The following is a 56,654-nucleotide window of genomic DNA, read 5'->3' as shown; positions in this document are numbered from 1 at the left end:
CGGTTTGAAGAATGACTCGCTGCTCAAAACTCAACCGCGAATACGCCCTCCCCCGCGCCCTCACGCCCCCGCCGCTCTCCATCAACGCCGTGTCCGGTACACGAGGACCCGTCATGCCCCCGCGGGAGCCATACACCAGTTCCATACCAGCCAGTCTGGCAAACCTGTTCACACTCGTGCGCGCCACCCCGACACGCTCAGCCACCCGCACCGCGGAAACACCCCGAGCAAGCAAATCAAGGCACAACGAAACCTTCCACCACGGAATCACAGCAGGCACGACACACACTCCAAAAAACTCAGGTGTTGCACTAGCCCCTTGAAACCACTCGGGTCATTAGCGGATTATCTGCCGACTCGGCGAAGTGGGCTCGGCGAAGTGGGGCGGCGAAAGCAGGGCGGGCTTTCGCCTGCTGGCACCGATGGCCGGGTGAGGTGCTCGGGCAGGTGACCACGCGCCGTCGTACTTCAGGGCACCGCGCCGGACATCTGTGTAGCGCGACACGCCGAGGAAACGCGCGCGCACTCGGCGTGTCGCGCTACGTAGACGAGGAGCGGCGGCCGCCGAGGGCGCGGGAATCGTCCCCCATCGCCTTGAGCGCGGCGCGGATCTCCTTAGGCAGAGAAAAGATAATGTCCTCTTCGGCGGTGACGACTTCCTCGACGTCCCCATAGCCGTACTCGGCCAGGAGATTGAGCACGTCTTGGACCAGCACCTCGGGCACCGACGCGCCGGAAGTTACACCGACGGTGCGCGCCCCTTCGAACCAGGACTCGTCCACCTCGCTCGCGAAGTCCACCCGGTGCGCGTCCTTGGCGCCGTATTCGAGGGCAACCTCGACCAATCGCACCGAGTTCGAGGAGTTGGCCGAGCCGACCACAATCACCAGGTCGGCCTCGGGCGCGATCTTTTTGATCGCCGCTTGGCGGTTGGAAGTGGCATAGCAAATGTCATCGCTGGGCGGATCTTGCAGATTGGGGAAGCGGGCGCGCAGACGCTGCACCGTTTCCATCGTCTCGTCCACCGAGAGCGTGGTCTGCGAAAGCCAGATCAGCTTGTCCGGATCCTTGACCGTGATGGTATCGGCCTCGTCCGGCGAATTCACGATCTGGGTGTGATTCGGGGCCTCACCGTAGGTGCCCTCAACTTCCTCATGCCCCTCGTGGCCGATGAGCAGGATTTCATAGTCGTCCCGGGCAAAGCGCACCGCCTCGCGATGCACCTTGGTCACCAGCGGGCAGGTTGCGTCAATGGTGCGCAGGCCGCGGTCCTCGGCGGACTGAACCACAGCCGGGGACACCCCGTGCGCGGAAAAGATAATAAGAGCGCCCTCGGGGACCTCATCGGTCTCATCCACAAAGATCGCTCCGCGATCCTCCAGCGTAGAGACCACATGCTGGTTGTGGACAATCTGCTTGCGCACATACACGGGAGGCCCGTAGTGCTCCAGCGCTTTCTCCACCGCAATGACGGCGCGGTCCACACCCGCACAGTACCCGCGAGGCGCCGCCAACTTCACCTGTTTCGCCCCGGCTACCGGGGACGCCGCCTCTACCTCGTCACGGGAACGCCGTGCACGCGGCACGGTGGGCATAGGCACAGAAACGGTGGAACTCATGCTTCCATTCTAGCGACCCGCCGATTACCGGCCGAGGGCTTGAATAGGAGATTGAGCACAATACCGACAACCAGCAGCCCGCCCGCAACCAATGCCTCGATGACCACCCAGGCCCCCAGACTACGCTCAATGGATGGCATCAGCGCGGCAATGTAGGCGTTGGCGAGTTCATTGCTCGAGGTGAATTGGTTCATGACCGTCGAGGCGACGGGAATCACCAGCCAATGCGCCCCGGCGACAAGCAAACCCCCAATCCCAGCGACAATCATCATGGTGCCTTTGCGCACCCCAATGGCAATGCCGATGACCAGCATGACTCCCCCGGCAGTCGCGAGCGGCAGTCCCACGGACCCCACGCTCCTCGCTAGATTCACCACGTTTGACGGGTTCTGGGAGCTCAGCGACTGGTACATCGGGCCGCGCTGGGTGCCTTGCAGGTCAACGCCGGGCACCAGTTTTTGCACCGCCATACTCACAATGGGTGCGATATCCAGCGCCAGTTGCGGCTGTGCCTGCGACCCGTCCTCCGGGAACAGCGCCACGTGCGAACTCCTGATTGTCTCATCGAACGCCGCCGGGTACTCGGGCCAGCTCTGCACGTCTTTCACCGCGGTGCTCAACGCTCTCTGAGCTAGATCGATGATTTCTTGCGGCGCCTGCAAGTCCCCGCCGACACTGTCCACGGCTTCGGTGACTAACACGGTACGAAAATTATCGTCCGTCCCCACACCGCGGTTGAGCGCCACAAAGCCGTCCGAGGAGACGATATTGTTTTGCACCCAGACGCCGGGGATGCCCACCGCCAGAAAAAGGAGACCAATAATAACCAGGGTGGGGGCCAACGCTTTTCTCATGCACACTCGCTAGGGATTCAGATCGGGACGTTCTCCGCTGATTCTATCGGTTTGCTTCGAGCCCTACCGGTGAATGTTTTCCACAACCGGCGCCGCACACACCCAGAATGTCGGTGCCGGCTGGTATTGATAGTAGAGATACATTTTTCCAGGGAGGCATCGTGGACTTTGACGCTGGCGACACCCAGAGCCAGAAGCAGGAACCCAGCACGCTTCCCGAACGCGCCGCCGACACCACGCCAGACGCGCCCTGGCCGCTCCACGTTCTCTCGCAAAAGCTCAAGGCACACATTGAGCGGGCCCCCGCCGCCTGGATTGAGGGGCAGATTATCGAACTGAACTTGCGCGGCAATATGAACTTCCTGACGTTGCGGGATCTCAATCAGGAAATGTCGCTCCCCCTCTCCGCGTTCGGCAATGTCATTTCCCGCACTACCGCGCCGTTGGAGCGGGGTTCGCATGTGGTGGCGCATGTCAAGGCCGGTTTTTGGCTCAAGTCCGGGCGGCTGAGCATGCAGGCCCAAGACATCCGTCCGGTGGGGCTCGGGGACCTTCTCGCTCGCATCGAACGGCTCAAACAAGCCCTCGCCGCCGAAGGACTCTTTGCCGCCGAACGCAAAAGGCCGCTCCCGCTCCTGCCCTCCCGCGTCGGCCTGATCACCGGTCGCGACTCGGACGCCATGAAAGATGTCATCCGCAACGCGACCCTCCGCTGGCCCGCCGTGCAGTTCGAGGTGCGCGAGGTCGCGGTCCAAGGAAACACCGCGGTAGCACAAGTCACCCAAGCTCTTCAGGAGCTCGACTCTCGCGAGGACATCGACGTCATCGTCATCGCCCGCGGCGGCGGCAGTCTCGAGGACCTTTTAGCCTTCAGCAACGAGAGCCTGGTGCGCGCGGTCGCCGCCGCCCAAACGCCGATCGTCTCCGCCATTGGCCATGAGGCGGATCGGCCCATCTTGGACGAGGTTGCCGATCTCCGCGCGTCCACGCCCACCGATGCCGCCAAACGCATCGTGCCAGACATGGCCGAGGAAATGGCCCGCATCCAGGGCGCCAAGGAACACCTCACCCGGCTCGTGCTGCACCAGCTGACCCGCGAATCCGAGCGCATTAACGCCCTGCGCTCTCGGCCGGCTCTCGCTTACCCCATGGGGATGGTGGAGGTCCGGCAGCAGGATGTCGACCGGTTGCGCGAGCGCTCGCACCACGCCACGATCAGGCTCGTCGAACGTGCGCAATCCGCCATTGACAACTTGCGCGGGCAGGTCCGCGCGCTCTCCCCGTTGCAAACGTTGGAGCGCGGTTACGCGGTAGTTCTGACCAACGACGGCGATCTGGTGCGTTCCACAGCGCAGGTTCCGGATGGCACGGGGCTGAGTGTGCGGGTCGCGGATGGAAAGTTTGGTGCCCTCAGCACCGGAATCGTGGAGCAAGACCAATCTGCCGTGGCCCGGCAGGAAAGGTAAGAGTAATGGCGGAAAGAACGACGAATACGGATGTGGCAGCGCTCTCCTATGAGGAGGCGCGTGAGGAACTCGTAGCGGTTGTCTCGCAGCTGGAAACCGGGGGTGCCACACTGGAGCAGTCCCTCCAGTTGTGGGAGCGCGGCGAGGCGCTGGCCAATCGGTGCGAATCCTGGCTCTCCGGGGCGCGCGAACGCATTGAGCAGGCGAGGCCGGATGTCGACGGCGAGTTAGTCGACGACGATTCCGAGGACGATTACCCCGACTCCGACGACTAAATCCTCACGCACACGCGCTTGCGGTCAACCCGGGACGAGGGTGAGCCGGAGTATCTAGGTGGCGGCGAGCCGTTTCTTTTCTTCGGCGACGTCGAAGTCTGCCTCCGGCCAGCCCAGGTCAAAGGATCGGAGCGCATCCAAGAGTAGTTGTTGCACGGCGATGCGCGCGTACCACTTGCGGTCTGCCGGAACCACAAACCATGGTGAGGTATCCGTCGTCGTACGCTCTATGGCTATCTGGTACGCCTCTTGATATGCCGGCCACAAAAGACGCTCGTCGACGTCCCCGGGGCTGTACTTCCACCATTTGTCTTCGCGATCCAGGCGCTCCGTGAGTCTCTCCTTTTGGGTTGCGCTGGAGATGTGGAGCATCACCTTGATGACCTTGGTGCCGGCCGCGGCGAGGTTGTTTTCGAAGTCGACAATGGCCCCGTAGCGGCGCTCGATCTCTTCTGGCGGGGAGAACTTGCGCACCCGGTGAATGAGCACATCTTCGTATTGTGAGCGGTCGAATACCCCGATCATGCCGCGTGCCGGGACCTGCTTTTCAATTCGCCACAGGAAATCGTGCTGTTTCTCCTCCTCCGTGGGCGCCTTGAACGCGTGGTAGGAAACGCCTTGCGGGTCCACGGCACCGACCACGTGTTTGGTGATGCCGCCCTTGCCGGCGGTGTCCATGGCCTGCAGGATCAAGAGCACCGAGCGGTTGTCGCCAAACTTTCCGTTAGCAAAGAGCTGCTCTTGCAGGTCGGCGAGCTCGGTGGCGCCGGCGGCGAGCAGCTTTTCGCCGTCGCGCTTCTTGCCGGTGAATCCCGGTGTACTGGAGGTGTCGATGGACGCCAAATCAAAATCGGGAGTCGCACGCAACAGCTCGGTGGGCGATTCGCTGAAGGTCACAAGGTTTTTGGCCATGTCGGTCCTTTCCCCGCTCGTGGAATTACCTCTAGCTTAGGTGTACCGGCCAAGGAATGTCGCAAGCCGGGAGATCGCCTCTTCAATATCCCCCACGCTTGGCAGCGTCACCATGCGGAAGTGATCCGGGCGCACCCAGTTGAACGCGCGACCGTGGGAGATGAGGATTTTCTGTTCCTTGAGCAGTTCCAGGGCGAACTGTTCATCGTCTTCGATAGGATAGACCTCGGGGTCGAGCTTCGGGAACAGGTAGAGCGCGCCTTGTGCGATCTCGCAGGTCACCCCGGGAATGTCGGTGAGCAGACGGTAGGCCGTATCGCGTTGTTCCTTGAGCCGGCCTCCCGGGAGGATGAGGTCGTTGATACTTTGGTATCCGCCCAGCGCGGTCTGAATCGCATGTTGCGCGGGCACATTGGCGCACAATCGCATATTGGCCAGCAGGTTGATGCCCTCAATGTAGTCAGCGGCCTCGGCCTTGGGCCCGGAAATGGCCATCCACCCGCTGCGATACCCGGCAATGCGGTACGCCTTCGACAGACCGCTGAAGGTCAGGCACAAGACGTCATCACCGCACAGTTTCGCGATGTTCACGTGGACGGCGTCGTCGTAAAGAATCTTTTCGTAAATTTCGTCGGCGAAGACAATCAACCCGTGTTCCCGGGCAAGATCAACAATCTGCTGGAGAATGTGTTCCGGGTAGACAGCGCCGGTGGGGTTATTGGGGTTAATGACCACAATCCCCTTGGTGTGCGGAGTGATCTTGGAGCTCAAGTCCTCAATGTCCGGGTACCAGTGGTCGTCCTCATCACACAGGTAATGTACCGGGCGCCCCCCGGCCAAGCTCACCGACGCGGTCCACAGCGGGTAATCCGGGGTCGGCACAAGGATTTCATCCCCCGAATCGAGCAGCGCCATCAGCGAGAGCGTGATCAACTCGCTGACACCGTTGCCCAGGTACACATCATCCACATCAATGTTGTGGATACCTTGGCCCTGGTAATACTGCACGACGGCGGTGCGCGCCGAGAATATGCCGCGGGAGTCGCTATAGCCCTGCGCGTTGGGCAAGTGGCGAATCATGTCGACAAGCACCGCGTCCGGGGCCTCAAACCCGAAGGGCGCCGGATTGCCGATGTTCAGCTTCATGATCCGGTGACCCTCTGCCTCCATTCGCTGGGCATGCTCTAGGAGCGGGCCGCGAATGTCATAAAGGACGTTGTGGAGCTTGGCAGATTGGGTGTACTTGTCCATGAAGAAACTATTTCACAAAGATGCGCGTGTGCCCGTGACCGCAATCACACGATGACGGTCACGGGCACACGTGAGTGACTGTAATGAGCAAATTACAGTCACCCTCAGCTAGGACGTGAAGCCCTTCTCCTTCAACCAATCGGCGGCGGCATCCTCCGGATTCCGCTTCTCATCCCCGGACACCTGCTCGTTGAGCTTGATCAAGTCCTCGGTGGTGAGCGTCTCGGAGACCTTGTTCAGCACGGCGGCCGCACCCTCCGGGAACTCCTTCGTGTTCACCAGCGGAATCACGTTTTGCGGGGTGAAGTTGAACTTGGGATCTTCTAGGACCACCAGATCATTGGCAGCGATGGCCGGATCGGTGCTGAAAAGGTCTGCCACCTGCACGTTGTCCTCCAGGAGGGCCTTCAGCGTCAGCGGACCGCCGCTGTCGCCAATGGGCTCAAACTTGGCAGGCACGCAGTTGTACTTTTCCTTCAGTCCCGCACTGCCGTAGGGTCGATCGGCAAACTCGGGGGGCACCCCGAAAGTCAGTTCGCCGCACACCGGACCCAGATCCTCCAGGCTCTTCACGTTGTACTTGGCCGCTGTCGCCTTGGTGATGACCATCGAGTCCTTGTCTTCAGCACTCGAGGCGTTCAAGACGTTGAGGGTTTCCGGCAGCGCCGACTTGATATCTGACACGATCTTCTGCGGGTCGGTCTCGGTGCTGCTCTTATCCAGGTACCCCAGAAGGTTTCCGGTGTATTCGGGGACAACACCAATGTCTCCCGCTTCCACAGCCTTGTAGTACGCCTCACGGGTGCCGATGCTCAGCTTGGTGGAGGCGTCATAACCGGCAGCGTTGAGCGCACCGGCGTAAATTTCAGCAATAATCTGGCTCTCCGGGAAGTCCGCCGAGCCGACCACCACCGAACCGGAACCCGAGGCAGTGGGGTTGGCATCGCCGTCGTTGCTCAGCGGATCGCTACCGGCACCGCAGGCGCTCAAGGTGAGCGCCGCCACGGCCAAGGAAGCCGCGGCAAGGGCACCGCGACGAGTGAATTTTTTTGTCGGGACCATGAGTGAAACTCCTCAGTGGGGATTGCGGATGTATAGGCTCACGCAGAGGCCTTAGTCTCAACCCTAATGCGCTTTGGGCCACTTTGGCGTAACCCAGGTGAAACGCTGAAACGTGTGATGGCAACGAGAACCAGGTCCAAAACGATGGCAAGCAGCGAGACCATGACGCCGCCTGCCAGCACCATGGCGAAGTCGTTGCTGGCAATGCCGTCGAAAATGTAACGGCCGAGGCCGCCCAGGTTGATGATCGCCACGATGGTGGTGGTGGCGACGATTTGGAGGACCGCCGAGCGCAGACCACCCATCATCACCGCGAGCCCGTTGGGGATTTCGACCTTGGTGAGCACTTGCCATTCGGTCATGCCAAGTGCGCGGGACGCATCGGTGAGCGCGGGGTTGACGTTCGCGATCCCGGCGTAGGTGCTGGTGATCAGCGGCGGGGCCGCCAGGATGACGAGCGCCCAGACGAAGGGCATGAGCCCCAGTCCGGAAAGTAGGACGAAGAGAGTGGCGAGGCCAAGTGTGGGTAGGGCGCGCAGAGCCCCGGCGAGCATGGTGACGAGGTTCTCGCCGTTGCGGGTGTGGCCGATGTAGAGGCCGATCGGGACGGCGATGACCAGCGAGATGGCAAGTGCCAGGGCCGAATAGCCGAGGTGTTCGGCGATGCGCGCCGGGAAGCCTTGCGGACCGGACCAGTTTTCCGGGTCGGTGAGGAAGGCCCAGGTTTGGCTAAAGAGGTTTGTCTCCTGGGTGGCTAGCGGGAGGCGAGCGGCGATCATGAGGCTGCCACCGCCTCGATTTGGGCGGTCTCGGTGACCTTGCGGGTCTTGGTGCGGGTCCGCGCAGTGGCGCGATCCCACGGGGTGAGCAGGCGTTGGATGAGCACCAGGATGGCGTCCATGATGAGGGCCAGGATCAGGGTGAAGACGATTCCGATCACGATTTCGGTGATGAAACCGCGGCGCAGACCGTCGGAGAAGAAGTAGCCGAGATTTTGCACGCCGATCACGATCGCGACCGACACCAGGGAGATGTTGGTCACCGAGATGACGCGAAGCCCGGCGAAGAGCACGGGCAGGGACAGTGGGAGATCCACCGTCCAGAACCGGCGGAGCGGCGTGTAGCCGAGCGCGACGGCGGCCTGCCGGACGCTTTCATCGACGCTCTCCAGGGCGTCGATGCCCGACCGCAACAACAGCGACACCGCATAAATGGTGAGCGCGACGATGACGTTGATCGGGTCAATGATGCTGGTGCCTAGGACCAGCGGCAAGAAGATGAAGAGTGCAATCGACGGGAGTGTAAAGAGGAAGGAGCTCAGGCCGAGCGATATCCCCTTGATGACCCGGTTTTGTCGGGCTAATTGTGCCAACGGGACTGCGATGATCGTGGCCAGGATGAGCGGAACCACGGACTGCACCACGTGATTCCAGGTCAGTTCCATGACTCGATCAAAATTGCTGAAAAGCCACTGCATCTTAAGCCTCGGGCTCCCGCGCGGTGCTTGCGGGGCCGTTATCCGGCGGTTGCGGTCCGGCCGCACGGCCCGCCGCGTCCAAGACTTGCCGGCCGTTGAGGACGCCTTTGACTCTGCCCTCCCCGTCTACGGCGACCCCGAGGCCGGCGGGTGAGGACAGGGTTGAATCCAGCGCGCTGCGCAGACTATCGCCCTCGTAGAAGAGGGAACCGCCTGGGATGATCGCGTCCTCGGAAACCTGGCTGGGTCCGTTCAACTGCGGGCTAAACCAGCCGAGCGGCTTATTCTGGGCGTCAACCACCAAATACCAGCCCTCACCCGGTACGGTATCTCTCACTGTCACTGTGTCTATCGGGTCGATTTCGGCCTCGCTCCCAGCAAAGAATTGAAGGTGACGGAACCCGCGATCGTGACCGATGAAGTCGGCGACGTAGTTTGTTGCCGGTGCACGCAAAAGTTCCTCGGGGGACGCGATTTGCTCGATTTCGCCGCGACCGAAGACCGCGATCTTATCGCCGAGGAGCACCGCCTCATCGATGTCATGAGTCACGAAGACGACGGTCTTGCCCAATTCGCGCTGCAAACGCAAGGTCTCGGCTTGCAACTCCGCGCGCACCACCGGGTCCACGGCGCTAAAGGGCTCGTCCATGAGCAGGAGTGGCGGATCTGCGGCGAGGGCGCGGGCCACGCCGACGCGTTGCTGCTGGCCGCCGGAAAGTTGTGCCGGGTAGCGCTTGGCGAGGCTCTCATCGAGCCCCACCACGTGCATCAGTTCCAGCGCACGCTGCCTCGCCTTTGCTTTGGGCACGCCATCCAGTCGCGGAACGGTGGCGATATTGTCCACCACAGTGCGATGCGGCATCAGCCCGGCGGCCTGCATGACATAGCCCATCGAGCGGCGTAATTTCGGCGGGTTGACGGTCGCGATATTGGTACCGTCCACCAGTACTTCGCCTGCGGTCGGATCGACCATGCGGTTGATCATGCGCAACGTTGTGGTTTTACCGCAACCGCTAGGGCCCACAAATACGGTGATTTTCCCGCGCTCGATGTCGAAATTGAGCTCGCGCACCGCTTGAGTGCCATCGGGGTACTCCTTGGCCACGTGGCGGAATTCAATCATCGCGTTCGGGGCGGGGGCATTCGGGTCGTGCTGGTCCGCGGTTTCCATCAGATCCTTCCGGTGACCCTCGTTTTCTTCACCCTAACCCATGCGGGGGGCATTTCCAGGGGCTATTTTGGCAGGGAATCCGGTCAACGGTTGTCCCCATATTTGCGCTTGTATGCTGCGCGCGAACCTTTCGCCATGTCCTTGTGTTGCGCCTTCATACGCTGGCGGGCAGCTTTGCGATCGGTAAGGAAATCCATTTCGCGCTGGAGCTTTTTGTAATGCTTTAACCGTTCTTCGGAGACCTCTCCCGATTCGATTGCCGCGCGGATGGCACACCCCGGCTCCCGCCTGTGCTGGCAGTCGTTGAAGCGGCACCGCCCCATGAGGGCCTCGATGTCCTCGAAGACGGCGCCGAGCGCGTCCTGCGCATCATAGAGCGCGAACCCGCGGACCCCGGGGGTATCGAGAAGCACCATTCCCCCACTGACGGCGATGAGCTCACGTGCGGTGGTGGTGTGTTTGCCGCGCTGGTCTAACTCCCGCACCTCGCTGGTGGCTTGAATGTCCTGGCCGGCAAGCGCGTTGATAAGGCTGGATTTTCCGGCACCGGATGGCCCGAGCAGGAGCAAGGTCTCCCCCGGCCTGACACGGGATCGCAACTCGTCCAATCCGTCTTCCTCTCTTGCGGAGGTGGTCACTACATCAACTCCGGGTGCATGATCGCGAACTTGAGCGACCACGTCATCGGCAAGGCGGGAGAGGTCGGCCTTGGTGAGGATAATCAGCGGTGTGGCGCCGGAATCCCATGCGGCGACGAGGGTTCGCTCCAGGCGGTTGACCGAGAGTTTGCGGTCCAGCGGAATTACGACGCCGATCCAAGACATATTCGCGGCCAGGACTTGGCGTTCGGTCGAGTCATCGAACGCGCGTTTTCGATCGAGTTGGCTGGTGCGGGGCAGTAACCTCAGCGCGCGGGGTTCATGGTCCGCGCCGTCCTCGACGAGGACCCAATCGCCGGTGGTTGCGCTGCTGCCATCCGGGGCGCGGAGGTTGTTTCCGAGCGAGATTGCCCGCGGGCCGCGCTCGCCGGTGACAATCAAACGGGTCTTGTCTCGGCGCAGTATGCGCTCTAGGCAGATGGGGGTGTCCGGCAGCTCTTTTTGAGCGGCCTGAAAGTGGTCAAGAATGGTGGCCGTTAGGCCGTATTGGTCAAGATGTGATGGTGCACTCAAGAGAGGTCTCCCAAGGAAGGTAGTAGTAAATGTGGGCGCAATGGATCGAGGCAATAACACTCATTTACTCCACCTCCTTCGGGTGCTGCGGTGACCGAAATCTACTGATTGACACGTTTCAATCAGTGTAGCATGGGGCGGGCTGCAGGGCGGCCCGCCCCAGGCGAACTTCTGGCCTTTCTACTTGGCCGGGGGCGTGGTGGGCCCGTAATCTGGGCCGTCTTCTACGGTGAGTTTGTCGCCGCGGGCCTCGAGTTCGAGCACTGTCACAGTGTTGTCCCCGGCGCGCAAGAGCGGCGCTGGGACATAGAGGGTTTTCTGTGGGCCCTCCGCCGAGTAGCGGCCGGCAAGGAAACCGTTGACCCAGAGGAAGCCGCGGCCAAACTCTGCGGTGGCAATCCAGGCGTCCTTGGGCTGCTCGAGAGCGAGCGTTCCGGTGGCGAAACCGGCCGTGCCTGCTTCGTCACCGGAGTCCGCGGCATTGCCTTGACCGCCGAGGATTTCCTCGCCGAATTCGGCCACCGGGATCGCGTATTGCTCCCAGTTGAAGAGGCTACGCCCACCGAAGAGGACATGGCCAAGAATGCCCTTTCCTTCCCCGATGCGGTAGCCGTAGTTAATGCGTCCGCGGTTTTCAACCAGGATCTCAATGGTTGCCTCGGTGCCATCGCCCTTCACAACGAGACCGGGTACGGCCGAGTTCTCATCGACGGTTCCCAGGAGCTCCCCATTGATGTAAATGTCGGCGCGGTCATGCAGGTCGATGATCCGCAATGCGTACTCGCCTTTAGAAAGGATCGCTCGGGTACGGTAGAGGACCATCCCTTGATCCAGACCGAGCGCCTCAAAGCTCAACGGCGCCACGCTGTCGGTGCGCGGCATCGAGCGCAGGAATTCCAGCAGCCCGGTTCCTTGAGTCATAGGAATGTCGGTTGCGCCCACACGGGCAATGGGCTCCAGCAAATCCGCAGGTACGTCCGCGGCCTCTGGGTTGTAGCGCACATATTCGGCCCGGATGGCATGGAACTTGTCGGTGAGGGTGCCGTCTTCGGCGATCGGCGCGTCATAGTCATAGCTGGTGACATCGGGTTGGATGCGCGTGGTCGATTGCCCAGAAACGTCAAAATTGGCACCGGCGAAGAGACCGAAGTTTGTGCCCCCGTGCGCCATGTAGAGGCATACCGATCCGCCGCCGTCCAGGGTGGTGGCAATGTCTTGGGCCGCGCTTTCGGCGCTGCGCACATGGTGGTGTTCGCCCCAGTGGTCAAACCAGCCGCACCAGAACTCGATGTTGAGTAGCGGCTCTCCGGGTCGCCGGCGCCCCCACACCTCAAGTACGTCTTTGGAGCCAGAACCATAGGTGGCTGCCGCGAGGACGCCCGGCATTTCGCCGCCGTCCAGGAAGTAGTCGCTGCCGCCGTCGGCGGTGAAGAGCAGCTCGGAGACCCCGCGATCCTCCAGTGCCTTCTTGTTCCATTCCAGATAGGCGAGGTCATCGCCGTAACTGCCGTATTCGTTTTCGATCTGATACGCCACGATGGGTCCGCCGTTGGCCGCGTTGAGCGGGGTTAGCTGCGGGAGCAGCTGATCAAACCAGGATTCAATGCCCGCTTCGAATTGCTCGTTATGGCAGCGCAACCGCATTCCCGGCTTGGCGGTGAACCAGGACGGGAATCCGCCGTTGTCCCATTCGGCGCAAATGTAGGGTCCCGGACGAACTATGACGTCCAGCCCGAGGTCACCAGCAAGGCGCACATAGGCGGCAATATCGCGCCAGCCGGAGAAGTCTGGGGCCTGATCCTCGTGCATTTGGTGGAAGTTCCACGGCACATAGGTGTCCACGGTGTTGGCTCCAATGGCCTTGAGCCGGCGCAACCGGTCTTCCCAGAGATCTGGGTGTATGCGGAAATAATGCACCGCTCCGGCCAGGATGCGATGCTCCTTTCCGTCCCGGTAGAACTTGCCATCGGCATAGCTCAAGAATGTCTTGTCCACTGCTCTTTCCTTCACTTCAACTCGAGTCCGGCCAAAAATAGGGTTCCGAATACGGGATCTTGGTCCAGCACGCGCACCTCGGTGACCCCCGCCGCGTGAAGTTTCGCCGTCACCATTTCTTGCAAAACGGGCTGGTTGACGATCATTCCGCCCCCGAGGACCACGGGAGCGCTCAACCCGAGGCGGGTAGAAACATCCAGCGCCAATCGGGCTTCGTCTGATGCGGCCGTTTCGATGATTGTCTCGGCCGCGGCGCTTCCGGCTGCGGCCGCGTCAAAGACCAATTTCGCGCGTTCGGCCCAGTAGTGCCTGCCGGTGCTGTCGGAATGAAACTTCGCGATCAATTCGCTCGGTGCACTCACGCCGGTGTCCCTCAGGAGCGAGCGGGTCAACTCGTCGGGTTCGCGTCCGGCGTCGTTCTCCCGCAATGCGTGCCGTACCGCTTCGCGACCGACCCAATAGGCGCTACCCTCGTCGCCGAGAAGGTAACCCCAACCTCCGGAACGGGACCACTCGCCGTCGTTCTTCCGTCCCCATGCCGCTGTCCCGGTGCCAATAATCACCGAAATTCCGGTCGCTGTGCGGCCGGCTGCGAGCATGAGGTGGGAATCGTGGATGACCTCGATCTCCGCGTTGGGCGCGTGCGTCCGGATGAGCGCGGCAAGGTTCTGCGCATCCGCTTCGGTGTCGATGCCGCCAGCACCGGCAATGACCCGGTTGATTGTCACGGGCGGAAGTTGGGCAAAGAGTTCCGCAAAGTTCTGCTGAGCTTGCTCAAGGCTCACGTTCTGGACGTTGGTGGAACCCACGCGCAGGTTCGCACGTATCTCGCCGCCTTGATAGAGCAATGCTTGGGTTTTGGTGCCGCCAATGTCCAGACCCAAGAAAGCGGGTTCGCCTTCGTTGGCGCGTGCGGTTTCGGTCATGGATTCAGCCTACCGAATCGTTTAACTAAAACGAGTAAGGGGCAGGTGTTGGCAGAATTATGACGTATCTGTGTGCACCGCATGTGGCGGCGGACGAACTGAGAATTGGGTTGGTAAGGCGAAAACACCTATATTCAGGCGTATGGCTGAGTCGTCAAAACGCATACCCGAGGCACCGGAGTTGGATGCCACCGATCGGAAGATTATTGAGCTTCTGCTGGCCGACGCCAGAATGAGCAACTCGCAACTAGCGGAGGCTCTCGGGGTCGCACCCTCGACGGCTCTCTTGCGGACCCGCCAGCTGCGCGAGCGCGGCATTATCGAAGGCTTCAGTGTGAGGCTGGACCTGAAAAAACTGGGCCGAAGCGTCCAAGCGTTGATTTCGGTGCGATTGCGCGCCCATGATCGCGAGGAAATCGATCGCTTTATGGAGCGGGCACCGAAGCTACCCGAAGTACTTTCCACGTTTCATGTGACCGGCGCAGAGGATTACTTATTGCACATTGCGGTGGACAACACCGATGACCTGCGCGACTGGGTCTTAGACAACTTGACTACCGACCCGGCTGTAGGCCACACCGAGACGACTCTCGTCTTTGAGCAACGCTCCGGCTACGCGGGCCCGCTCTGAAGCCACGGCGCAGGGAGGCCACGCCCAGACTGCCACACAGGGCCCCGCCCAAAAAGTTGGCGCAGATTACCGAAGTTGTACGGAATTCCGTACAACTTCGGTAATCTGCGCCAACAAAATTGGGGGTGGGAGGCGCTAGGCTCGGCGGCGTTGCAAGACGTCGTCCAGGTTCAACTGGCCCGTGTTGGTGCGGCGCGTCTCAACGGGCGCGGTTTCGGGGCGTTTGGCGGCAGCTTTCTCGGCAGTCTTTTCTGGCGCTTGAACCTCGGCAGCAGCGGTGTCGGTTTGCTGCGCTTCGACCTCGGCCGCTTTCTTGGCCGCCTGCTCGCGCGCGATGTTGACCTTGCCTTCTGGCTTGGGCTGCTCGGGGATCTCCACGGGGGCCACCTGCGCGCGCTCCGCTTTGGGGGCTGCGGTGTAGGTGGGGCGGGGAACACTCACGGGTTTCCAACCGGAGGCCTGCGTGTTCTTGAGGCCCGTGGTAGCGCCGCCAGTCTCGTTACCCTCGATAACCCGCACCTGCTCCAGTGCCATGCTGCGAAGTTGCTCGCGAGTGACGACGGCGGCAGCCTGAGTGCGGGTATCCACTTTGCCCGAGCGCAACGCCTCGGCACTACCCGCGCCCCGACGCACCGAGTCCTCCGCGGAGCTCGCATCGAATGGGGCTTTCGCGCCAGAATTCAGTGCGGTGGGAGTGAGCGCACTCTTTTCGCTCCGATCCTCGTTCCGGTCCTCATTCCGGGCCGAGGTGGCCGCGCCGCTGGACGCCGAACGTGCTTTGGCCTCGAATTTCGCCGCACGCCGGCGAGCTTGATCTCGCCTTGCCAAGGTGCGCAATACGAGGACAGCCCCGAGAGTCACCGCGAAAGCTATCGCCGGGATGACCCAGGAGGTCGCCGAAAGAGCCGAAGTGACGATGGTGACCGGCATTGCCACAAGACCGGCTAGTCCGACCAGTGCCAGCGTGAGGCGCCCGTAGCGAACCGTGGTCCGACGGCGGGGCTCTTGATTAGCGGTTGCACCCTGGTTGCCGCGAGGCGTGATGGCTTGGCCGGCCTGACCTTTCATGCCAGACCCGCTGGCGGTGCCGGACGCATTCGCTGGGGATTCGATTCGCGAGACCATCATGGGATCAACCTCGTGCTTAAGATTCGTCTGCACAGCGTCCCGGAGGCTTGATCCGTCGAAACCGGGACCGCTGAGAGAGGTGGGGTGGGAAGTGCTGGGGGTGTGAGCGGACAGATCCCGCGTGGCAATAGGCGTGGGAACAGCAACGGCACGCCTATTTTTCACGAATTGCGGGGCAACCCAAAGCAACCACAAGACCACGACGGCGGCTAAGACGATTGAGCCATTGAGCGAAAAAGGGATGTCCACATCTCACACGTTACGAAACCGTCTCGTTTCGCCCGCGCAAGCGCCCCGGTGTGTCGAATAACAAGCGTGTAATTTATCGTTCAGAGGTGCTTTCCCGCTGCGCCAAATAGCGGGAGAGCACCCCTTCGGGAACCTCGTCCTCAAGCAATGCGAAGGTCCGGTGGTCGGTCCACTTGCCATCGATATGCAGAAATTTTTTGCGCAGCCCCTCGTCCCGAAAACCCAGCTTGCGCACCACCGCGAGGCTTGGCGCGTTTTCCGGTCGAATATTGATCTCCACCCGGTGCAAATTCAGGCCGCGAAAGCAGTGATCGGTCGCGAGCGCGACCGCCGTAGGCATAAGCCCCCGCCCGGCCACATCCTCGGAAATCCAATAGCCAATCGAGGCGCTGCGCGCCGATCCCCACATGATCGTGGAGACGGTCACTTGCCCAATGAGCCGCTCTTCCCCGTCTTCACGCAGGGTGAGGATGTACGGCAGGGCCGTTGCGCTCGCCGCCTGGCGATTAAGCTGGCGAACCATGTCGTAAAAGGTCGCCGGTCTTTCACCGGCGACCGGGCTGGTAGCCTCCCATGGGGCTAGCCAAGCCGAGTTCCGCCGTCGTACTTCTAAAAATTCCTTGGCATCCCGGTAGCGAATGGGGCGCAAGGTCAGGTCAGCGTGCTGAAGCGTGCTGGGCCAGATCGCTGACCTGGCCACGTTAGCCTTGGTCCTCGAGCTTCTTGGCGTAGTCGATAACCCAGGCGCGCAGGGCGGGCCCCAGGTCCTCGCGATCTGCGGCGACCGAAACCACTGCCTGGATGTAGCCGAGCTTGTCCCCCGTGTCGTAGCGGCGTCCGCGGAACACTACACCGTAGACACCGGAGCCCTCGCCCTCGGCCTTAGCCAACTCCTGCAGCGCATCGGTCAGCTGAATCTCGTTGCCGCGGCCCGGAGGCGTATTTTCCAACACCTCGAACACGCGCGGGTGCAAAACGTAACGGCCGATCACCGCAAGGTTGCTCGGCGCCTCATCCACCGGGGGCTTCTCTACGAGCTCGTTGACGCGCACGTAATCCTCGCCGTCAATGGCGCTCACGTCCGCCGCACCGTAGGAGGAAATCTGCTGCGGGTCCACCTCCATCAGCGCAATCACGGAACCGCCGGTCTTCTCCTGGACCTCGATCATGGTGGAGAGCAACTCGTCGCGCTCATCAATGAGATCGTCGCCAAGCAGCACCGCGAACGGCTCATCGCCCACGTGGGCCTTGCCGCGCAACACTGCGTGACCGAGACCCTTGGGGTCTCCTTGGCGTAGGTAGTGGATGTCGGCGAGCTCGCTGGATTCGCGCACCGCGTTCAGCTTTTTGGTGTCGCCCTTGCTCTCCAGGGTCTGCTCAATAAAGGGCACCCGGTCAAAGTGATCCTCGACGGCGCGCTTATTGCGCCCGGTGATCATGAGAATGTCGTCAATGCCGGACTTCACGGCCTCTTCCACCACATATTGAATGGCGGGCTTGTCCACTACCGGGATCATTTCCTTCGGCATTGCTTTGGTGGCGGGAAGGAAACGTGTCCCCAATCCGGCGGTAGGCACAACGGCCTTGCGTACGCGCTGAGTCGATGTCATGCCCCTAGATTACTTTCTCGACGCCCATTTTCTCGAACCGACTATTAGCGATGCTCATGCTACGGCCATAATGGTGGCATGACTGATCGGGCCGAGAGCGCTGCTGCGGACAAGGATTCGCTGCGCCGCCGGCTCCGTGCGCGCCGTGCGGAACGCTCAGACGCCCAGTTGGCTGAGCACGGCAACTCGGTGTCCGAGCGGCTGATTGAGGCATACTCTTCGGCCCGAGAGCGGCGCCCCGGCTCGGCTGGGCTGATCGCATACCTGCCGATGCCGGGCGAACCGTCCCCGCTAGTAGCCATGACCGCGTTGTGCGAGCGCGGGGTTCCGGTCTGGGTGCCCGTGATTCAGCCCGCGCGGCAGCTCGGCTTTGCGCCGTGGAGACCTGGCATTAGTACGACGGCGCACCCCGCCTTAGCGATTGAGGAACCTACCGAGGGGGTCCAGTCGGCGGATTCGGTTCTGGGCGCGGCCATGATGATTGTGCCGGCGCTTGCGCTCACGGTGTCCGGAGCTCGGCTCGGGCAGGGGGGCGGGTATTACGACCGGCTGTTGGCGCGGTGGGAGGATGCGGGGTCTGATCTGCCCTGGCGCGTGGGATTGGTGTTCCCGGACGAGGTGCTCGACGATGCGGCGATCCCGGTGCTAGCGCACGACGTCCAATTAGATGCCGTGATCTCCTAGGCGTGCGCCGTGTTGGTCGTCCGGTGCCAGTACACTGTTGAGTTGGAATGCTCCGAGGCCTTGGGGCGTTCCTGTTGAGCGAAACCTTCGTCAATACCAGGAGTTGCCGTGCCCACCTACGCCTACGCGTGCAAAGACTGCGGACATGAGTTCGATGTGCACCAGTCCTTCAGCGACGACTCGCTGACCACGTGCCCCGAGTGCGGCGGGACGTTGCGCAAGAAATTCAATACGGTCGGCGTGGTCTTTAAAGGCTCCGGGTTCTATCGGACGGATTCACGCAAGAGCGCGGATGCGCCGAGTTCGGCGGGCACTCAGACGTCCGGTGCCGGGTCGAAGGCGGCTGGGTCTTCTGGGTCTGCGTCGAGTGGGCCTGGGTCTTCTGGGTCTGCGTCGAGTGGGCCTGGGTCGAGTGGGTCTGGGGCTAAGACATCGTCAGGCTCGGGAAAGACCGAGTCGAAGAAGGCGTCAACGAGCGCGTCCTAACGCGTTCCACCTGGTTACAGCCTGTTTCGGCCGGGCGACGCTGTTCCTCCACAGGCAGCGAATCGCCGCGACGTTATCCACAGTTCGCGGTTTTCGCCCTCGCATCCATGCGGGGTCGTTCTACTGTGGGGCCATGAAACGCACTCAGACACCGACACGGCGCGGCCCCAGCTTGTGGAACCGAATTCGGCACTGGATCACCACGCATCGCCGATTTACCGTCGCGATACTGCTCTGCGCGGCCGTCGCTATGACCGTTCAGGCCCTCATTCCCAGTCCCGTCGCCACTGAGTCGGTTGCCGTTGCGGCAAGACCGCTCCGGGCCGGAAACGTGATCCAGCCAGGAGATGTGCGGCTCGAGTCCGTGGCGCGTGGACTCGTGCCAGAGGGTGCAACTCAAAACGCCGACGCTCTGGTGGGAAAGCGGCTTGCAAGCACGGTCTCTGCAGGAGGCGTCATCGCTGAATCAACGCTCGTCGGCCCTGGTTTCATGGACGCTCTGGGCCCAGGAATTGTTGCCGTGCCGGTGACTCCGACCGACCCCAAGATTCTCCCGCTCTTGCGCGAGGGCGCCCGAGTGGATATTTACCGCCTGCAAGAGGGCGGAACACCCGATGCTGATTCCGCCGTACTCACCGCGTCCGGCGCGACCGTTCTATGGATAGAATCCAGCGCGGACCCGGGCATCTTGAACGCGCAACAAGAACCGGGATTGGTGGTGCTTGCGGTCAAGCAGGAGGAATCTGCCGCCGTGTCAGCGTTGTCATTGGCCGCACAGATCCAGCTTGTGCTGACCGGTTAGGAGTGGTGCGGTGGTTTCTGGTCCCGAATCCACTGGTCGCGATCCGCCCCGCGCCGCTCACCCCACGACTCGGGATCATCCTCTTTGGCGAGTTTCGGGATGACGGAGTCTTCGGATCGCAAATTGAAGCGATGCCGCGGCTTATTCGCGGCCTCGCTTCCCCGCGCATCTCTGCGGGAGAGCGGAACCGAGGGCCGTGGACTCGGTACGTCGGTGGAGGAATCCTCACCCGGCGCTTCCGCGGCGGGGTCCATCCCCGGTCCATTGAGCGAAACCAGCGGACTCTCGGCCGCAGCCGGTTCGCTCCCCGAAACCTGAGCGCTTTCCGTGGCGACCTGGGGCGCGGCAGGCTGATTGCGTGTCGCCGTCGCCGCCGTCACCGCCTCCGGATCGCTGGGCGTTTGGGGTGTCGCGAGTTTCGCCAGTTGCTTAGCCAGCCCAGCGGGGTCGGTGAATACCTCGATGGTCCACAGCGGCACATAGCGCCAGCCGAGCTTCTCTAGCTGCTGCGGCCGCAAACGGCTCCGCTCACGCACGGACAGTGCGGCATAGCGCGAGGTGCCGTCAGAGACCATGGCCAACGGACGGACCGCAACCGCATTGTCCTCGCCGGGCACGGGTGCCATCGCGGCGGAAGCGTCAATCTGCGGATCGATATCATGCCGGACGATCACCCCGTGGGCGCGCATGCGATCCATCAGGTCCGCAACTAGGGGGTCATTAATTGACGCGTCTGTGCTTCGAGGAGCCGGGCTCTCTAGCAAGGTTTCCATCAGGTCATAGAGCATGAGCGCCCCCTCGCTCAACCGCGAGGGTTCCAAGTGCTCGGGCAGGATACTTGTGAGGATGTGCATGAGATACCGAGATCTCGTGACCATATTGACAAACGCTTGCCGCCCACCGCTGGCCGACAATGGGCCGAAGTCATGCAGGGCGCGGCCATGCGGAGTCCGCGCGTAGCCTACGGACACGATGACACAGTCCCGGACCAACTGTGGCGAACGGTCCGCAGAGACGACCACAAACGGCTCATCGCTACGGGAGATGAACGCGGCGACATCTGGCTGGCTTTCCGCACGCGCACGCACCGCCCGCTCAATTTCCGCAGCATGTTTTGCACTCGCGCTGACCACCGCCAACGAATTTTGCGGCCGCAAGCGGATGTGCTCCACCACCAGTTCCACCGACCGGGCTACCTCTGCCGCGGATGTTTCAACGGCGTCTTGTTCAGCAGAAGGCATCCCGGTTCCCTCTGCCACATATTCGATGCTGACGCCCCGGGGATGACTGCCAAGAGCACGTGCGGGACTCAGCACCTTAAGAGTTTCGCTGTAGGCCTTGTCGCCTAGCCAAGAACTGAAACCCTCATCCACGCTCCGATAGACGTGATCCAAACGCACGCGAGGTAGCACCGTTGCCGTAGCATCGATCGCACTCGGAATCCGTTCTGCGCTTCGACTAACTTCAGAGCCGGGCACCACGGTAAAGGGACGGGTGGATTGCGAGGTCGAGTCGCCTAAAAGAACAAGTTGTTTCGCGCGGCCGATGGCGGGCATGAGGGTGGCGAGATCGGTTCCGGCAGCGTCCAGCACCACCAGGGCATCGAATCGCTCCTGTGAATCAAAGAGTTGTGCTACCTCATACGGACTCATGGCAATGACCGGAGTCAGTGCGGCAATGAGTTCAGGAGATTGGTCAAGGTAACGCTGGAAGGAGAGTTCCGGGTCCCGGATCGCATCCCGCAGTGCGTTGGCGCCCTTTTTGTCCGCGGCGATGCCCTCCTTCCATCGAGTTGAAATTCGTTGGGCCACTCTGCGAGCACCTGACGCAATGTGCGCGGCATCGGCAAGACGGTATTCGGCTTCCAGGGTGCGCAGGCTCGGGCCGTCTGACATGGCCAGGAAATCGTCACCGGAAATCATCGCTTCCAGCGCCGACTGCCACCAGGCCAACTCCAGTTCATCCCGGACCGCGCTCTTGTCCACGTGGCGGGCGCCGAGGTCTTCAATCAACTCATCCAACCCCAGGGTGCGCAATTGCTCCACAATAAGGGTTTGTTCGGGAAGCTTCGACAACGACTCTTTGGAATCGCTCAACTGGCGAACAAAGTCCTGCAATTGATCCAACGGCATCTGCAAGAGCCCGGACCCGCGTTCGGATCCGCGCAGGAGCTCTTGCAAATTCTTGGCGTCCTCGAACACCGCCATAAAGCGCAGATTTGTATCGGCCAGGCCTGCAGGTACCGCAGGATGGCGCTGGCTCGCGGCGATCTGCGCCCATTCGTCACGCTGACGGCCCACCTCCACCAGAGAATTGTGCAGGTCATCGATATGCACGCCCGGTCGAATATAGTCCTTTGCCACGCGGCGCAGTCGCGAACGGGTCATCGAACTCATCTCGACCGAGTTCTCCCGTCGCCATGAATTCGGGGCCGTCGCGGAGATCAGATCTGTTACCGGGCGGTCAAAAATGTCTGGTTTGAACTTATCGAGGCTCGCGCGGATGGAGACCAGCAATTCCAGGACATTGGTCCAGGCCACCAGTCCTTCCGGGGGCGCTATCTGCGAAAACTCCGCAACCGCGTTGAGGCTCGTGATTAGTGGGGGCAGCCCCTTATTCAGGGATCGCGCCAGAGCGAGGGCGTCATCGGCTTGCTTGCGGTTGCCCAAGCGAGCACCGTGCCAGGGACTCTGGGTAGCCTCGGCGGTAAACGTGCCAAGTTCTGCGGCGCGCTCCAATTGTGCCACCGCGCTGTCCCGAGTGGCTAAGGCATCCAACACGCTCCGGCGCAAACGGACGGTGGTTGCCGGTGCCGGGTCCAACGAGGTCAGCCTGGCCAGCGACTGCATGGCCTGGTACGGAGAGGCACCCCAGCGGGCGCGCACATTGTGCAGCGATTGCACGTGATCGCGCAGTTTGTGCCGGGTTTCGCGCAGGGTGTCATAGAGAGAGCCGGAATCGACCGGTGTCGCCGATTCATTGCGACGCAACGCCGCGACCAAGGCCTCGCGCAGGCTCTGCGCCTCGCGCGCGGCAGAACTGGGGAGCATGAGCGATTTCAAACCGACCGTGTCCAGCCGCGCGCTAATATCGGCGAGGCTACTAGAGTTCTCGGCCACCAAGAGAACGCGCTTGCCCTGGTCTGCGAGTGCCGCGAGCGCATTGACGGCCGTTTGGGTAAGCCCGGTACCCGGTGGGCCCTCGACGATGAGGGACTCGCCCGCGGCTATCCGGTCAATGGCTTCCTGTTGGGAGCTATCGGCATCAACGACAAGATTCTCGGTCTCGGGGTCGCGCTCGTCCACCGCTTCGACCCGAGCCCGAGACGCCTGGGCGTGATCGGCGGGAGAGGGCACCCCGGCCTCTTTTGCACCGGGCCGCGCATGTGCTGCGGGGCTTGTCGCGGCAAACACCTTGGATATGACCGGGTGCGTGGGCCGCACCATCGCGTCCTCGCCCAGCGGCTTAAAGGTGGCGAAGCTGGAAATGGAGAGCCCCGATTTGACGACATATTCCTCATGATTGAGCAACACGTTACGCACCCGATCAATGGCCGGAGTCGGATCGAGACGTGCCGTGAAATATGCCAGAGCGGCAATGGATGACGTTTTATTGGCCTGCGCAATAGCAGGAATAGCCCGTTCCAGCGCAGGGTTGAGCTGGGCGCTGCCGGTGAGTTGGACATCGAAGTCATTGCCGGATTCATGGCTTGTCACCGAGAGCGGAACCAGTAAAACGGGTGCCCGGAAGGACTCTTCGCCCTCATCGGTGCGCTCGGTCCACTCCAGAGTTCCCGCGGCAAGGTATCCGCTGTTAATGCCCCGGTCCTCGCGCAGTTCGCGAATCTTGCGCTCCACATTCCGCGCGGCCGGCGCGGCGCGGGAAAAGGCGTCTGCGTCCAAAAGGAGCGTCGAGAGGCGGGTGCGGCGCCCGGAGAGCAGTTGGGTGAGTCCAGAAGGGTTTGCCTGCGAGAGATCCAATGCGCTGCTACGGTCCGGCGCAAAGTGCACGAGCGTGGCGGCATGAGGCTGAGTCGGCGCGCTGGAAGGAAGCGAGTCGATCCACTGGGCAAAATCGGTATCGTTTCGCTTCTCGCCAGTCGCCGTCTTTTTGGGGGTGGATTCAGCTGTTGCATCTGAATCTTTAGCAGAACGGGACCATCGTGGCATACGTCAAAACTAGCCGATCAAACCTGGGAACTACCGCAATTACACGGTTGACCGCTCAAAATCGGGTGGCTACTCCCATTCAATGGTTCCAGGCGGCTTGCTGGTCACGTCCAGCACCACCCGGTTAACGCCATCCACTTCATTCGTGATCCGGTTCGAGATGCGTGCGAGCAACTCATACGGCAAGCGCGACCAGTCCGCGGTCATCGCATCCTCGCTGGAAACCGGCCGCAACACAATGGGGTGACCGTAGGTGCGCCCGTCACCCTGCACACCGACACTGCGCACATCGGCGAGCAACACCACGGGCATTTGCCACACGCTGGAATCCAACCCGGATGCGGTCAGCTCGGCGCGGGCAATGGCGTCCGCTTTGCGAAGCAAGGTCAAGCGGTCCTCGGTCACCTCGCCCACAATGCGAATACCAAGTCCCGGGCCGGGGAACGGCTGGCGGCCCACGATTTCGGCAGGCAAACCAAGTTCTGCTCCCACCGCACGCACCTCATCCTTGAACAGTGCACGCAACGGTTCCACTAATTCGAACTGCAAGTCCTCGGGCAGACCGCCCACATTGTGGTGGCTCTTAATGTTGGCGGCACCCTCGCCGCCACCGGACTCGACCACGTCCGGGTACAACGTCCCTTGGACCAGGAACTTGATCGGCTCGCCCTCTGCGGCGGCGCGTTCCAAGATGGCGCGCTCGGCCGCCTCAAAGGAACGAATAAACTCGCGGCCAATAATCTTGCGCTTCTCTTCCGGATCGCTCACACCCTCGAGCGCCTTCAAGAAAATATCCGCGTCCTTGGCGACATAGAGGTCGGCGCCGGTGGCCGCCACAAAATCGCGTTCCACCTGCTCGGCCTCGCCTTCGCGCAACAAGCCGTGATCCACAAACACACAGGTCAGCTGATCGCCCACCGCGCGCTGCACCAAGGCGGCAGCCACGGCGGAGTCCACTCCCCCGGACAGCCCGCAAATCACGCGCCCCGTTCCGACCTGGGCGCGAATGCGCTCCACCTGCTCCTCGACGATATTGCCGGCGTTCCAATCCGGGGTGAGCCCGGCACCCTGGTAGAGGAAATTCTTCAGAATGTCTTGACCGTACTCGGAGTGCTTCACTTCCGGGTGCCACTGCACACCAAAGAGCCGGCGGGATTCATCGGCAAACGCGGCAACCGGTGCACCCTCAGAGACAGCCAAAACCTCAAACCCTTCGGGAGCTTGGGAAACGCTGTCCCCGTGGCTCATCCAGGCTTGGTGGTCTTCACGAACCCCGCCGAGAATCGAGCGCGGCTCGCCGACGGCACGCACCGATGTGGAACCGTACTCGCGTAGCCCGGTCTGCGCGACCGTCCCGCCCAAGGCTTGAGCCATGGCCTGAAACCCGTAGCAGATGCCCATGACCGGCACACCCGCCTCAAACAGCTCCGCTTCCACGCTGGGCGCACCCTCGGCGTATACCGAGGACGGGCCGCCGGAAAGAATGATTGCCGCCGGATTCTTCGCGAGCATGTCCGCGGTAGACATGGTGTGCGGAACAATCTCGGAGTAAATTCCGGCCTCACGCACCCGGCGGGCGATGAGCTGCGCATACTGTGCGCCGTAATCCACCACCAGAACGCGCTGGTGCTCGGTATCGACGGGGAGGGTTTGGCTCATAAAAGTAGGTTACCTTCCTTGGGGCGCGCTCTAGTAGCGGCGGGCGGCCTGGGGGTTCGCGGCCACGATTTCTTCAACGTCCTTGTGCACCGAACGCTCCATAATGAAGGAGAGCAACGGCACCACGCCGCCAAGAGCAATCAGCAAGAAGCGCTTGAACGGCCAGCGCATCACCGACCACAGCCGGAAGTCCGCCAACAGGTACACCACGTAGCACCAGCCGTGCACAATGAGCACCGCCACCGAGAGATTGAACCCTCCAGCCACCTCGGGCAAGTCACCCATGACCGATTGCCATGGCGCCTGGTAGAGCGGATCGGCCAGACCAAACCCGGCGCCGAACGGCTCACCGGTCGCGGCCACGGTGCCGCCCAGGAACAGATACGCGTTGAACACATACTTCAAAATCATTTCGGCGCACAGCAGCAATAACATGGTGCCGGTGATCCAACTCATCACCTTATAGAAGGCCAGTCGGCCCCTGATTTGTTCGATCGTGCCGCCAAACTTGTGTTGCGGTGCCCGCGCACCGGCGGCCTCAAGGTTACTCATCGCGCGCTTCTCTCGCTTTCTGTCTTGGCACTCGTGGTGAGCTTGCCGACCAAGGAGGGATCGGCGTCGTACTTTGCTTCCTGCTCCCGCTGGTACTCATCGGCGGCCAATCGCCACCACAGGTAAATCGCGAAACCCGCGAAAACCACCCATTCGACCGCGTAGAAAATGTTCAGCCAGTTCACCCCGCCCTCCGGCTGGGGCGCGACAACCACCGGCTGCACCGCATCCGAGACCCCTGGCGTGAACGTCGCGTTGGCGATGAACGCCGCGTACATCGGGGTGTCCCACGCGTTGGTGAGGTCCGCGGTGGACAGCTGGGTGCGGGTGTTCAAATCATGGTTCGCGCTGATCGGTTCGCTCGGCAAGAGCCTTCCGGTCACCGAGACGGCGCCGGTCGCCGGTTCCGGCGCGCTCGCCGCATCCGGAATCCAGCCAAGGACCACCGGAATCGTGGCGTTAGCACCCGTGACGGCGACGCCGTCCACCACCCAGTACCCGGTTTTATCCTCGAGAATGCGGTCTTTAATGAGCACCTGGTCGCCGGTGAATTGACCTTCGAAACTGACCATCTGATCGGCTTGGCCCTGCTTGAGCGCGTCGCCAGGCTGGTACACCTCGGCGAGCGGACGCACGGTCTCGGTCTGCTCGCGGGGGGCCGCGCCGCTCTCGCTGGAGCGCGAAAACTGCCACTGGCTCAGCCACACAAACGCGGACGCCACCGCGAGCGCGAGCAAGAGCACAGCAATCCACTTGGGTTTGAGCAGGGTCCGCAGCACCCATCTAGCCTATCTTCTACACCGTGTCGAAGACCAATGCGCTTGGGGTGGAATTGCGCACAAATTCAAGGAACGACGGCGATGCCCCCTATGCGCGCTCAAGGCGCCTCGGGCGCACATCACCAAAAAGTCACATCTGATTGGCATTTCTCTATGACTTTGCGGATTTCTTCACTAGCATGGTTGTTTGTGCGACAGTTTCCCTATCCCAAACCCCCGGCTCCGCCGCTGGAGAATCAGAACGCGTTTATTGCCTGGCTGGCCCGAAGCTTGACCGGTTCGCTTGCGCTGTCCCTGTTTTTTGAACTGACCTGGATGGTCTCCCAAGCAATGCTTCCGTTCTTTATTGGGCGGGCCCTCGATGAAGGAGTGACCACCGGCAACTTTCCGGCACTGGTCGGCTGGGTGGGGTGGATTGCGCTGGTGGCAGTGGTCGCGACTCTGACCTCGCTCATGCGGCACCGTGTCGGTGTGAGCTTGTGGTTGCAGGCGGCGTTTAAGACCTCGAAGGTCGCCAATGATCACGTGGTCGGCACCGGCAAGGCGGTCAATGAGGAAATTGCGACCGGAGACATCATCGCCACGAGCGGCAACGACGCTTACCGTTTGGCCGAGGTCTATTACATGTTGACCTCGCTGGTCTCCGCCGTCTTGGGCTGGCTATTTGTGAGCTTTCTGGTGTGGCAGACCTCCGCCACGCTCGGTATCACCGTCTTGATCGCGGTGCCGGTGGCGTGCCTGGCGCTCGCCGCGGTGATCAAACCCCTGCAAAAACGGCAGGAAGCCCAGCGTGAAGCCAGCGGCAAAATGACCTCGATCGGGGCCGATACCGTCGCCGGGCTGCGAGTGTTGCGCGGCATTGGCGGCGAGGACATTTTCGTGGACCGCTACCGGGAACGCAGCGAATTGACGCGAGACCGCGGCATTGAGGTCGCCGCAACGTGGGCGAATATGTCCGCCATCCGGGTGTTGGTCGCCGGGCTCATTTCGGTGCTGTTCACCTGGCTCGGGGCGCTTGCCGCGCTGCGCGGGGAGATCACCGTGGGTCAGCTCGTGTCCCTGTATGGGTACACGTTGTTCTTAATCAACCCGATCATGAGCTTGACCCAGCTTTTGCAACAGTTCTTGCGGGGCCGGGTCTCGGCAAAGAAACTGCAAAAGCTTCTGCGAGTGTCCCCCTTGGTGGATGATTCTGGCCGCGCTGGTGCCCCCGAAGATGCGGCGCCCCTGGTTGACGAGGCAACCGGTGCGCGGTTTGAACCGGGCAAGCTGACCGCCATCGTCTCCGAGGTCCCCGATGAATCCGCAAAAATTGCCATGCGCCTGGGTCGCTTCAGCGACAAGGATTATGCCAAGGCGCCGGTGCGCTGGGGTGGAACCGACCTCCGTTCGATTCCCCTGGCGGCACTGCGCGAACGCGTCGTGGTTTCGGAGGCATCGCCGTCGTTATTCACCGGGACCTTGCGCTCCCAACTGGACCCGAAAGGCTCTCACACGGATGCCGAGATTATGGGGGCCATGCGGGTGGCGAGCGCGCTGGACATCCTGGATGGGCTCGAGGGTGGCCTGGACCATCGGGTGACTGAACGCGGGCGCGGGTTCTCGGGCGGGCAGCGGCAGCGGCTCGTCTTGGTGCGGGCGTTGCTCTCCGACGCCGAGAATTTGGTGTTGGTGGAGCCCTCCAGTGCGGTGGATGCGCATACCGAGGCGCGCATTGCCGAGCGACTGCCCGGGTATCGGCGATCGGCTCGCGGGGCAACCGTCATTGTGTCCGCGTCACCGCTGATTTTGGGGCAGGTCGATGAGGTGGCGTTTGTGGCCGGCGGGCGGCTGATCGCGCAGGGCCCGCACGCGGAATTGATGGATACGTTGGAACAATATCGAAAGGTGGTGGTGCGCGGTGAGTGATCTGTCAACGCAGACGTTGGACTCCGCGCCCCTGTCGGTGGAAGAGGTCGAGGCCGAACTGGGACGCCTGACCGGTAATGACGGTGTGAGCGGTGAGAAGCTGCCGGTTGCCTCGATGCCGGAAGTCAAGGCGGAAGCTGCGGGCTTGATTCGAGAGAACCGACGTGCCTTGACCTGGGTCATTGTGCTGTACTGCCTCTCATCCTTGGCGCGCCTGGTGGCGCCGTTTCTGATCGGTGTGCTGATTGATCGATTGAGCGCCGGGGCGGATGTCACGTTTATCGGCGTGCTGATCGGGCTAATGCTGGCCGCCGTGCTCGCCCAGACGCTCTTGGAGCGGTTTGCGACCAAGAGCGGGCTGGTGCTTGGCGAGCGCGTGTTCTCCAAGCTTCGCGAGCGGTTCATGCGCAACGTGACCTCGCTGCCGCTGTCCACGGTGGAGAAAGCCGGTACCGGGGATCTGATCGCGCGCACCACCAATGACATTGAGTCGGTCTCGCACACCATCCGCATGGGCGTGCCGCAACTGATTTGGACGGTATTTTCGGCGCTCGTGACTCTGGTGGCGGCGGTGCTGACCTCGCCGCTGGTGGCGCTCGGGATTCTGGTGGCGTTGCCCGTGCTTCTGCCGGCGATGCGTTGGTACTTGCGGCGAAGCGGACCCGCCTACCTGTTGGAGCGTGCGCGCTATGCAGACATCGACGGTGTGATCACCGAGAATGTCGAGGGCACGCAGACCATTGACGCGTTGCAGTTGGAACGGATTCGCCGGGCAGCGTTGGAGCGCAACCAGGGCGCGGCGTTTCGGGTGGAAAAGTTCACGCTGCGCCTGCGTTCGGTGCTGTTTCCGGCGACCGATGTGGGCTTCTTCCTCATGATCATTGCGACCCTTTTGTGGGGCGGCTGGCTTGCCGGGCAAGGCTTGGTGAGCGCGGGGGCGGTGGTGAGCGTGGTGCTCTACGCGTCGCAGATTTCCGAGCCGATCACCTGGCTGATCATTTGGCTGGACGAAATTCAGGTGGGTGCGGCGGCGCTGGCGCGCATTATGGGCGTCAACAAGGTTCCTGCGGACCGTGTGGCGACAGCGGCCGAACCGGTTTCCGAGGACATTGTGGTTGACAAGGTGACCTACGAGTACCGTCCGGGACACCCGGTGTTGCACGGGGTTGACCTCACCTTGCGCCGCGGTGAACGGCTCGCGATGGTGGGGCCCTCCGGTGCCGGAAAGTCCACTTTAGGGCGGCTCATTGCCGGGATTCATCCTCCGGCGTCGGGGTCGGTGACCGTGGGGGGCGTGCCGCTGGTGGACCGTCCCTTGGACAAGTTACGGCGCGAGGTGGCGCTGGTGACGCAGGAGCACCACGTTTTTGTGGGGTCCGTGGCCGATAACGTTCGCTTGGGCAAGGAGGATGCGAGCGCCGATGAGGTGGTGGCCGCTCTTCGCGCCGTGGACGCCTGGGGATGGGCGTCTTCACTGCCCGAGGGGATAGAAACAGAGATTGGATCCGGCGCTCACGAACTCACACCGGCGCAGGCTCAAGAGCTGGCGCTGGCCCGACTGATTTTGGCGGACCCGCACACGTTGGTGTTGGATGAGGCGACCTCGCTCATTGATCCGCAGCACGCCCGCGATGTCGAGTCGGCGTTGAGCCGGGTGCTTGCCGGGCGGACCGTGGTGGCCATTGCGCACCGGTTGCACACTGCGCACGATGCGGATCGGGTGGCCGTGGTCGAAGAGGGGCGCATTACCGAGCTTGGCACGCATGAGGAGTTGCTCGCCCGCGGCGGATCCTACGCGAAGCTGTGGGAGGCGTGGCAGCAAACCGCCTAACAACCCACCCTCCCCTCACAATCGACTGTGCAGAACACGCACGCGACACGCCGTTAAAGTGCGCATTATCTGCACAGTCGATTTCGAGTGTGCGCGGGGCGAGTGCGCCAAAAGTTATCCACATTGGAAATTTCTCGAGATGCCCCTGTGGATAACCGCCGGGTTTGGCGTTTTGTCATACCCCACGGCGTCACCATTGCTGCATGAATACATCAGCAGAGAATTACCCAGGTAACCCTTTTTCAACCCCAGCCGGCGAGCAAGAGGCGGGCAACGCCGTCGGACTTCACCTCTCCCGCCGCCGCTCACGCGAACTCAGCGTGCCAACCCGGAATGTGCGCACCATGCGCGGGGTGCGCGGCTCCCACGCCGAATGGCTGAAGGTGCTCACCGAGCTGGATCCGCGCGGCGCGATTTCCTATGTGAGCGCCGCGAAATGGTGGGGCATTCCGCTGCCGCCGTGGTGCGAAGTCTCGGACACCGTTCATGTGAGCGTGCCGACCGGAACCATGTCGATGCGGCGCGCGCAAGTGACCGGGCACCGGGTCAAGACGTTGCCGGATGAGGTGTGGTCGGTGCGCGGGCTTCGGATCACCTCGCCCGCGCGCACCTGGCTGGATCTGGCGCGCAGCTTCGACGTGCCAAACTTGACCGCGGCGGCAGATTTTCTGATTTGTCAATATCGGCGCGGTCAGGTTGAACGCGCGCAAATTGCGTCTCCGGCACAGTTGCGCGCGGTCGTCTCCGCTCATGGCGGGATGCGCGGGATTCAGCGAGCGCGGGCGGCGTTAGAGTTGATGCGCAATGGCGTGGATTCGCGGCCGGAGACCCTCGTGCGCATTGCCTTGTGGGAAGCGGGTCTGCCGATGCCAGAGACCAACGTTCGGGTGGAGGTGTCTATGGGTCTCGGGCAGACTCGGAACCGCTGGATTGACTTGGGGTATCGTGCGTTTCGCATCGGAATCCAATATGAGGGCGCGCTCCATATGGCGCGCAGCCAATTCACCTCCGATATTGAACGCGATGCGCAGTTGAGCGCGCGCGGGTGGCTGACCATCCGGGTGACTGCGGACCATGTGAGGGATGGTTCGCAGGAGATTGTCAGCCAGGTGATTGCGGCGATGCGCTCGCGCGGCTGGCGCGGGCATTTGGAGCCTCGGGACGCGCGAGCCGCACACCTTTGACGGGGCGGGCTCGGCTTTTGCGCCCGCACACTGGAAATCGACTGTGCAGATAATGCACACTTTTACGGCGTGTCGCGTGCGTGTTCTGCACAGTCGATTGTGAGGGGATGGGGGTTAGGGGTTGGAAAAATCTACCGTCGAGTTAATGAGCTCGGCGATGACCTCCGGGTCATGCGCGCGGCGCAGCGATTCGCGGAAGTTTTCCTTGAACAGCGAGCGCGCGAGGGTGGCCAACACCTCAAGATGCTCCGAGTAGGAAGTCGCCGGGGTGGCGAGCAGCAAGATGATGTCCGCTCGCCCATCCACGGCCCCAAAGTCCAGGCTGTGCCCGTATTTGGTGATTCCGACGGCGATGCTCACCTGATTGGCGTACTGCGTGCGCGCGTGCGGTAACCCGATCCCCCCGGGAAGACCGGTCGCCATCTGATGTTCGCGCGCGTTCACCTCGTCTAGGAAACCTTGCAAATCGCTCACGCGGCCCGTCTCGACCAGCCGTTCGGAGAGCTGGGCGATGGCGTCTTCTGGCGAATCGGCCTCCAACTCTAGAACGACCAGCTCAGGCGTGGTCAGCGTGGCATCAGTCAACTGGGACAATATCGGGTACTCCCAACCTCACGGCATCGGCAGACTTGTCATCGGGTTGTTCTTGGCTGAGCCGCTCTGCCTCGACGCGCGCCAAATAGTAGTCGACTTCCTTCTTCTTTTGCTTCGAGTTCCACTTCAACAGCGGGGCCATGATGTCTGCGACGACCGGTGCCGCCGAGACCCCGCGGTCCCAGGACTCGATGGAGATCCGGGTGCGGCGGGTGAGCACGTCATCGATGTGCAGGGCTGCTTCATGGGACACCGCGTACACCACTTCGGCGCGCAAGTAATCGTCGGCGCCGGGCAACGGTTGCGCCATGGATCGGTCGTTCTTGATGATGTCGAGAACTTCGGTGGCCATGGACCCGTACCGGTGCAGCAAATGCTCCACGCGAGCCACGTGAACCCCGTAGTCATGGGCCAGCTGGGCGCGCTTATTCCAGGTAGCGAAGTACCCGTCTGCGCCGAGCAGCTCGGTGCGGTTCGTCACCGAGTCCGGCACGCGTTCGTCCAGGGTGCGCGCGGCTTCATCGATCGCGTCCTTGGCCATGACGCGGTAGGTGGTCAGTTTTCCGCCGGCCACCACAATAAGGCCGGGGACCGGGTGGGCCACCACATGCTCGCGAGATAGCTTCGCGGTCGAATCGCTCTCACCGGCAAGCAAGGGGCGCAAGCCCGCATAAACTCCCTCAACATCTTCGCGAGAGAGCGGACGCTTGAGCACCTTGTTGACGTGCTCAAGAATGTAATCGATATCCGAGGAGGACGCTGCCGGATGAGCCTTATCCAGGTTCCAGTCGGTGTCGGTGGTACCGATAATCCAGTGTCGTCCCCACGGGATGACAAACAGCACCGACTTCTCGGTGCGCAAGATTAGACCTACCGTGCTTTGGAATCGATCCCGCGGCACCACCAGGTGAATGCCCTTAGATGCACGCACCTTGAGCTGGCCGCGATCGGTGACCAGACCCTGGGTATCGTCGGTCCAGACCCCGGTCGCGTTGACCACTTGCTTTGCCCGGATATCGAATTTTTCGTTGTTCTCCAGGTTGTGCACGCGTGCCCCCACCACGCGTTCGCCCTCGCGAATGAAATCTTCGACCTCGAGCCGGTTCGCGGCCAGCGCACCGTACTTGGATGCGGTCCGCACCAGTTCCAGCACCAGGCGGGCGTCATCAACCTGCGCGTCGTAATACTGGATGGACCCGATCATCGAATCGTCCTTGAGCCCCGGGGCGGCGCGCATCGTCGCCTTGTGGCTCAAATTCTTGTGTGCTGGCACGCCGCGCCCGTGACCGGAGGTCAGGCCCATCGTGTCATAGAGGATCATGCCCGCTTCAACATACGGGCGCTCCCAAAAACGGTGCGTGAGCGGATACAGGAACGGGACCGGGCGCACCAAGTGCGGGGCAAGACGCTCAATCAAGAGTCCGCGCTCTTGCAGTGCTTCCTTGACGAGCCCAAAGTCCAGCATCTCCAGGTACCGCAAGCCGCCATGAATCAGTTTGGACGAGCGCGAGGAGGTTCCCGAAGCCCAGTCGCGGGCCTCCACAATGCCAACCTTCAACCCGCGCGAGGCCGCGTCCAAGGCGGCGCCGGCGCCGACCACGCCGCCGCCAACGATCAGCACGTCCAATTCCTTGCCGTGCGCGGTCGTTTCACCAAGTTCTTTGAGCGCGATCTCACGCTCTGCCGGACTCATCACACTTTTTCTCATGGTGTTCTCCCCTCGTTTCCGGCACCGATGCCGGTTATGGATTGATCGCAGGCGGCGAGACAACTACCTCCACCCGCTGGAATTCCTTTAGGTCCGAATAGCCGGTCGTCGCCATGGCACGCTTGAGCGCCCCGACAAGATTCGACGTCCCGTTGGTGTGGTTGGACGGCCCGAACAACACCTCGGAGAGCGGGCCCACCTGCTTGAGATGCACTCGGTCGCCGCGCGGCAACTCTGGGTGATGAGCCTCGGGCCCCCAGTGCCACCCCTGACCGGGTGCCTCTGTGGCTCGCGCGAGCGCAGATCCGACCATAACCGCGTCCGCGCCCATGGCGACGGCCTTCACGATACTTCCGGAGACTCCCATGCCACCGTCGGCAATGACGTGCACGTAGCGCCCGCCGGACTCGTCCAAATAATCCCGACGCGCGGCCGCCACATCGGAAATCGCGGTGGCCATCGGCGCGTGGATGCCGAGCGCTCGGCGCGTCGTGGTGGTCGCTCCCCCGCCGAAACCGACGAGCACACCGGCAGCACCGGTGCGCATGAGGTGCAGCGCAGGTGTGTAACCGGCCGCGCCGCCGACAATCACCGGTACGTCAAGTTCATAGATAAATTTTTTGAGGTTAAGCGGCTCGTCGGCTTTGGACACGTGCTCGGCCGAAACGGTGGTCCCGCGAATCACAAAAATGTCCACACCGGCGTCCAGTACGGTCTTGTAAAACTCCTGTGTGCGTTGCGGCGTCAACGAACCCGCGACCGTCACACCCGCCTCTCGAATGGAGGCAAGCCGCTCCTTGATCAGCTCGGCCTGGATCGGCGCCTCATAAATTTCCTTGAGCCGCTTTGTCGCCTTGGGCGAAAAGTCTTTCGCGCTCAATTCCGCAATTTCGTCATAGGCGGCCTGCGGATCGGCATAGCGCGTCCACAACCCCTCCAAATTCAGCACGCCAAGACCGCCGAGCCGCCCCAATTCGATCGCCGTCTCCGGTGACATGACCGAGTCCATGGGCGCGGCAATAAACGGAACATCAAACTGATATGCATCGATCTGCCAGGACACCGAGACGTCTTTCGGATCCCGGGTGCGGCGCGAAGGAACAATCGCTACATCGTCCAACGAATACGCCATACGGCCGCGCTTTGATCTACCAATTTCGATTTCTTGACTCACTTGACCAGCCTATCGCAGGGGCGGGGGCCCGGCGTGTGGCGTTCATCGCAGAACCTCACCCAGGTGCGCTGGCACCTGGGCGCTTAAAGTACGACGGCGCGTGGTCACCTTTTCGCGCTCAAGGTGACCACGCGCCGTCGTACTTTAAAAACCGCGCGGGGAAAACGGGCGGCGACCCGCCCCGCGCGGCCCACCGAGTGCACACTCAAAATCCACTGTGCAAATAATGCACGCTTTAACGGCGTGTCGCGTGCGTGTTCTGCACAGTCGATTTCTAGTTGGAGGTGTAGTTGGGGGCTTCTACCGTCATTTGGATGTCATGCGGGTGGGACTCTTTGAGCCCGGCCGAGGTGATGCGCACAAACTTGCCCTTCGCCTTGAGCTCGGGGATGGTGTTCGCGCCGGTGTAGAACATGGTTTGGCGCAGCCCTCCCACCAGTTGGTAGGCCACCGAGGCGAGCGGACCGCGATAGGCGACCCGGCCTTCGATCCCTTCGGGGACGAGCTTGTCATCGCTGGGCACATCCGCTTGGAAGTAGCGGTCCTTGGAGTAGGAGGTGTTCTTGCCGCGGCTCTGCATCGCGCCGAGCGAGCCCATGCCACGGTAGGACTTGTACTGCTTGCCGTTGACGAAAATGAGTTCGCCGGGTGCCTCGGCGGAGCCCGCCAGAAGGGAGCCCAGCATCACGGTGTCGGCACCGGCGACAATCGCCTTGCCGATGTCCCCCGAATACTGGAGGCCGCCGTCGGCAATAACCGGGACACCCGCCGGGATCGCCGCCTTGGCGGATTCATAGATCGCGGTCACTTGCGGCACGCCCACACCGGCGACCACGCGGGTGGTGCAGATCGACCCGGGGCCGACCCCGACCTTGATCCCGTCCGCACCGGCATCCACCAGCGCTTGGGCGCCCTCTTGGGTAGCGGCCTGCCCGCCGATAATGTCGACGTGCGCGGCCGCGGGCTCGCCCTTGAGCCGGGCAATCATGTCCAAAACCCCGGCGCTGTGGCCGTTCGCGGTATCCACAAATAGTGCGTCAACACCGGCGTCGATCAAGGTCATCGCACGTTCCCAGCCATCGCCGAAGAAGCCGATCGCCGCGCCGACGCGCAAACGACCCTCGTCATCCTTGGTGGCGTCCGGGTACTGTTCGGCCTTGGTGAAATCCTTGACGGTGATGAGTCCGCGCAGTTTCCCGGCGGCATCGACCAACGGCAGCTTTTCGATCTTGTTCTTGGCCAACAGATCGCTCGCCTCTTCGCGGGAGATGCCTTCCGGGCCGGTCACCAGCGGCATTTTGGTCATGACCTCGTGCACCCGGCGAGTGGGGAAATCGCCTTCTGGAACGAAGCGGGTGTCGCGGTTGGTCACGATTCCCAGCAACACGCCGTCGTTATCCACCACCGGCAAACCCGAGACGCGGTAATGGCCGCACAATTCATCCAACTCGCGCAAAGTGGCATCCGGTCCGATGGTGACCGGGTTGGTGATCATGCCCGATTCGGAGCGCTTGACGCGGTCGACTTGCTCGGCCTGGTCGGCTATGGACAGGTTCCGGTGGATCACCCCGAGCCCGCCTTGGCGGGCCATCGCAATGGCCATGCGTGCCTCGGTCACCGTGTCCATGGCCGCGGAGAGGAGCGGGGTGCGCACGGTGATGCGCTTGGAAATGCGGGAGGTGGTGTCCGCATCGGAGGGAATGACATCGGTGTGCCCGGGGAGGAGGAGCACGTCATCATAGGTCAGGCCGACAAAGCCGAAAGGATCTTTGGACTCTTCGCTTAAGCTGTGGTTCACGGCGCTCCTCGAGGGCAAAATTGTGGGGTCTTGGATTACAGTTTAGAACCCTTTATGGCGTGCCCGTATTCCGGTGAGACGCGGCTCACAGCAGGTCCAGGTCCGCAAATCTGCGCGCTAGTTGATCGGCCATCGACGCCGAATAATCCTTGGTCACGTGGTTGTCATCCAGGTACACCATCATGTTGCCGATCACCGGCTGGCACAGCCCATTGGGACACAGCAGGTCCGTCATGTCCAAGAAACTGACTAGGCCCGGATAGTACCCGGCATCCAGCGCGGCCTGGTATGGCGGTTCGGGCGCGAGAACTTGGTTGACCGGGAGTGCGCAATCCTGGGTTGGATTGGTGGAAGTCAATGCACACTCGGCGATATTGAAGTCATAACGAGGGTTATCGCGAAGTCCCAAGACCGGGATGCCGCTATCGGCAAGCTCAATAACCGCCTCATCCCAGCCGCTAACCATACGCTCGTCCGGACTGGAGGGCGCGGCCTCTGTCGCCACGGTAACCACGAGGTCCGGGCTCAGATTCTTGGCGTATTCGCTCGCCTTCTGGTTGAAGTCTGCGCATTGTTGGCTATTGCGTGCGTCGGGCTCGCTGAAAGGGCAGGCGCCTAGAAGCAAGGCCACCTGGTTTGCCTGGTTTTGCTCGGCGACGGTCTGGAACGCGGGCATCCACTGTTCGGCGTGCGAGTCGCCAATAAAGAGAATGACCGGGGCATCGGGACCATAGGGCGCGGTCTGGGCGCATCGCTCTTGCAGCAGCGGGTCGCTGGGCGCAAACTCGCCCGTGCACGAGCCCTCTAGCGACGCGAATTGATTGGGCAGCTCCTCGGCGGCGGGCTTGATGAGGGCGTTGGGATTGATGTCGCCAATCCAGTTTTCGCTGAGCACGCGCGCGCCGGGATTGTCGCCGACTCCTTGAGCCTGCACCTGGGATATGCGCTGGTTAATGCTGATTTGACCATAAATTGCCGGTCCGGCAACCAGCGCCACACAGGCCCCGGCCACCCCGAGTGAACGCCAGGTACTGGCATCGATGCCCTTGGCAGAGCGAATCGGCCGTTCAATGAGGTAGGTGGTGGCCAAGGCCAAAATCAGCGAGACCACGATGATCCCCAGGCCGGTGAGAAAGTTCACCCTCTCCAGGTCAAAGTAGGTCAGGTAGATGACCAGGATGGGCCAGTGCCACAAGTACAAGCTGTATGAGCTGCGGCCAAGGTACGCCCAGACCTTGGAACTCAAAATGTAGTCGACACCGGCGGTGCTTTGCGTCTGCCCGGCCAGGATCACAAACGCCGCGGCGGCAAGCGGCCAGAGCGCCACATACCCGGGAAACTGCGTGCCGACGTCCAACACAATTCCGCACAATACGATTGCCATCATGCCGACCCAACCCATGACAATCCTCAAGCGCCGCGGCAGGTTCAGGTAGGGCATCAGCAGCGCTATGAGCGAACCGAGGGCAAATTCCCACAAGCGGGTACGCGTATCAAAATAGGCGAATTGCTGGTTGGTGTAGGTTTCAAAAATCGAAAATATCAGCGAGGCGGCAAATATCAGCCCAAAAATCGTGAACGCAAGCGGTTTATAGAGTTGCCGCCGTTTGCGGGCAATCAGGAAAAGCAAGCCAAAGATGATGGGCCACAGAATGAACACCTGGCCCTGAACCGAGAGCGACCAAAAATGCTGCAACGGGCTCGCTTGCGAGTGATCCTGCGCGTAGTAGTCCACCGAATTGATCGCGAGGGTCCAGTTCTCAAAATAGAACAGCGAGGACCAGGTCTGATCGACAATGTCCTGCCACCGCGAGGCCGGCACAAAAAAGTAGGTACCGATCAACGTTGCCAGCAACACGATCACGGCCGCGGGCAGCAACCGCTTAAACGTGTGCACATAGCGGCGCAAGAGGTTGAATGACCTGCCGGAGTCAAACATCCGCCCAAATTGCAAGGTCATCAGGAAAGTGGAAATCAGCAGGAAGATATCCACGCCGCCGGAAATCCGGCCCAACCAAATGTGGTAAATCACCACCAGGAAGACCGCGACCGCGCGCAGGCCCTCGATTTCCGGACGATAATTTGCGATGGCGGGGACAGGGACCTGGCCTGTTGCCGGCCGGGTCGAGGTGAGTGAGGTTGCCATACTAGCCCTGCGGGGTCACTTTCCAGTCAGTTGCCCCCAGCACTGCTTGCTCTAGTTGCGGAGCCAAGGACTCCATGTAGGTTTTCGTCACGTGGTTTTCATCCATGTACACCATCACGTTACCAATGGCTCCTCGGCATACTCCGCCCGGGCAGAACAACTCGGACAAGTCCGCCGTGGCAACCTCCGGCGACTCTTTGGCCAGCGCGTCAAGCGGGTCTTCGGGTGCGTAGAGGTCTGCGGCATCCGCCTGGCATCGCTCGGCTGTCGCTCCCCATTTGGAGATGCATTCGGCCATGTTGAAAGTGAATCTCGGATTGTCTCGCAGTGCCAGCACGTCGATTCCGGAGTCAGTGAACGGCTTGAGGCTCGTGGCCAGCTCCGGGATGAGCACTTCGCCGGTACCGCCGGGCTCGGTCAGCGTTCCGAGAACCACAATGAGATCCGGCTTGATAGTCAGAGCCGCTTCACGCGCCCCGTCGATAAAGTCATTGCATTCTTGCCCGAATTCATCCGCGTATCCGCCATAGCGGCAACCGAACTTGATCAGCCCCGCGACCGACCAATTGTTCTTCTGCGCGAGCGGCACAAAAGCCCCATACCACTGCTGCATGTGCGAATTGCCGATGACCAGAATGTTCTTATCCGCGGTGGACGGGTCCCCCACCTGCAGGCAGTCCGGAATGCGCGGGTCCAGGCCCGGCGCAAATGCCCCTTGGCATTCGCGGTCCCCGGCCGCCCACTCTCCGTTGACAGAGGACGCGAGCGGCTTGACCACAGCCCCGGGATCCCCTTGGTATTGAAAATCCGGACGCAAGGTGGCCGCACCCGGATTGTCCTCGACGGTCTGCGTTTGCGCCTTGGTTTCTTGCGCCATCACTTGGGTTTGCCATCCGGTCAGCGGTGCGGCAACCAGCAGCACCAGGGCCCCGGCCACGAGCAGGGTGCGCCGCACCTTGTGCGAGGGCCACTTCCAGGTGCGCAGCGGCGTCTCAAGTACGCGGGTCGTCACTTGCGCCAGCACCAGCGACACCGCAATGATCACACCTCCGGCCACCAGGGACACGGATTCGGTTTCGGTCAGCGCCATCCAGAAAATGAGGAGCGGCCAATGCCAGAGGTAAAGCGCGTAGGAACTTCCGCCGAGCCCCACGAGCGGCTTGGCGCTGAGCACACGGTCAGCACCCCATCTGCTCTCGGTCTGGCCGGCGGCAAGGATGAGAGCCGCAGCAATGAGCGGCAGCAGCGCCACATAACCGGGGAACTGGTTCTCCACGGTCAGCACCAACCCGGTACCGAACATGATCACGAGCCCGGCCCACCCGGCAACAACGCGCAACACCCGCGGCAGCGTCAGATACGGCAGCAGCAACGCGAGCAGCGAGCCGAAGGCGAATTCCCAGAGCCGGGCGCGGGTATCGAAATACGCGTATGGCTGGTTTGCCGCGGTGGTCACCACAGAGTAGATGAACGACGACGTGAATACCGTTCCGAACGCCAGTACCATGACCGTGCGGTACTTGATGCGCAAAATTTTGGTCGCCAATGCGCCCAAGGCAAAGAGCAGGGGCCACAGTAAAAACACTTGGCCCTGTATCGACAGCGACCAGAAATGCTGCAGCGGGCTCGCGGTATCGAAACTTGCGGCCTGGTAATCAATGGCTTGGTTGGCCAGCTCCCAGTTTTGCCGGTAGAACAGGCTCGCCCAGGTCTGCGAGAAAATTTCCGGCCAACGCACCGAGGGGAGGATGAAGTAGGAGCCGATCAGCACCGCAACGAGAACCACGCTCGCCGCGGGAAGCAGCCGCCGCAACACATTGGCCCAATATTTGAGCAACTCAAGCGGGCGCTCCGACTCGACCTTGCGCACAAACGAGGCCGTCATCAAGAACGCTGAAATGAGCAGGAAGATATCCACGCCACCGGATACTCGGCCCAGCCATACGTGGTAGACCACAACCAATAAAACCGCTAATGCACGCAAGCCCTGAATTTCTGGACGGTACGCCGTTTTCGCTGTGGTTATCTTCTTACCGCGAGGTGCAGTTGCAACTGGCGTGGAGGACACGCTGAACCTTTCGATAAACAGACCCATTAAGTTTACCGGCTCGTCACCCAATCCCCCACTTGGCGATTCTGGCACTCAACACGCCGTAGCCCACACTAGACACTAGTACGTATTACGGAGTAGCTTGTTTTTAAGGCATTGAAGAAGGGTCGGCCATGGACACAACGCAATTACTGAAGGGCGTTTTAGACGTCGCGGTGCTCGCGGTCCTCGATCAAGAGGACGGGTACGGCTATGACGTGGTGCGCCGCTTACGCGCTGCGGGCCTCGAGCAAGTTGGCGACGCGTCGGTGTACGGAACGCTTCGGCGCCTGTACGCGGCAGGGTCGCTGACAACCTATGTGGTCCCTTCCGATGACGGTCCGCACCGCAAATACTACGGAGTCAATGAACAGGGCAGGCGTTCGCTCAAGGAGCAGCGCGACTCCTGGCGCGAGTTTTCCGCGACCATGAACAAGCTTCTTTCCGAAACGGCCACACCGAATCCCACCACGGCCAAGCAACCCAGGGCAGGTAAATCATGAGCAGCACGGCACCGGGAACAACCAATACTCAGCCGGACGGAGTCGAGGAGTTCGCGCGTGCGGTCCGTACACACCTCGGCGACCTTAAACCCGAGCAAATCGAAGAGCTCACCGAGGACCTGGAAGACAATCTGGGCGAAATGCTCGCAGACTCCGGTGCACTGCCCTCATCGGCGAGCGCCTATGCCGCGGAATTGCGGGAGTCCGCGGGGCTCGGCGCGAAGGAAGACACTCGAATTCGGTTCAAGGATCGGGTAGCTCCCATTGTCGCCAAGATCGAGGAATCGGCCGCGTTCCGAGCCGCCACGCCGGTGCTGAAGCGACTCGCGCCGCTGTGGTGGATTCTGCGCGGGTACGGGATCTACCTCCTTGCCGTCTGTCTCTTTGCGTGGGTCGATTTCAACATGCTTCCTTTGCCCCAGCGCGGGATGCACTGGGCGTTGCTGCTTGCTTTCCTTGCCGTAAGTCTTGCGTGGGGGCTCTGGCAAGATGCCCGTGCTAGGAACGACCTCCGACGTAGACGGTGGGAGCGTGCCGTTGGGGTTGTGAGCGCGGCGGGTGCCGTTCTGGGACTCGTGCTGCTCATTCCGGCGAGTCTCATTGCTGCTACCTATGGACCCGACGGCACTCAATACGGCGGCGCAAACTCTTCAACCGACCTATCCAATCCGGAACTCCTCAACAACGGCGTGCCGCTCACGAACGTCTTCGCCTATGACGTCGAGGGAAAGCCCATCCCCCAGGTGCAACTCTTTGACCAGAACGGTAACCCGCTCAATCTTGGTGCCGCGCGTCCACCGGAGCAGAATTACTACGGGCCCATTGTCGGCGAATCGGGCATCCCCATCAATGGTGCGCCAGACCTACTTTCCAACGGTCAAACGGCGTACAACGTGTTCCCGCAACGCATCGTGCCAGACGGCGTTTCACCCGCGAACATCAACGGTGTTTTTGGTTACGCCAAGGACCAACTACGGACGCCCTCGTTCCCACAACCGCAGGTTTACGGTCTGGATCCTTCGGGCGTCTCGCCCGAAGGAAGCGTGGCCCACGAGGTTCCGCCGCAACCCTCGGAGTACCCGGCGAGCCCGGCCCCGCACACCGCGACCGAAACTCCAGCCGAGCCCACGCCCACACCGACAACCCCATAGACCTGGTGTGCGCGGCGTGGAACGGGCGCCGCGCACACCGCTTAAGCCAAGAACCCCACGCCATGACGGGCGCGGGGTTCTTGGTTTAAAACTTCCGTGAGCGCTAACCCGGGTTAACACTCACCGTGGAACTTCCGTGAGCGTAAACGCGAGTTCACGCTCACGGAAGTTCGCGACTACTTCTCGTCGTCGTCCTCTTCCGGCTTTTCGGTGACCACCGCTTCAGTGGTGAGCACCAAACCGGCAATCGAGGCGGCGTTGCGCAGTGCGGAACGCGTCACCTTGACCGGATCGATGACACCGGCGGCGACTAGGTCCTCGTACTCGCCGGTGCGGGCGTTGAAGCCCTGCCCGTCTTCGAGTTCAACAACCTTGTTCACCACAACGGAGCCTTCGTTTCCGGCGTTGGTGGCGATCCAGTACAGCGGCTGAGTCAGGGCCTTGCGGACCAAGGACACGGCGGTCTTGGCGTCGCCTTCCAGCGCGGTGACGTCCGCGTCGGTATCCAGCGCCTTGGAAGCCTGCACCAGCGCGGAACCGCCGCCGGGGACAATGCCCTCTTCCAGCGCGGCACGCGTGGAGGACACGGCGTCCTCAATGCGGTGCTTCTTTTCCTTGACCTCAACCTCGGTGGCAGCGCCCACCTTGATAACACCTACGCCACCGGCGAGCTTCGCAAGGCGCTCTTGGAGCTTCTCGCGATCCCAGTCGGAGTCGGTGTTCTCAATTTCGGCACGGATCTGGGCAACGCGACCTTCAACGTCGGCGGCTTCCCCGGCACCGTCCACAATCGTGGTGGTGTCCTTGGTGACCGTGACGCGACGTGCAGAGCCGAGCACCTCGAGACCAACCTGATCCAGCTTCAAACCGAGGTCAGCGGAGACAACCTGCGCACCGGTCAGGGTGGCAATATCCTGCAGCATGGCCTTGCGGCGATCGCCGAAACCGGGAGCCTTGACGGCAACCACATTCAGCAGTCCGCGGATCTTGTTCACTACCAGGGTGGAGAGCGCTTCGCCATCCACGTCCTCGGCAATGATCAAGAACGGCTTGGACTCCGCGGCGACCTTTTCCAGCAGCGGCAACAGCTCGGCCACGGTGGAGATCTTCCCGGAGTTCACCAAAATGTAGGCGTCCTCAAGAATTGCTTCCTGACGCTCCGGATCGGTCACAAAGTACGGGCTCAAGTAACCCTTGTCGAACTGCATGCCTTCGGTGACATCCAGCTCGGTTTGCGTGGTGGAGGACTCTTCGATGGTGATCACACCATCCTTGCCGACCTTCTCAAACGCCTTGGCAATGAGCTCGCCAATTTCCTGATCCTGCGCGGAAATGGCGGCAACGTTGGCGACCTGCTGGCCCTCAACCTCACGGGCATTGTCCAACAGGCGCTTGGACACGGCTTCAACAGCGGTGTCGATGCCCTTCTTCAGCGCACCCGGAGCGGCCCCTGCGGCAACGTTGCGCAGCCCCTCCTTCACGAGCGCCTGCGCCAACACGGTTGCCGTGGTGGTGCCGTCGCCGGCAACATCATTGGTCTTGGTGGCAACTTCCTTGGCCAACTGCGCGCCAAGGTTCTCATACGGGTCTTCCAGCTCAACCTCGCGGGCAATCGTCACACCATCGTTGGTGATGGTGGGCGCGCCCCACTTCTTGTCCAAAACAACGTTGCGTCCCTTGGGGCCCAACGTCACCTTGACGGTATCGGCGAGCTTATCCACGCCAGCTTCCAGCTTGCGACGAGCTGCCTCGTCAAATTCCAGTTGCTTAGCCATGAGCTACTTTTCGATGATGGCAAGAACGTCGCGAGCGGAAAGTACCAAGTACTCCTCGCCGCCGGTCTTGATTTCGGTTCCGCCGTACTTGGAGTAGATGACAACGTCACCTTCAGCCACATCGACGGGGACGCGGTTGCCGTTGTCGTCTACGCGACCGGGGCCCACCGCAACAACTTCGCCCTCCTGGGGCTTTTCCTTGGCCGTGTCCGGAATAACCAAACCAGACGCGGTGGTCTGCTCGGCTTCCAACGGGCGAACAACAATACGATCCTCAAGAGGCTTGATCGAGATCGACACTCTTCGCTCTCCTTATATAAGAGTTATTGGTTTTCGCGCCCTGGATGCCGCCGTCGCGGTGCCGACATTCGAGGGCAAGTTTTTAGCACGCCCACTCTGAGAGTGCTAATTCGACTCTAGGCGCGCTTTAGCACTCGCGCAACCCGAGTGCTAATAGCGAAATGCTGTCCTAGGCTGGACCCATGTCCGCCGAACAGATCGATCCGCTCTTGACCCCACAGGGGTGGGAATTGCTCGCGCAGATGCCGCCGTACCTGGAGTCGGAGGCGCTCAGCGTGGCAAGCAGCCTCCGCAAGGACGGGCACTCCCCCGAACTCGTCTCCGCGCTGCTGTCCCAGTCCAAGTTGCGCATGCGCGCCCGCGCCAAGTTCGGCCCCTTTGCCGACCAGCTGCTCTTCACTCCCGACGGCCTGGAACAAGCCACCCGCCTGCTCGTGGCCGGACTCCACGCTCAGCGCTTTAGCGACGCCGGCATCCAGAACATCATCGATTTAGGCTCCGGGATCGGCGCCGATTCGCTCGCGTTCGCGTCCGCAGGAATGGACGTCACGGCGGTTGACGCGGATGAGATCACCGCCGCGGTTGCCACCATGAATCTGACGCCCTTCCCGAATGCGCGCGTGATCCACGCGCTTGCCGAGGACACGGATTGGCAGAAGTACGACGGCGTGTGGCTGGATCCCGCTCGGCGCAACAGTAATACTTCGGGAACCACGCGGATTTTTGATCCTCAGGCGTTCTCGCCGCCATTGAGTTTTGTGGAGCAGGTCGCGGACTCGGCTCACGCTACCGGCGTAAAAATGGGACCGGGAGTTCCGCGCGACTCGGTCCCCGAGTCCGCCGAGGTGCAGTGGTTGAGCGTGGATGGTTCGGTGGTGGAGGCGACCCTGTGGTGGGGCGCGGTGTCCCGGAGGCACGCCGCGGATCCGGTGCGCCGCTCTGCTCTGGTGATTGCCCAGGGCGCCCGCGCCGAACTGGCCTCCAGCACGGATTTCGGGAGCACCGAGCCGGAGATCGGCGAACTCGGTGAGTATATTTATGAGCCGGACGGCGCCGTCATTCGCGCCGAACTCATTGCCGACGCGGCCGAGAAAGTTGGCGGCTGGACGTTGGATGAGCACATTGCCTACTTCAGCGCGGACTCTTACACAGATACGCCGTTTGCCCGCGGATTCAAGGTCGTGGACGTGATGCCGTATAACGTCAAGAAGCTGAAATCCTGGGTCAAGGCCAATAACATCGGCGTTCTGGAGATCAAGAAACGCGGCATTGACGTGACACCGGAAGAACTACGCAAGATCCTCCTTGCCGGTACGCCAAAAACCGCGCGGAACCAGGCGACCCTGATTCTCACGCGGTTGAAGGCTGGAAGGTTCGCACTCGTCGTCGAACCTCAGAAAAACTAAGGCGCGCCAACCGCCTCCGGTGCGTCCGTGGTCGCCTCAAGGCCGGCTGGCACCTCGGGGACCGTGCGTCCGGTGCGGAACCCGCGCGCGTAGCGGGGTGCGGCGCCTTCGCCCTCGATGTCCACGCGCAGTGTGCTCACAGTGCGCGGGGCGAAGTTGTGCACGCGCTGGTTGCCGATCGTGAAGCCTTCGGCGATCACGTCCTCGCCGTCCAGGACGCGGTGGCCTGTGACGCGCTGGCCGTCGGTGAGGATTTCGGAGAGCTCCAGTTGGTCGATCTCCGTCGGTTCGGCGAAGGTGATGGCCCAGCTGCCGTCCTCGTTGGAGGTGACTGACGCTTCGATGGGGTGGGAGAAACGGGCCTCGAGCTCCTCGCGGAACCCGGCGAGCACCTGGAGGTCGTCCTCGCCGACGAGCCCGCGGCTATTTGGTGGGATGTTGAGTAGCAGGTTCGCGCCGAGGCCAATTGAGCGGTAGTAGATCGCGGTCAAGTGATCGACGGTTTTGGGTTCATCGCTCTCGGCCCAGAACCAGCCGCGGCGTATGGAGACGTCGCACTCCGGCGGGAGGTAGTAGGCGTCCTGGAGATCGACCGAGTCCGTGGTGTACTGCTCGAGTTTGGTTTGTGCGACCACGTATTCGCACGGATCTGCGGCGAGACCGTCCTCATTGCCGACCCAGCGGATGGTCGGGCGGCCCATGTTGAACACGACGGCATTGGGCTGGAGTTCGTCGATGATTCCGGCGATGCGTTCCCAGTCGTATTCGCGGCCTTGACTGCCGGCGCCGTCAAACCAGAGTTCGCTCAACTCGCCGTAATTGCTGCACAGTTCGGTGAGTTGGGCGGCATAGAAATCGTCATAGGCGTCCTTGTCCGGGTACTGCGGGGCGTTGCGGTCCCACGGCGAGAGGTAGAGCCCGAACTTGAGGCCGTGCTTCCGAACCGCGTTGCCGAGGTCGCGGACAATGTCGCCCTGGCCGTCTTGAAACGGCGAGGACGCGAGCGAGTACTTGGTGGTGGCGGTGGGCCAGAGGCAAAAGCCGTCATGATGTTTGGCGGTCAGGACGACGTATTTGGCGCCCAGATCTGCCGCCGTTTTCGCCCACTGGTCCGGATCGAAGTCGACCGGGTTGAAGGACTCGGCGGGGAGAGTGCCGTCGCTCCACTCGGCGGCATGGAAGGTGTTGATGCCGAAATGGAAGAAGATCCCGAACTGGTCGTCTTGCCATTCGAGTTGTTGTTGGCTGGGGACGGGGATGGGCTTGCTGGGCACGCTAGAACCTCGCGAAAGATCGGATGTTTGTTTCGTGTCCACTCTTCCGAATGTGTGGGCGCGTGTCAATGCGCGGATTGCGTGGCACTTTCGGTGCCGTTGCTGCCACGTAATCGATTATGTGGCAGCACACGCCGGGAAACTGCCACATAAAGTTATCCACAGATTGCACCGAGCCGCTGTCGCGCGCGCTCCCGGTCCGAAATACTCAACGAATGCACCCCGATCTGCAACGGCTCTTGAACGAACGGTTTGGTGCGGCGCGCCTGGTGGAGATTGCCCGTGCGGGAATCCCCCAGCGGACGGTGAACGAACTCATGGCCAGCGGTGAACTGGTCAAGCTGCAGCGCGGCGTGGTGCAGCGCCCCGCCATCGCCGCGCACTGGGCGCAGTTACGCGCCCAAGGAATTGATGTCACGTGTGTGACCGCCGCCAGGTCCTTGAAGCTGTGGGTTCTTGACCCGCATCGCGACGAATTTCACGTGAGTTACCGGCGCATGCCCCTACGCGATGCTGTGCTCCAGGCGCGTGATCGGCCCCGGCTCATTTCGCACCGCCGCCGCACCGACAACCGAACCCTCGATGTCATCCTGCACGCCATGCATTGTCTGAGCGAAGTCGAGGCGCTCGTCATTGCCGAGTCCGCGGTCGTCCTGAAGCAAGTCAGCTTGGCGGAGGTTCGCGCGGCGAGCGCACACTTCGTGGCCGAACGCGCCATCGTGGACATGCTTCAGCCGGGGAGCATGTCGCTCCTGGAGACTGTGGGCCGCTACCACTTGGTCAAGGCGGGACACATTATTCAAATCCAGCGGTACTTTGAGCGTTGGGGCCATATCGACGGGCTCGTTGACGGGGTGCTCGGCATTGAGTTTGACGGGCGCGAGTCCCATGACACACCCCAGGGGTACCAAGAGGATCGGCGTCGCAACAACATGTCCGTGCTCCACGGGGTTCCCACGCTACGGGTCACCTATGATCAGGTGGTTCACCGCCCGCAAGAGTTCATCGCACTAGTCGAGGCGGCACTGAAACGCATCCACGGTGGAAAGTTTCCGTGACACTTTCCGGGCCACTGCTGCCACATAATCGATTATGTGGCAGCACTCCCCGCAAAACTGCCACAGAAAAATCACTGCGCGCGGGAAAACGCCGCGGCCTCCGCCACCAGCTCCCGAGCGGGCCGCACCCCGGTGTAGAGCACAAACTGCTCTTCGGCCTGTATTGCCGCCACCTGGTCCCCGGTGATGACCGTCTTGCCAAGCTCGCGCGCCCGCCGAATCAGCGGCGTCCGCGCCGGCATCGCGACCACATCAAACACCACGGCGGCCCCCGCAATGAGCGAGTCGTCAAACGCCACCACGTCCGCCGCATCCCCAGCCATACCGAGCGGCGTGACGTTTATCAGCACGTCATACGTGGCACCTTCCGGCACGCTCGTCACATGCTCAAACCCGTACTTCTCCGCCAGCGCCGCACCCCGGCCCGCGTTGCGCGCGAGCACCGTCACCGCGTCAAAGCCGTTGTTCCGCAGCGCCGCCACCACGGCCTTCGCCATCCCGCCGGCCCCCTGTACAAGCACCCGCGACGACGCCGGCACCGCGTTCTCGCGCAGCAACCGCTCCACGGCGACATAGTCCGTGTTGTATGCACGCAACACACCATCGGTGTTGACCACCGTGTTGACCGAATCGATGGCGAGCGCCGAGGCATCCATCTCATCCACCAGCGCAATGACATCTTCTTTGTACGGCATCGACACCGCGCAGCCGCGAATCCCGAGCCCGCGCACCCCGGCGATCGCCTGCCCCAGGTCCGTCGGCGCAAACGCCTTATAGACATAATTCAAGCCCAGCGCATCGTACAAATAATTGTGAAACCGCGTGCCGTTGTTGCTCGGCCGTGCGGACAACGAGATGCACAGCGTCATGTCTTTGTTCAAAATGGGCATTCCCCCATTATGAACTACCGGCAGCTTGCCCCCAGAGCATAAGGTTCGACGGCGACCGGCAGCTTCCCGGATGCCGCGAGACTTCCAGCGAGGTACTTGGCCAACGCGGTATACGCGCCCGGGTCGCGACCAAAGAGAGCGATCTTGGTGTCCGCCTGCCATGTGGCAAGCGCCCAGGGGGCATCCACCGTCACGGCAATATCCGCAGGAGGCGTCGACCCGTCGGCGCTCAGTGCCACAACGGGCCCGGCGCCAGTGGCAATCCCGGCATCGGCGAGCGCCCGGCTCACCCGTTCTTGGTCGGCCGGTGACCCGCCAACAACCCGTACGCTTGACACGGGTTCCGCTTGACACGGGCCCTCCACCACTGTGAGCGCCTTTTCCGAGACCTCGGCCGCGACGGCCTGATTGTCCGGTGAACCGACCGTCGAGAGGTCCGGGGTCGGCGCGTTCGTGTCCTGGTACCACTTCATGAGGGTGATGACACGAGTTGCCGCCTCATCCAACCGCGACATCCGGACAGTGCCGTCGCCAAGTGCCGCCATCAGCGCCGCCTGTGCTTGGTACACGTCGGTGGGCATGAGCAAAAGATCCGCCCCCGAGGCAAGTGCCTTGACCGCGGCCTGCCCGTCCGGGAACGCCTGGTCCACGGCCGCCATGTTGAGCGCGTCGGTAATCACCACTCCCTCAAAACCGAGGTCGCGCAGCGCCTGATAGCTCGGCGCCGACACACTGGACGCAACCCCATCCTCTAGAGCCGGGACCGCAATGTGCCCCATCATGACCACCGGAATCCCGGAGTCGATGGCGGCCCGGAACGGCTTCCAGTCGCGCGCTTGCAACTGTTCCACCGAGGCGTCCTGCACCGGCAGGCCCAGGTGCGAGTCGGTCGTGACCGAACCATGCCCCGGAAAGTGTTTTGCGTCCGGGATGATCCCGGATTCCCACAGTCCTTTCCACGCCGCGATCCCTTGCTCGGACACCATCTCGGGGTCGGAACCAAAAGAGCGGGAGCCGATCGTCGGATCCTCTGGGCCAATGGTGGTGTCGACGCTGGCGGCATGATCCATGGTGAACCCCATGGCCTTCAGTTCCGAGCCCAACGTGGAATACGCCTTCTGCGTGAGCTCCGTATCACCGGCGGCACCGTAGCTCATCGGAGCGGGCCACTCGGTCACCGGATCACGCAACCGGGCCACGATCCCGCCCTCTTGATCCACCGAAATAATGGCCGGCCAGTCCCAATCCGGGTTGATCTCGGTGCGGGCAGACACGGCCGCGTCGGCGAGCGCGCCCGTCACGCCCTTGACGGCAGCCACATCCGGGAGCCCGTTGGCGCCCACCGGCACGTTGTCCCCCATCACAATGCTCCCGGCCAGACCGAGCTCGCCAATGGCTTGAACCTCTGGAGCCGGGTCCTCACCGGAATAGAACGGCACCAGCACCTGGCCGATCTTCTGCTCGGTGCTCATTTCGGCGACGGCTTGCGCCGCCTCGTCGGCATTGCGCTGGCTGGGACCCCAACTGAGCGAAGCGGAGGTGGGCGTGGAAGTGCTAGAAGTCATGGTTTCACTCGAACTGGAAGGCGGAGCGGCGGGCGTGCATGCGCACAGCACCACCAGCAATATGGCGAGAAGGGCGCCGGTGAGGCGCGTGCGGGAGTCGGGGACACGTCGTCGTACATCTGTGGGAAATATTCGCTTCATCTACTGCCAGGTTACGCGGGCTGGTAACTCGAACCAACGCGGCCGGGCGCGTGCCACTAAGATTGGAAGGTAGCGCGAAACCCTGGGAGGACTATTGTCATTGCCGTTTGCCACGTCCGAACAGTCAACACTCGGAATCGAGTGGGAGTTGGCGCTCGTTGATCGCGAGTCCGGCGAGCTGGTCCCCGCCGCGCACCAGGTGTTGGCCGGCATCGAGGCGAAGTTCCCGGAAATCCATGAAGATCCAGCGCACCCGTGGGTCAAAAAGGAGCTTCTGCTCAACACCGTGGAGCTGGTGACCGGGGTGTGTCACACCGTCTCGGAGGCGACCGGACAACTGACCGAGGCGATGAACGCGGTGCGCGAGGTTATCGATCCGATGGGCCTGGACGTGTTTTCCGCGGGCTCGCACCCCTTTGACGTGCCGGCGACGCAGTTGGTGACAAACGCCGAGCGCTACCAAAAGCTCATTGACCGCACGCAGTGGTGGGGCCGGCAGATGCTCATTTGGGGCGTGCACGTGCACGTGGGTCTGGATGATGTGAACAAGGCGATGCCGGTGCTCAACGGGCTGCTCAACTATTTCCCGCACTTTCAGGCGATTTCCGCGTCCAGCCCGTTCTGGGAGGGCGAGGACACCGGGTACGCCTCGCAACGCGCGCTCATGTTCCAGCAGTTGCCGACCGCCGGGCTGCCGTTCCAGTTCCGCACCTGGGAAGAGTATGAGGCGTACGTGCGGGACATGATGACGACCGGCGTGATCGATGATGTGAGCGAGATTCGCTGGGATATCCGTCCGGCCGCGAACCTCGGGACGATCGAGATGCGGGTCTGCGACGGGGTGTCCACCGCGCGCGAGATCGGGGCGATTGCCGCGCTGACACAGTGCTTGGTGCAGGATTTTTCGGATCGGCTCGAGGCCGGAGAGACGCTGCCGACCATGCCGCAGTGGCATGTTCAGGAGAATAAGTGGCGGGCCGCACGCTACGGTTTGGATGCGATCATCATTACCGATGCGGCGGGCAACGAGGAGCTGGTCACCGAGCACCTGGCGCGCGAGGTGGAGCGGCTGGCGCCGGTCGCTTCCCGGCTTGGTTGCGCCCAGGAGTTGCAGGATATCGCGTGGATGATGGAATTTGGCGCCGGGTATCAGCGCCAGCACGAGGTGGCCGCGGCCGCCGGGGGCGATCTGCGCGCGGTGGTGCGCTACCTGGTGGATCAGATGCGGGGCGGCGTATAAACGGGCCCGCGGCCCCGGGTTCTAGCGCGCCGGGGCCCTGAGCGCCGGGTGGGCCTAGTCGCCTTGAATGCGCACCACGGTGACGCTGATTTCGGCGTCCGGATGGTGCTTGGCCAGGAGCGCGGCCACGTTCTTAGCGACGTCCGGGGCGCTCGCGTCTGCCGTCACCGAAATGCGGGCGGTCGCCTTGCTGTCGGTGACCTCCACGAACCCGGCCTTGCGGGTGGTTTCCGGGTCTTCGCCGCCCAGGACCTTCCACAGCCGCTCCGCTTCGGCACGGATGGCGCCGTGCGGCGGGTACACCTCGGCCACACCGGCGAGCGCGGCGACGGCTTGGGTGAGTTTGTCTGAGGCGGCGGATCCGCTTGGGGACTTACTCATCGGCGTCCTCCGCCGCGTGCAACACAATGACATCGGTAATCGTCACGTCAATGGCGCCCACGCGAAGTTGCGAGTGGCGTGCCAGCGCCTCGCGGATACGGGTGCGGGCGCGGTCGGCGGCCGCGCTGGCCGAGAGGGCGGGCGCCTTGGGCGCGCCCTGCGGGGTAGTTTCCACAAGTACGACGGCGGTCAATGACACGCCCACGCTGGCACCGCTTTGCGACACATCGCCAAGGAATTCCACGTGCTCAATCAGGAGCGAATCGTGGCCGTCCACGGTGGCGCGGACGAGGTCGAGGAGTGCGCCTTCGGTTTGCCAGAGTTCAATGTCCGCCGTGCTGGCTGCGGGCCCGGCGCTTTTGGCTGTGCCCTTGGCTGTGCCCTTGGCTGTGCCCTTGGCGGCGCTCTTCGCCGCGCTCTTTGCGGCGGGCGCGGCAGGGGCTACGAGCGGAATCATTCTCCCGCTTTGCGCCTCAAGGGCGATGTTTTGCAAAAAGCCGCGCAACCAATTGCGGTCGCTTTCGCTGTGTGCTTTGAAATCGTACTCGGTCAAGAGTTGACCGAGTGCGCTTGACTGGTTTTCGCTCATGTCCAGTCCCTCAATTCATGGTCCAGGAACGCTCGCGCCCGGGCAATTTGTCCACGGACGGTCGAGGGCGGAACGCCCAGTTGTTTGGCGATGTCGACATAGGACTGCTCCCCGATTTCGCGCAACACCCAGCAACGTCTGCCCAGGGGTGGAAGCTTGTCGAGCGCCAGCGCGAGCGCTTCCATGCGAGAGCTGGCGATGGCAACGTCCTCGGGTGAGGAGCTTTCCGTTCCGGGTTCGCCGACTTCTTCCAGGTCAACGTAGTCTTTGCGTGACCGGATTGCGTCAATGCTCTTTGACGAGACAATGCGCATGAGCCAACTCTTGGCTTTTGCTGGCTCTCGTAGCTTGTCCATGGTCTGCCATGCCGTGATCAGCGTTTCTTGTACCGCGTCCTCGGCTTCGGGAAGCGAGCCGATGATGCGGTAGGCGTAGGAGCGCATGAGTAGCGCGTAACGAGTGACTAACGCTTCGAAGGCCGCAAGATCGCCCTCCCGGCTACGGATGACCAGTAGCGCATCGGGCGCTTGTGAAAGGTAACTCACTGATCACGCCCCTTTGCTACTCGCTCGCTCCGAAAAAGTATGTCACGAACTCCCAAAAGGTCCCTGAGAGGGTCGATGCCCGGCTCACCGCTCAATGGGGGGACGGGCGAACCGGGCATCGGCTTAGGGGTTGTGGTGTGGGTTACTTCTTATCCTTGTTGAAAACGTCCTTGATCTTGTCGCCGGCATCCTTGGCGAAGTCCTTGACGTTCTCTACAGCGTCCTTGAGGCCGGCTTGAGCCTGATCGCCCTTGCCCTCTGCTTCAAGATCTTTGTTGTCAGTGGCCTTTCCGGCGCCTTCCTTAGCCTTGCCGGTGAGGTCCTGAAACTTGTTCTCTGCTTTATCTCCGATACCCATTTTTCATGTCCTCCTTGGTTGGTCACTGGCCCTTGTGGGTCAGCTGTTACTGAACGCGTCCGCTGTTGTCCTCGCGGCGAGCGCTCTCCTGTCCGGAATTCTCATCCGAACGGGAATCCTCTTTGTCTTTGTCATCCGACGGGATGTGGATGTCGGTGATCGAGATGTTGACCTCCACGACTTCCAAGCCCACCAAATCCTCGACGGCCTTGTACACGGCGGCGCGCACATCGTCAGCGACCTGCTTGAGCGGTTGCGGGTACTCGACCACGATCGTCAAATCTGCGGCAACCTGTTTTTCGCCAACTTCGACGGACACGCCCTGAGTCAGGTCGGTGTTGCCGACGGCATCGCGGATGGCGCCGATCGCCCGAGCCGCTCCGCCACCGAGCGCGTACACGCCCGATACATCCCGCGCTGCGATGCCGATCACCTTGGCAACAACGTTGCCCTCGATGATGGTCTTGCCCGCGTCGCCCGAATCATTCGGTACGGCCACGCCGTTCTTTACCGTCTTGTCCGGGGAGTTCTTGGTCGCGCTGGAGTTCTGCTTGTTCTCTGGGGTAGTAGTGCTCATTGTTTACGTCCCTTTCGCGAGATGTACTTGCTGACATAGATAAGACGTGCGCCGGTGCGCAATCGTCACGCTCAGTTTATGTGATCTACCTCACACCTCGACTATGTAGCAGTTAATGCCCATGTTGAGCGGTGTCATGGGCATTAACTGCTACACAGTCGAGGGAGGGTGCTTGCTGAAGCACGACGGCGGTGCGTTGCCTTCTTAAGGCGACGCACCGCCGTCGTTCCTCACCAAGGCGCACCCGCGCTCACTGCCTCTGCCCCCGTCCCCCTTCGCCGAGGCGGCAGGTGGGGTCAGCTGGCCCTGGAAAGTGCACACTGGAAGTCGACTGTGCAGAAAATGCACGCTTTAACGGCGTGTCGCGTGCGTGTTCTGCACAGTCGATTGGGGGGTGGTGGTGATTTCGGTGACTGGCTGGGAGGGGTCGGATTCGAAATTGAGTCCGCTCGGGGCAACGCCGGCCGACATCACTTGCGCGCCGAGGGTTGCGATCATCGCGCCGTTGTCTGTGCAGAGCGCGATGGGCGGGGTGATGAGCTCAATGCCGGCCTCGGCGCAGCGCTCGGCCAACAGCGAGCGGATGCGCGAATTCGCGGCCACTCCCCCACCCAGGAGCAGCGCATCGATGCCGTTTTCTTGGGCGGCGAGAATCGTCTTGCAGGTGAGCACATCCGCAACTGCCTCCTGGAAACTTGCCGCGATATCGGCGGCCGGGACCGGCAGGCCGCGCGCCTCAAACTGTTCCACGGCCCGTAGCGCCGCGGTCTTGAGCCCGCTGAAGGAGAAGTCGTAGCGGTGCTTACCCGGGTTCTCGGCGCTACCCATAAATTTCGGCAGGGACAGGGCTCGCGGGAAGGTGAATGCTTTCGGGTCCCCGTCTCTGGCGAGTTTGTCGATCGCCGGCCCACCCGGGTAGTCCAGGCCGAGGATGCGGGCCACCTTGTCATATGCTTCGCCGGCCGCATCGTCTATGGTCGACCCCAACAGCTCGACATCCTCGGTCAACGAATTAACCTTCAGGATCTCGGTGTGGCCGCCGGAAACCAAGAGTGCGCCAAGGTGGGGCGGCAATGTCTCGACGCCGGCATCCAGCAAGCCCACGGCGATGTGACCGACCAGGTGGTTGAGTCCATAGAGCGGCTTCCCGGTGGCCAAGCCCAGCGCCTTGGCTCCGGCGACACCGACCATGAGCGCACCGGCCAACCCTGGACCGCTCGTGACGGCTATCGCATCGAGGTCCTCCAGCGCCACATCCGCCTGGTTCAACGCCTCGGCAATGGTCGGAGTCAGGGCGTCCAAGTGCGCGCGGGCCGCGATCTCCGGGATCACCCCGCCGTATGGTACGTGCAGTTCCATGGAGGACGCCACCACATTCGCGAGCAGCGCGGTGCCACGCACAATACCCACGCCCGTCTCATCGCACGAGGTTTCAATACCCAAAATCAGCGGTTCCCGGGGCAGCGCGGGGACAGCGGGCGTCGAATCGACGGCAGCGGGGCCGGTCGCGTCCCCTTGCGCGTTCGAAGCCGCTTGCTCT

At 62.1% G+C, this 56,654-nt stretch carries 49 protein-coding genes (1 of these 49 running past the window's edge); 14 read left to right on the top strand and 35 right to left on the bottom strand.

Going from position 1 to position 56,654, the window contains the following annotated elements:
• Positions 1 to 539: 539 nt before the first annotated feature.
• Positions 540 to 1,619: a 4-hydroxy-3-methylbut-2-enyl diphosphate reductase gene (locus tag O148_RS0111410; RefSeq protein ID WP_026531019.1), complete on the bottom strand. Its 1,080-nt coding sequence runs from the start codon at positions 1,617 to 1,619 to the stop codon at positions 540 to 542.
• Complete coding sequence (locus O148_RS17190) at positions 1,616 to 2,473, bottom strand: hypothetical protein (RefSeq protein WP_157374626.1); 858 nt, start codon at positions 2,471 to 2,473, stop codon at positions 1,616 to 1,618. The genes O148_RS0111410 and O148_RS17190 overlap by 4 nt, the downstream gene beginning before the upstream one ends.
• A gap of 161 nt (positions 2,474 to 2,634) precedes the next feature.
• On the opposite strand from O148_RS17190, the gene xseA reads away from it, so the two are divergent.
• Both xseA and O148_RS0111395 read left to right on the top strand, forming a co-directional pair.
• Entirely contained in the window at positions 2,635 to 3,939 is a 1,305-nt protein-coding gene (xseA, locus tag O148_RS0111400) for an exodeoxyribonuclease VII large subunit (protein WP_026531018.1), read from the top strand.
• Positions 3,940 to 3,944: 5 nt separating this feature from the next.
• Positions 3,945 to 4,214: an exodeoxyribonuclease VII small subunit gene (locus O148_RS0111395; RefSeq protein WP_026531017.1), complete on the top strand. Its 270-nt coding sequence runs from the start codon at positions 3,945 to 3,947 to the stop codon at positions 4,212 to 4,214.
• Positions 4,215 to 4,268: 54 nt separating this feature from the next.
• On the opposite strand, the gene O148_RS0111390 is transcribed toward O148_RS0111395, so the two are convergent.
• The 9 genes from O148_RS0111390 to O148_RS0111350 form a co-directional block, all read right to left on the bottom strand.
• Positions 4,269 to 5,126 carry a PPK2 family polyphosphate kinase gene (locus O148_RS0111390; RefSeq protein ID WP_051620135.1) on the bottom strand — a complete coding sequence of 286 codons (858 nt, stop codon included), beginning with the start codon at positions 5,124 to 5,126 and terminating at the stop codon, positions 4,269 to 4,271.
• A 36-nt stretch (positions 5,127 to 5,162) separates the two neighbouring features.
• Positions 5,163 to 6,377, bottom strand: a complete 1,215-nt coding sequence (locus tag O148_RS0111385) for a pyridoxal phosphate-dependent aminotransferase (RefSeq protein ID WP_026531015.1) — start codon at positions 6,375 to 6,377, stop codon at positions 5,163 to 5,165.
• 108 nt (positions 6,378 to 6,485) lie between these two features.
• Entirely contained in the window at positions 6,486 to 7,439 is a 954-nt protein-coding gene (locus O148_RS0111380; protein ID WP_026531014.1) for an ABC transporter substrate-binding protein, read from the bottom strand.
• A gap of 38 nt (positions 7,440 to 7,477) precedes the next feature.
• Positions 7,478 to 8,218, bottom strand: coding sequence for an ABC transporter permease (locus tag O148_RS16295; protein ID WP_051620134.1), 741 nt, complete (start codon positions 8,216 to 8,218; stop codon positions 7,478 to 7,480).
• Positions 8,215 to 8,916, bottom strand: coding sequence for an ABC transporter permease (locus O148_RS16290; RefSeq protein WP_051620133.1), 702 nt, complete (start codon positions 8,914 to 8,916; stop codon positions 8,215 to 8,217). Before O148_RS16290 ends, O148_RS16295 begins: the two co-directional genes overlap by 4 nt.
• A gap of 1 nt (position 8,917) precedes the next feature.
• On the bottom strand, positions 8,918 to 10,087 hold the full coding sequence (locus O148_RS16285; protein ID WP_075204356.1) for an ABC transporter ATP-binding protein: 1,170 nt from the start codon (positions 10,085 to 10,087) through the stop codon (positions 8,918 to 8,920).
• Positions 10,088 to 10,170: 83 nt separating this feature from the next.
• Positions 10,171 to 11,259: a ribosome small subunit-dependent GTPase A gene (rsgA, locus tag O148_RS16280; protein WP_051620132.1), complete on the bottom strand. Its 1,089-nt coding sequence runs from the start codon at positions 11,257 to 11,259 to the stop codon at positions 10,171 to 10,173.
• 180 nt (positions 11,260 to 11,439) lie between these two features.
• Complete coding sequence (locus O148_RS0111355; RefSeq protein WP_026531013.1) at positions 11,440 to 13,254, bottom strand: glycoside hydrolase family 35 protein; 1,815 nt, start codon at positions 13,252 to 13,254, stop codon at positions 11,440 to 11,442.
• An 11-nt stretch (positions 13,255 to 13,265) separates the two neighbouring features.
• Entirely contained in the window at positions 13,266 to 14,180 is a 915-nt protein-coding gene (locus tag O148_RS0111350) for an N-acetylglucosamine kinase (RefSeq protein ID WP_026531012.1), read from the bottom strand.
• Between the two features lie 142 nt (positions 14,181 to 14,322).
• On the opposite strand from O148_RS0111350, the gene O148_RS0111345 reads away from it, so the two are divergent.
• Positions 14,323 to 14,811: an Lrp/AsnC family transcriptional regulator gene (locus O148_RS0111345; protein WP_026531011.1), complete on the top strand. Its 489-nt coding sequence runs from the start codon at positions 14,323 to 14,325 to the stop codon at positions 14,809 to 14,811.
• A 135-nt stretch (positions 14,812 to 14,946) separates the two neighbouring features.
• Here the strand turns inward: O148_RS0111345 and O148_RS0111340 are convergent, their stop codons facing one another.
• From O148_RS0111340 to galU, 3 genes are all read right to left on the bottom strand, one after another.
• Positions 14,947 to 15,972, bottom strand: a complete 1,026-nt coding sequence (locus O148_RS0111340; RefSeq protein WP_169737533.1) for a hypothetical protein — start codon at positions 15,970 to 15,972, stop codon at positions 14,947 to 14,949.
• 289 nt (positions 15,973 to 16,261) lie between these two features.
• Positions 16,262 to 16,888: a GNAT family N-acetyltransferase gene (locus O148_RS0111335; protein ID WP_026531009.1), complete on the bottom strand. Its 627-nt coding sequence runs from the start codon at positions 16,886 to 16,888 to the stop codon at positions 16,262 to 16,264.
• A 1-nt stretch (position 16,889) separates the two neighbouring features.
• A complete protein-coding gene (galU, locus tag O148_RS0111330; protein ID WP_026531008.1) occupies positions 16,890 to 17,798 on the bottom strand; it encodes a UTP--glucose-1-phosphate uridylyltransferase GalU in 909 nt (302 codons plus the stop codon).
• A gap of 78 nt (positions 17,799 to 17,876) precedes the next feature.
• Here galU and O148_RS0111325 point away from each other — a divergent pair, with 78 nt between their 5' ends.
• From O148_RS0111325 to O148_RS17185, 3 genes are all read left to right on the top strand, one after another.
• On the top strand, positions 17,877 to 18,482 hold the full coding sequence (locus tag O148_RS0111325) for a 5-formyltetrahydrofolate cyclo-ligase (protein ID WP_026531007.1): 606 nt from the start codon (positions 17,877 to 17,879) through the stop codon (positions 18,480 to 18,482).
• A gap of 108 nt (positions 18,483 to 18,590) precedes the next feature.
• Entirely contained in the window at positions 18,591 to 18,968 is a 378-nt protein-coding gene (locus O148_RS17410; RefSeq protein ID WP_026531006.1) for an FmdB family zinc ribbon protein, read from the top strand.
• Between the two features lie 133 nt (positions 18,969 to 19,101).
• Positions 19,102 to 19,770, top strand: a complete 669-nt coding sequence (locus O148_RS17185; RefSeq protein ID WP_084157270.1) for an SAF domain-containing protein — start codon at positions 19,102 to 19,104, stop codon at positions 19,768 to 19,770.
• On the opposite strand, the gene O148_RS0111310 is transcribed toward O148_RS17185, so the two are convergent.
• From O148_RS0111310 to O148_RS16270, 4 genes are all read right to left on the bottom strand, one after another.
• Complete coding sequence (locus tag O148_RS0111310) at positions 19,767 to 23,939, bottom strand: DUF4011 domain-containing protein (RefSeq protein ID WP_026531004.1); 4,173 nt, start codon at positions 23,937 to 23,939, stop codon at positions 19,767 to 19,769. The genes O148_RS17185 and O148_RS0111310 overlap by 4 nt on opposite strands.
• Before the next feature lie 69 nt (positions 23,940 to 24,008).
• Positions 24,009 to 25,598 carry a glutamine-hydrolyzing GMP synthase gene (gene guaA / locus O148_RS0111305; protein WP_026531003.1) on the bottom strand — a complete coding sequence of 530 codons (1,590 nt, stop codon included), beginning with the start codon at positions 25,596 to 25,598 and terminating at the stop codon, positions 24,009 to 24,011.
• Between the two features lie 30 nt (positions 25,599 to 25,628).
• A complete protein-coding gene (locus O148_RS0111300; protein ID WP_026531002.1) occupies positions 25,629 to 26,150 on the bottom strand; it encodes a DUF3817 domain-containing protein in 522 nt (173 codons plus the stop codon).
• Entirely contained in the window at positions 26,147 to 26,929 is a 783-nt protein-coding gene (locus O148_RS16270; RefSeq protein ID WP_051620131.1) for an SURF1 family protein, read from the bottom strand. Before O148_RS16270 ends, O148_RS0111300 begins: the two co-directional genes overlap by 4 nt.
• Positions 26,930 to 27,118: 189 nt before the next feature.
• Between O148_RS16270 and O148_RS0111290 the strand changes: the two genes are divergently transcribed.
• The 3 genes from O148_RS0111290 to O148_RS16265 all read left to right on the top strand — a co-directional run bounded on the left by O148_RS0111290 (position 27,119) and on the right by O148_RS16265 (position 31,852).
• A complete protein-coding gene (locus O148_RS0111290; RefSeq protein WP_026531001.1) occupies positions 27,119 to 28,837 on the top strand; it encodes an ABC transporter ATP-binding protein in 1,719 nt (572 codons plus the stop codon).
• Positions 28,830 to 30,668, top strand: a complete 1,839-nt coding sequence (locus O148_RS0111285) for an ABC transporter ATP-binding protein (RefSeq protein ID WP_338035378.1) — start codon at positions 28,830 to 28,832, stop codon at positions 30,666 to 30,668. Before O148_RS0111290 ends, O148_RS0111285 begins: the two co-directional genes overlap by 8 nt.
• Before the next feature lie 203 nt (positions 30,669 to 30,871).
• A complete protein-coding gene (locus O148_RS16265; RefSeq protein WP_157374624.1) occupies positions 30,872 to 31,852 on the top strand; it encodes a hypothetical protein in 981 nt (326 codons plus the stop codon).
• Between the two features lie 114 nt (positions 31,853 to 31,966).
• On the opposite strand, the gene O148_RS0111275 is transcribed toward O148_RS16265, so the two are convergent.
• From O148_RS0111275 to O148_RS0111250, 6 genes are all read right to left on the bottom strand, one after another.
• The gene (locus tag O148_RS0111275; RefSeq protein ID WP_026530999.1) at positions 31,967 to 32,446 is read right to left on the bottom strand and encodes a PTS sugar transporter subunit IIA; all 480 of its coding nucleotides are present in this window, start codon (positions 32,444 to 32,446) and stop codon (positions 31,967 to 31,969) included.
• Positions 32,430 to 34,139, bottom strand: coding sequence for a glycerol-3-phosphate dehydrogenase/oxidase (locus tag O148_RS0111270; protein ID WP_240470858.1), 1,710 nt, complete (start codon positions 34,137 to 34,139; stop codon positions 32,430 to 32,432). Before O148_RS0111270 ends, O148_RS0111275 begins: the two co-directional genes overlap by 17 nt.
• A 49-nt stretch (positions 34,140 to 34,188) precedes the next feature.
• Entirely contained in the window at positions 34,189 to 35,328 is a 1,140-nt protein-coding gene (locus O148_RS0111265; protein WP_026530997.1) for a GuaB3 family IMP dehydrogenase-related protein, read from the bottom strand.
• A gap of 274 nt (positions 35,329 to 35,602) precedes the next feature.
• Positions 35,603 to 37,126 (bottom strand): IMP dehydrogenase, encoded by a 1,524-nt coding sequence (guaB, locus tag O148_RS0111260; protein WP_026530996.1) that lies wholly within the window; start codon positions 37,124 to 37,126, stop codon positions 35,603 to 35,605.
• 85 nt (positions 37,127 to 37,211) lie between these two features.
• The gene (locus tag O148_RS16260; protein ID WP_051620129.1) at positions 37,212 to 39,272 is read right to left on the bottom strand and encodes an acyltransferase family protein; all 2,061 of its coding nucleotides are present in this window, start codon (positions 39,270 to 39,272) and stop codon (positions 37,212 to 37,214) included.
• Between the two features lies 1 nt (position 39,273).
• Positions 39,274 to 41,340, bottom strand: a complete 2,067-nt coding sequence (locus O148_RS0111250; protein ID WP_026530995.1) for an acyltransferase family protein — start codon at positions 41,338 to 41,340, stop codon at positions 39,274 to 39,276.
• Between the two features lie 155 nt (positions 41,341 to 41,495).
• On the opposite strand from O148_RS0111250, the gene O148_RS0111245 reads away from it, so the two are divergent.
• A complete protein-coding gene (locus O148_RS0111245; protein WP_026530994.1) occupies positions 41,496 to 41,864 on the top strand; it encodes a PadR family transcriptional regulator in 369 nt (122 codons plus the stop codon).
• Positions 41,861 to 43,015, top strand: a complete 1,155-nt coding sequence (locus tag O148_RS0111240) for a hypothetical protein (RefSeq protein WP_026530993.1) — start codon at positions 41,861 to 41,863, stop codon at positions 43,013 to 43,015. The genes O148_RS0111245 and O148_RS0111240 overlap by 4 nt, the downstream gene beginning before the upstream one ends.
• Before the next feature lie 176 nt (positions 43,016 to 43,191).
• On the opposite strand, the gene groL is transcribed toward O148_RS0111240, so the two are convergent.
• Together groL and groES are read right to left on the bottom strand one after the other, a co-directional pair.
• Positions 43,192 to 44,790 (bottom strand): chaperonin GroEL, encoded by a 1,599-nt coding sequence (groL, locus tag O148_RS0111235; RefSeq protein WP_026530992.1) that lies wholly within the window; start codon positions 44,788 to 44,790, stop codon positions 43,192 to 43,194.
• A 3-nt stretch (positions 44,791 to 44,793) separates the two neighbouring features.
• Entirely contained in the window at positions 44,794 to 45,090 is a 297-nt protein-coding gene (gene groES, locus O148_RS0111230; RefSeq protein ID WP_026530991.1) for a co-chaperone GroES, read from the bottom strand.
• Between the two features lie 182 nt (positions 45,091 to 45,272).
• Here groES and O148_RS0111225 point away from each other — a divergent pair, with 182 nt between their 5' ends.
• Positions 45,273 to 46,496, top strand: a complete 1,224-nt coding sequence (locus tag O148_RS0111225) for a class I SAM-dependent methyltransferase (protein ID WP_026530990.1) — start codon at positions 45,273 to 45,275, stop codon at positions 46,494 to 46,496.
• Here O148_RS0111225 and O148_RS16255 read toward each other — a convergent pair.
• A complete protein-coding gene (locus O148_RS16255) occupies positions 46,493 to 47,770 on the bottom strand; it encodes an alpha-L-fucosidase (RefSeq protein WP_035745904.1) in 1,278 nt (425 codons plus the stop codon). The two genes, O148_RS0111225 and O148_RS16255, sit on opposite strands and share 4 nt — an antisense overlap.
• Before the next feature lie 215 nt (positions 47,771 to 47,985).
• On the opposite strand from O148_RS16255, the gene O148_RS0111215 reads away from it, so the two are divergent.
• Complete coding sequence (locus tag O148_RS0111215) at positions 47,986 to 48,828, top strand: type IV toxin-antitoxin system AbiEi family antitoxin domain-containing protein (RefSeq protein ID WP_026530989.1); 843 nt, start codon at positions 47,986 to 47,988, stop codon at positions 48,826 to 48,828.
• Between the two features lie 71 nt (positions 48,829 to 48,899).
• Here the strand turns inward: O148_RS0111215 and O148_RS0111210 are convergent, their stop codons facing one another.
• Positions 48,900 to 49,718, bottom strand: a complete 819-nt coding sequence (locus O148_RS0111210) for a shikimate 5-dehydrogenase (protein WP_240470857.1) — start codon at positions 49,716 to 49,718, stop codon at positions 48,900 to 48,902.
• Positions 49,719 to 49,732: 14 nt separating this feature from the next.
• Positions 49,733 to 51,283, bottom strand: coding sequence for a glycoside hydrolase family 3 protein (locus tag O148_RS0111205; protein ID WP_240470856.1), 1,551 nt, complete (start codon positions 51,281 to 51,283; stop codon positions 49,733 to 49,735).
• 235 nt (positions 51,284 to 51,518) lie between these two features.
• Here O148_RS0111205 and O148_RS0111200 point away from each other — a divergent pair, with 235 nt between their 5' ends.
• A complete protein-coding gene (locus O148_RS0111200; protein ID WP_026530986.1) occupies positions 51,519 to 52,664 on the top strand; it encodes a glutamate--cysteine ligase in 1,146 nt (381 codons plus the stop codon).
• Positions 52,665 to 52,718: 54 nt separating this feature from the next.
• Here O148_RS0111200 and O148_RS0111195 read toward each other — a convergent pair whose 3' ends face one another.
• The 6 genes from O148_RS0111195 to tsaD form a co-directional block, all read right to left on the bottom strand.
• Positions 52,719 to 53,045 (bottom strand): hypothetical protein, encoded by a 327-nt coding sequence (locus O148_RS0111195; RefSeq protein ID WP_026530985.1) that lies wholly within the window; start codon positions 53,043 to 53,045, stop codon positions 52,719 to 52,721.
• Positions 53,038 to 53,634: a hypothetical protein gene (locus O148_RS0111190; protein WP_026530984.1), complete on the bottom strand. Its 597-nt coding sequence runs from the start codon at positions 53,632 to 53,634 to the stop codon at positions 53,038 to 53,040. The genes O148_RS0111195 and O148_RS0111190 overlap by 8 nt, the downstream gene beginning before the upstream one ends.
• Positions 53,631 to 54,179 (bottom strand): RNA polymerase sigma factor, encoded by a 549-nt coding sequence (locus tag O148_RS0111185; protein WP_026530983.1) that lies wholly within the window; start codon positions 54,177 to 54,179, stop codon positions 53,631 to 53,633. The genes O148_RS0111190 and O148_RS0111185 overlap by 4 nt, the downstream gene beginning before the upstream one ends.
• Positions 54,180 to 54,321: 142 nt before the next feature.
• Complete coding sequence (locus O148_RS0111180) at positions 54,322 to 54,537, bottom strand: CsbD family protein (RefSeq protein WP_026530982.1); 216 nt, start codon at positions 54,535 to 54,537, stop codon at positions 54,322 to 54,324.
• 46 nt (positions 54,538 to 54,583) lie between these two features.
• Entirely contained in the window at positions 54,584 to 55,114 is a 531-nt protein-coding gene (locus O148_RS16250; protein WP_051620128.1) for an Asp23/Gls24 family envelope stress response protein, read from the bottom strand.
• 351 nt (positions 55,115 to 55,465) lie between these two features.
• Positions 55,466 to 56,654, bottom strand: partial view of a tRNA (adenosine(37)-N6)-threonylcarbamoyltransferase complex transferase subunit TsaD gene (tsaD, locus tag O148_RS16245; protein WP_084157274.1) — the 3' portion only. The gene runs 434 nt beyond the window's last position; 1,189 of the gene's 1,623 nt are visible here — the last part of the coding sequence; its start codon lies beyond the right edge, outside the window; its stop codon occupies positions 55,466 to 55,468.

The organism is Haematomicrobium sanguinis DSM 21259 (genome assembly GCF_000688395.1).
Lineage (GTDB): Bacteria > Actinomycetota > Actinomycetes > Actinomycetales > Micrococcaceae > Haematomicrobium > Haematomicrobium sanguinis.
The sequence above is the reverse complement of the archived record's forward strand: the minus strand, read 5'-3'. Positions and strand labels throughout refer to the sequence as shown.

What these genes read in the sequence shown, in the direction of transcription:
- O148_RS0111410 (WP_026531019.1), bottom strand. Translation starts at nt 1,619, where the DNA reads ATGAGTTCCACCGTTTCTGTGCCTATGCCCACCGTGCCGCGTGCACGG.
- O148_RS17190 (WP_157374626.1), bottom strand. Translation starts at nt 2,473, where the DNA reads ATGAGAAAAGCGTTGGCCCCCACCCTGGTTATTATTGGTCTCCTTTTT.
- O148_RS0111395 (WP_026531017.1), top strand. Translation starts at nt 3,945, where the DNA reads ATGGCGGAAAGAACGACGAATACGGATGTGGCAGCGCTCTCCTATGAG.
- O148_RS0111390 (WP_051620135.1), bottom strand. Translation starts at nt 5,126, where the DNA reads ATGGCCAAAAACCTTGTGACCTTCAGCGAATCGCCCACCGAGCTGTTG.
- O148_RS0111385 (WP_026531015.1), bottom strand. Translation starts at nt 6,377, where the DNA reads ATGGACAAGTACACCCAATCTGCCAAGCTCCACAACGTCCTTTATGAC.
- O148_RS0111380 (WP_026531014.1), bottom strand. Translation starts at nt 7,439, where the DNA reads ATGGTCCCGACAAAAAAATTCACTCGTCGCGGTGCCCTTGCCGCGGCT.
- O148_RS16295 (WP_051620134.1), bottom strand. Translation starts at nt 8,218, where the DNA reads ATGATCGCCGCTCGCCTCCCGCTAGCCACCCAGGAGACAAACCTCTTT.
- O148_RS16290 (WP_051620133.1), bottom strand. Translation starts at nt 8,916, where the DNA reads ATGCAGTGGCTTTTCAGCAATTTTGATCGAGTCATGGAACTGACCTGG.
- O148_RS16285 (WP_075204356.1), bottom strand. Translation starts at nt 10,087, where the DNA reads ATGGAAACCGCGGACCAGCACGACCCGAATGCCCCCGCCCCGAACGCG.
- O148_RS0111350 (WP_026531012.1), bottom strand. Translation starts at nt 14,180, where the DNA reads ATGACCGAAACCGCACGCGCCAACGAAGGCGAACCCGCTTTCTTGGGT.
- O148_RS0111345 (WP_026531011.1), top strand. Translation starts at nt 14,323, where the DNA reads ATGGCTGAGTCGTCAAAACGCATACCCGAGGCACCGGAGTTGGATGCC.
- galU (WP_026531008.1), bottom strand. Translation starts at nt 17,798, where the DNA reads ATGACATCGACTCAGCGCGTACGCAAGGCCGTTGTGCCTACCGCCGGA.
- O148_RS0111325 (WP_026531007.1), top strand. Translation starts at nt 17,877, where the DNA reads ATGACTGATCGGGCCGAGAGCGCTGCTGCGGACAAGGATTCGCTGCGC.
- O148_RS17185 (WP_084157270.1), top strand. Translation starts at nt 19,102, where the DNA reads ATGAAACGCACTCAGACACCGACACGGCGCGGCCCCAGCTTGTGGAAC.
- O148_RS0111310 (WP_026531004.1), bottom strand. Translation starts at nt 23,939, where the DNA reads ATGCCACGATGGTCCCGTTCTGCTAAAGATTCAGATGCAACAGCTGAA.
- guaA (WP_026531003.1), bottom strand. Translation starts at nt 25,598, where the DNA reads ATGAGCCAAACCCTCCCCGTCGATACCGAGCACCAGCGCGTTCTGGTG.
- O148_RS0111300 (WP_026531002.1), bottom strand. Translation starts at nt 26,150, where the DNA reads ATGAGTAACCTTGAGGCCGCCGGTGCGCGGGCACCGCAACACAAGTTT.
- O148_RS16265 (WP_157374624.1), top strand. Translation starts at nt 30,872, where the DNA reads ATGAATACATCAGCAGAGAATTACCCAGGTAACCCTTTTTCAACCCCA.
- O148_RS0111270 (WP_240470858.1), bottom strand. Translation starts at nt 34,139, where the DNA reads ATGAGTCCGGCAGAGCGTGAGATCGCGCTCAAAGAACTTGGTGAAACG.
- O148_RS16260 (WP_051620129.1), bottom strand. Translation starts at nt 39,272, where the DNA reads ATGGCAACCTCACTCACCTCGACCCGGCCGGCAACAGGCCAGGTCCCT.
- O148_RS0111245 (WP_026530994.1), top strand. Translation starts at nt 41,496, where the DNA reads ATGGACACAACGCAATTACTGAAGGGCGTTTTAGACGTCGCGGTGCTC.
- O148_RS0111240 (WP_026530993.1), top strand. Translation starts at nt 41,861, where the DNA reads ATGAGCAGCACGGCACCGGGAACAACCAATACTCAGCCGGACGGAGTC.
- groL (WP_026530992.1), bottom strand. Translation starts at nt 44,790, where the DNA reads ATGGCTAAGCAACTGGAATTTGACGAGGCAGCTCGTCGCAAGCTGGAA.
- O148_RS0111225 (WP_026530990.1), top strand. Translation starts at nt 45,273, where the DNA reads ATGTCCGCCGAACAGATCGATCCGCTCTTGACCCCACAGGGGTGGGAA.
- O148_RS0111215 (WP_026530989.1), top strand. Translation starts at nt 47,986, where the DNA reads ATGCACCCCGATCTGCAACGGCTCTTGAACGAACGGTTTGGTGCGGCG.
- O148_RS0111210 (WP_240470857.1), bottom strand. Translation starts at nt 49,718, where the DNA reads ATGCCCATTTTGAACAAAGACATGACGCTGTGCATCTCGTTGTCCGCA.
- O148_RS0111205 (WP_240470856.1), bottom strand. Translation starts at nt 51,283, where the DNA reads ATGACTTCTAGCACTTCCACGCCCACCTCCGCTTCGCTCAGTTGGGGT.
- O148_RS0111195 (WP_026530985.1), bottom strand. Translation starts at nt 53,045, where the DNA reads ATGAGTAAGTCCCCAAGCGGATCCGCCGCCTCAGACAAACTCACCCAA.
- O148_RS0111190 (WP_026530984.1), bottom strand. Translation starts at nt 53,634, where the DNA reads ATGAGCGAAAACCAGTCAAGCGCACTCGGTCAACTCTTGACCGAGTAC.
- O148_RS0111180 (WP_026530982.1), bottom strand. Translation starts at nt 54,537, where the DNA reads ATGGGTATCGGAGATAAAGCAGAGAACAAGTTTCAGGACCTCACCGGC.
- O148_RS16250 (WP_051620128.1), bottom strand. Translation starts at nt 55,114, where the DNA reads ATGAGCACTACTACCCCAGAGAACAAGCAGAACTCCAGCGCGACCAAG.